Raw genomic sequence first — 57671 nt, 5'->3', positions numbered from 1 at the left:
ATCCGCGAGCTGTATCGGCCAAACAAATCCACCCGCTGGTCAGCAGCGGGAATGGTATATTTCTGGTTAAATTCTGTAAAGAAAGAATACCGTGAGTAGTTGATCGTTACATTGGAAAATAACCTGGGACCATAAATATGATTCCAGCGCAGGGCGCCAATGGTATTGCCCCATCCTGCTACAAACCCGCCTGCTTCCAGTCGCATCTTGGTAGGGTCATAAGGTACGATGGTCGTATCTTCCATGGATTGCCGGACACTGATCTTATCTTCTCCCTTATAAAAACTTAAAAAAATCCGGTCTTTGGGAGAAAAAATATGATTGACTTTAGCATTGATATCATAAAAATAGGCGCCCAGTGAACCATTCGGGTCCAATATATTACCGGATTGCAATACTGCATTCATCAGCAGATCCGGATAGGAGCGGCGCCCCGAGACCATGAAAGACGTTTTATTTTTTATAATCGGTCCTTCCAGGTTAAACTTGGCAGAAATTAATCCGATAGACACATCGCCATGATAAGCTTTCATATCCCCTTCCTTCATGGTGATATCTATCACCGAAGACAGGCGACCACCAAACCTGGCAGGGAAAGCGCCCTTGTAGAGGTCTGTATTTTTGATCACATCTGTATTCAGTAAAGAGAATACCCCGAAGAAGTGAGAGAAGTTGAACAATGGGGTGCCATCCATTAAAATCAGGTTCTGATCCGGGCTGCCTCCCCGCACATGCAAGCCACCGGCACCATCCAGGCCGCCGGTAATACCGGGCAACGACTGTAAGGTGCGCATGACATCCGACTCTCCCAATAACTTGGGCATCGCCTGCACTTCTGACATCTGCAGATTTACTTTACTCATCTGCGTCTGATCCTGCAGCCTGTTTTTTTCTGTGGCACTCACCACTACCTCCTTGAGGTTTGCCAGCGGTTCCAGTGATATTGTCAGTAATTTATTCCCCCGGTTGGCGACTGATTGCAGGAAAGGGGTATAGCCGACATAAGATATAATGAGGCTGTTGGTATCTTTTACGGTCGTCAGACTAAAGTAGCCATATTGATTGGTGGTAGTACCCTGTTGTAAGGACGGCGAGTAAATGGTGGCGCCGATGAGTCTTTCCCCGGTCACCATATCTTCCACATATCCACTGATGGTGCGGTAATTTCGCTTCACGGGTAACAATACCAGTTGATCTCCTACCCGGGTAAAACGTATATCATCAGGGTCAAACAAGTCCTCCAGCACCCTTTTGAGGCGCTGGTTGTGTGCTGTTATCGTAACTTTCCGGGACAAATTGACAAGTTCCCTGCTATAAGAGAAATGAATTCCGTATTCTTTTTCCAACAACTCACATACAGCTTTTACAGGCTGCTCTTTCACCACTACCGTTACTCTTGTTTGCCAGTCCCACCCCCAAACACGTAACGGGAAACAAAAAAGCAAGATTCCCGTTAGCAGTTTTTCGGCTAACGACATGATATAGTCTTATTAAAAGTATGACAGAGAGCTGTTAGCTTTACAGCCGTTGAGCGTCCGCAGTACTGCAGACGCTCAATAACAGCAGGCTAATAGCTTATTTTAATTGGTATTGTCTATCTCCTGTTTTTTCCCATTGGGCATTTAAAGTCATCGCCAGGGCGCTGATCATATCATCAATTGATTCTCCTGTAAAATTTGCATTCACAGTAAGTTTCAACAATGCCGTATCAGCTACCTCCACTTTAACGTCGTACACCGCTGTTATCGTATGCAGCACTTCTTCCAATTGGGTATCATGAAAAGCCAGTGATTTTTTCACGGCATCCGTTACATGGGAAGCCACGCGAAAAGCCGGCCGGGTTTTATCCTGTTGCAGCAGCATACCTTCGGTAAGCAGCGCACTGTCGCCCTTATCATGATCAATCACCATCACCTTACCACTGCTTACATGTACTTTCAGCGCAGTGGTGGTGGGCTCATAATCCACCATAAACCGGGTACCCAGCACCTTCACTTCTTTATTATGTCCTAAAACGATTACAAAAGGGTTTTCTGCACTGCCTGCCACATTGAAAGTAGCCTGGCCTGAAAAACTCACTTTTCTGTTGTGGTCATTAAACCCGCTGGCAATTTCCAGTCTGGCAGCAGCCGATAACTGTACTTCACTGCCATCTTTGAGCCGGGCATCTACCGGGCCTGCGTATACCTGTTCCGGAGATTTGCCGGTCATAAACCACACGCCTGCTCCCAGCACAATTAATAAAACAGCGGCCACTTTCAGCCAGGTATAATTACGTTTTGTTGTCATGGGCACCACTACCGGTGTTCCATCCATTTTATCGTATAGTTGTTGCCAGGACTTGTCCGTATCAGCCGTTGCTACGGTCTGATTATCTGTGGCGGTATCCAGCACCTTACGTAAAGATGCCAGTAACACCGGATTGCCGGCGTCGTCCTGCTGCCATGCTTCCACCCACGCACGCTCTTCAGCATCTGCTTCATCCAGCAGATACTTGCACAGCAAGGTATACAATGCTTCATCGGGAAAAGAAGGTGTCATTAGCAGTTGCTTGTTTTTATTAGTCGCAGCCCGAAAGGGGTTTGTCAGTTAGTTAATTAATAGACGCACGGAAGATCGTCCCTCCCCTATGCCTCCCGGAATATTTTTAAAAGAGAAAACCTGTCAGCAAAGGCAGGTATTCTTTCAGCTCCTCATGCAGGATTTTCAGGGCTTTGCCCATTTGATTTTCCACAGTTTTCACGGAAATATTCATGGCACTGGCTATTTCAGCATATTTCAGCTGGTGCTGCCGGCTTAGGATAAATACTTCCCGGCAACGTTCAGGTAACCGTTCGAGCGCCCGCTGATAAAGCGTTTCCAGTTCTTTTACCTGGTCAGTAGCCTGCGTAGCTGTTTCCCGCACGGCGCCGTATCCGGTTTCCTTTTCGGACCTTACGGTGTCTTTACGCCATTGGCTGATGGCAGTATTCCTGATAGCAGAAAACAAATAGGCTTTAACGGGACCGGTAATCGTAATACTATCCCGCTTTTCCCAGATCCGAAGAAATACCTGCTGCACAATTTCCTCCGCTACATGAGGATCCCCCGTGTAGTGAGTGGCAAAGGCCAGGCAGTGTGCATGGTTTTCTTTGAATAAGACTTCGAATGTATGGAGTTCCAACATGATGCTAAGTCACAAATATAAGGAGATTGCAGCAAGCTCAAAGCACAAAGCATAAAGCATTCTCCTTATCTTTGCCACCGCAATGTACAATCTGATCAAAAAAATACTCTTCCGCTATTCGCCGGAAAGCATTCACCACAGCGTAATGCGTGGGATGAAAATAATCCACTCCCTGCCACTGGGCAAAAATTTATTACAGGCATGCTGCGGTGTAAAAAACCAGCAACTGGAAAGAGAAGTATTCGGTCTTCGTTTCTGCAATCCGGTAGGGTTGGCGGCCGGTTTCGACAAAGATGCGAAATACATCGACGAACTGGCTTCTCTCGGTTTTGGTTTCGTGGAAATTGGTACCGTAACACCGTTACCACAGCCAGGCAATGATCTGCCCCGTCTTTTCCGCCTGCCGGCAGATAAAGCCCTGATCAACCGGATGGGATTCAATAACGAAGGCGCTGCTGCAGCGGCCAAACGTTTACAGTTCCGGAAATCCAACATCATTGTAGGTGGTAACATTGGTAAAAACAAAGTGACGCCCAATGAAGAAGCACTCAGTGATTATGAAAAATGTTTTCACGCCCTCTATGAGGCGGTAGACTATTTTGTAGTCAATGTCAGCTCACCCAATACCCCCAACCTGCGGGCATTACAGGAAAAAGAGCCGTTGAAGCAACTGCTGCATCACCTGCAACTGCTCAATGCACAGAAGCTGAAACCGAAGCCTATATTACTGAAAATAGCACCCGATCTTACCAACGAACAACTCGATGATATCATTGAAATCGTACAGGAAACCAAACTGGCGGGCATTGTGGCTACCAACACCACCATCAGCCGCGAAGGACTGGTTACCGATGCGCAGACGATTCAGGAGATAGGCGCCGGAGGATTGAGCGGGCTGCCGGTAAAACAAAAAGCAACGGAAGTAATCCGTTATATCCATACCCATAGCAAGGGTAGCATTCCTATTATAGCCGTAGGGGGTATTTTTACCGCCGAAGATGCGCAGGAAAAGCTGGATGCAGGCGCCGCACTGGTACAGGTGTACACAGGGTTCATTTATGAAGGCCCCACTATTGTTAAAAAGATCTGTAAAGGACTGAGATAAAAAATTAACAACGACGCCCGATACCGGAAGCATTACTTCCTGGTATAGGGCGTTTTGTTTTTATTGCTTAGCGTTCATTAACGTCACCGCTACCATACCGGCAGTTTCCGTACGCAACCGCGTATTTCCCAGCGACACGGGCACAAAGCCCAATGACAACGCCTGTTTTATTTCCTCCGGTGTAAAATCACCTTCCGGGCCAATCAGAATCAACGTATCACGGCCGGCCTGCATCGTATCCTGCAGGGTTTTCTTTTCTTCCGGCAAGCAGTGCGCAATGAATTGCTGCGCCTCCTTACTGTTGTTCACGACCTGCTCAAACGACTGTGGCGCTTCCAGCACAGGCAGATAAAACTGCTGGGACTGCAGCATCGCCGACACCAGTATATTCTGCAGCCTTTCTGCTTTGATCTTTTCTTTCTCCGTACGCTGACTCACCAGCGGAATGATGGTGTGGATACCGATTTCGGCGGCCTTCTCCAGAAACCATTCTATCCGGGAAGTATTTTTAGTAAAAGAGATCGCAATCCGCAATGCCGGCTCCCGGGCCGGAATCGTATCGGTATGCAGGATTTTCAGAACACATTTTTTGCGGTTATCATCCGCAATTTCTGCGGTAAACTTTTGTCCACGGCCATCTGCCAGCAATACCTGGTCACCGTTTTCATGACGAAGTACCTGAATACAATATTTGGAGGTATCCTCATTCATGGTATATCTCATATCATCGGGCCGTATATCGGGCGCATAAAAAACGGGCAATTCCATATCGCACAAAGATAAAAATTTGAAAACGGAAAACAGGAACGGCAGGGAATTATCGCTAACACCCTGCCCGTTCCATTATTCCTGCGCGTAACGTTTCGATTTTGCATGGAAACGCATAAACAGTAGGATAGAAGCCACCAGTAAGCCCAGCAGCAATGCCCACCAGATGCCTTGTACACCATATTCCAACCGGATACCCAACAGGTAAGCCAACGGAATACCCAGTACCCAATAGGCTACCAGTGTAATGAGCGTAGGCACCTTTACGTCGCCCAGCCCGCGGAGAATTCCAAGTCCTACTACCTGCGTACCATCGAACAGCTGGAAGAATGCCGCAATCAGGAGCAGGTGTGCGGCAATGGTTATTACCTGCTGATCCTGGATATACATTGCCGGCAACAGGTAATTAAATACCGTAAAGAGCAGGGCAGTAAAGCCCATCAGTACCAGTACCATGTGGTAACTGGCAATAGCCGACAACCGCAGGGAAATAAAGTCTTTCTTTCCGAAATTGTTACCGCTTTTAATACCGGCAGCAGCAGAAATACCGCTGGCCATCATGTATGTCATGGAAGCCAGGCTGATGGCAATCTGGTGTGCGGCCAGTTCAGCAGCGCCAATCCAACCTACCATTACGGCTGCGCCACTGAAAGCGCTGATTTCAAAAATATACTGCAACGCCACCGGCGTACCAATTCCCAGGATCTTTTTCATGGTAGCTGCCTGCAGTTTTTTAAACCCGAAAGAAACCAGGTAAGGTTTAAAACGGGGTGCTTTCAACACATAAAAAGCCATGGCAATACCCATTACCAGCCGGTCGGTTAAGGTGGCAATACCCACCCCGATTACGCCCAGGCGGGGCATTCCAAACAAGCCATATACCAGGGTAATCCCAATAATAATATTGAGGATGTTACCAATGATACTGATGTTCATCGCCTGCCGTGTAAATCCCAGTCCTTCTGCAAATTGTTTGAAAGACAGGAACAACATCAGCGGAATAAAGGAAACAGCCAGGAATTGAAGAAAAGGGGCGGCCTGTTCTGCTACATCTGCTTCCTGTCCCAGCAGGTTCAGGTAACAGCTGCCTCCATAAATAACGCCAGACAGCAGCAGTCCAACAATCATGTTGATGATCAGACTATGGCTCAGCAGATTGCCGATCGCCCTTTTGTTGCCACGGCCATTTTCCTGTGCAATGAGGGGCGTTAAACCATACGACATGCCAATGCCCGTTACCATAAAGATGTTAAACAAACTATTGCCCAACGATACGGCGGCCAGCGGCACTTTTCCCGTATGACCAATAATAATGCTATCTGATAATCCCACCAGGGTATGTCCCAGTTGGGAGATGACCACCGGATAGGCCAAAGAGAAATTGTCCTTGTAATGATGTTTGTATTTAAAATACAGCTGTTTCATTGGTTAATCTGTTAGTGGTTGCTATATCGGTATAAAGTATATCGGATGAAAATAAAAAAGCCGGCAAACGATGCCGGCTTTTCTGTGCAATATCTTATATGCGCTAAAAAGGAGCATCTTCAAACCCTTCGTCGAAATTCATATCATTCATTTTGGAGCCTTTCTGGATGTACAGCTTCGCTTCATCATTACCACCACCATGCTGCGGACGGATACCTGCGAAAGGACTACCACCGCCGCCAGGATTTTCCAGGCTGCCATCATCTTCAAAACGCTGAAATTCCAGTACTGCCCTGAGTTTGATGGTATCCAGCTGACCATTACGGTGCTTGGCTATCCGGACGTGGGTTTCACCCTTATTGGATTCACCCATTTCGTTGGTATTGATTTCATAATACTCCGGACGATAGAGGAACATTACCATGTCCGCATCCTGTTCAATCGCTCCGGATTCACGGAGGTCACTCAGCTGCGGCATTTTGTTACCATCCTTACGTTTTTCCACATCACGGCTCAACTGCGACAGGGCGATTACCGGTACCTGTAACTCCTTTGCCAGTCCTTTCAGATCCCGGGAGATTTTACTGATTTCCTGTTCACGGTTGGTACTTCCTCTGCCTTCTCCACCGCCGCTCATCAGCTGCAGGTAGTCGATGATGATAACGCCTACGCCGTGGTTATGCACCAGTCGCCGGCATTTGGCGCGCAACTCAAAGATGTTCAGTGCCGGTGTATCATCGATGAAGATAGGTGCTTTTGCCAACCGTTCAATACCGTGTGTCATCAGCTTCTTCATCTCATATTCTTCCAGCTTACCACGGGAAATCTTTTCGAGTTTGATTTCTGATTCGGCAGAAAGAATACGCTGTACAATCTGGCCGGAGGACATCTCCAGCGAGAATACCGCAGCACCTTTCGGGAAACGGGGGTGCAGTGCGGCGTTACGTGCCAGGTTCAGTGCGAAGGCGGTCTTACCCACGGAAGGACGGGCTGCGATGATGATCAGATCCGTAGATTGCCAGCCGTAGGTCACCTTATCAAGAGAAGGAAACCCGGAAGGAACCCCGGTAATATCATCGCCTTTATTACGCAGATCTTCGATACGTTTCATGGTATTTACCAGAACACGATCGATGGAATCATAGTTTTTACGAAGGTGGTTATTGGTGATCTCAAATAATTTGGATTCAGCACTGTCGAGCAAGTCAAATACGTCTGCTGTATCCTCATAGGATTCGGTCAGGATTTCACCGGAGATACGGATCAATTCCCGCTGGATAAATTTCTGCAGGATAATACGGGCGTGCGCTTCAATATTTGCAGAAGACACCACCGCATTCGTCAGTTTCATCACGGTGAAAGGCCCGCCTACCGCTTCCAGTGAACCCATTGATTTGAGTTCTTCTGTTACGGTAAGAATATCAACCGGCATGGATTTAGCCGCCAACCGGGTCATGGCAGAAAAAATGAGTTGGTGTGCTTCTACATAAAAGCACTCTCCTTTCAATATCTCAATTACGGAATCAAAAGCACCTTTTTCCAGCATTACGGCTCCCAAAACAGCTTCTTCCAACTCTTTAGCCTGTGGTGGTATTTTCCCGTACACCAAGGATGACACTTCAATGGACGGCTTTCTGCGTACATTGCGGTCCTTCTTAAGATTGAGATCCATTTATGGTTAGTGTATTAAATTAAGTTAATAAAAGGTTACTGTCAAATGGGCCTTTCCGGATATTTTACAATCGGTGTTTGCATTTATTCCCGCATTCCATGGTTAAAATCGTGCTTTAAGAAATTGTAAATTTTTTCGAGCCGTACAAACTAAGGTAAAGGCATTTTTTTAAATAGCCTCTTTATTTTGCCTATTTAATTTATTAAGCTCCCCGCACACGTTATCCACCAGCAAATTGTCAGTTATCCACTGACTTGACCATGGTTATCCACCAAAATATCAGAAATTCCATGGCAAAGGTCCGATTATTCACACACATTGTGCAAAAAGATTTTCCACATACTGCAATAATGTAGCATCATGGCCGATTTAAAGGGCCTGAAAACACAAAAGACCAAAGTGGCCGGGCAGCAAAGCCTGAAAATCAAATCTTGTTGTTAACTTTACGCCTCTTATATAAATTGAGCTGACAAATGACGATTTCATACAACTGGCTATGTGATTATTTACCGGTGAAGCCTGCGCCGGAGGAGTTATCCACCATTTTAACAAGAATAGGTCTGGAAGTGGAAAGCCTGGAAAAATTTGAAGCAATAAAAGGAAGTCTGGCCGGCCTCGTCATCGGAGAGGTATTAACAGCCGAAAAACACCCCAACGCTGATAAACTGAAACTGACCACTGTCAATACAGGCAACGGCGAACCACTCCACATCGTTTGCGGGGCTCCGAATGTAGCTGTGGGCCAGAAAGTAGTAGTAGCCCCCATCGGCACCACCATTTATCCGGCTGGCGGCGAACCGCTGACCATGAAGAAGGCGAAGATCCGGGGCGAAGAAAGCCAGGGTATGATTTGTGCAGAAGATGAAATTGGCCTCGGCAGCAGTCATGATGGTATCCTCGTACTGGACCCGTCCCTGCAACCCGGCACCCCTGCCAGTGAAATATTTCAGCCCGCCCAGGACTGGATATACGAAATAGGCCTTACGCCCAACCGGATGGATGCCATGAGTCATATCGGCGTAGCCCGCGATGTATGTGCCTTCCTCAACAACCTGGAGAATACCCATCAATACCAGATACAGTTACCGGAAATCAAAGTCCTCCCGGAAGCAGCTACCAAACTGCCCGTGAGCATTACCATAGAAAATACAGATGCCTGCCCGCGTTATAGCGGCATCAGCATCACCGGTATCCAGGTAGCGCCTTCTCCGGCATGGCTGCAAAACAAACTGACTGCCATCGGCGTGCGTCCGATCAATAATATTGTGGATATCACCAATTTTGTGCTGCATGAAACCGGACAGCCCCTGCACGCATTTGACACTGCTGCGATCAAAGGCAATGCGGTGGTGGTAAAGAACCTGCCACAGAATACCCCTTTTATCACCCTCGACGGCAAAGAAAGGAAACTGGACGCCACAGATCTGATGATCTGCAACGGCGCCAGTGAAGGCATGTGTATTGCCGGCGTATTCGGCGGACTGCATTCAGGCGTGAGTGATAGCACCCAGAACATATTCCTGGAAAGTGCCTTCTTCCATGCAGGCACCATCCGTACCACCTCTTTCCGGCACGGACTGCGTACCGACGCAGCCACCCGCTTCGAAAAAGGGGTAGACATCTCCAATGTGGTGATTGCCCTGCAACGCGCCGCTACCCTCATTTGTGAGCTGGCAGGCGGAAAAGCCGCTTCCGATATCACCGATATCTATCCGGCTGTTAAAACCAAAACCCAGGTGGAGGTAACATATGCCTATATACATAAACTGAGTGGCAGCCCTTATCCGGCAGACAAAATCAAAAATATCCTGCGTCACCTGGGCTTCGACCTGCTGTCTGAAAACGAAACAGGTTTCCGTGTAGCGGTACCTTTCAGCAAACCGGATATCAGTCTCCCTGCCGACATCGTAGAAGAAATCATGCGGATAGACGGATTGGACAATATTGCCATTCCTGCTAAAGTGATGATCTCTCCGGCTATATCAGCGCAGCCGGATGCAGAACGGGTGAAGGAAAAAGTGGCCGATTACCTGGCTGCCAACGGCTTCCATGAAATTTTTACCAACTCCATTACCAACAGCCGGTATTTCACCCCGGAAGTACTGGAGTATACCGTAAAAATGATGAACAGCCTGACCGTGGAGCTGGATGTTATGCGGCCTTCCATGCTGGAAACCGGTCTGGAAAGCATCGCCCATAACCTCAATCGTAAAAACGAAGACCTGCTGTTCTTTGAATTTGGTAAAACCTACCAGGTACAGGAACAACGCTATATAGAAAATAACCACCTGGTGCTTTACCTGACGGGTAATAAAACAGCTACCACCTGGATGCATCCGGACAGCGTAGTGGATTTTTATTTCCTGAAAGGGTTTGTGATCAATATTCTCCGTCAGCTGGGATACAGCCAGCTGCAATGGATAGAAGGCACTGATCCCAACCTGCAGCCAGCCTGGGAAATCAAGGTAAAAAATCAGGTAGTGGTAACGCTGGGAGGCGTAGTACCGCAGAAGCTGAAACAGTTTGACATCAAACAACCGGTATGGTATGCTACCTTTAATTGGGATAAAATACTGGGACTCTTGCAAAAAAGTGATAACTTTTACAAAGAAATCCCCCGTTTCCCGGCAGTACGTCGTGATCTGGCATTAGTATTGGATAAGCAGGTGAAATTTGCAGCCGTGGAAACAGCGGCACGCAGTGTGAAATCAGCTTTACTTCAGCATATCAATCTTTTCGACATATTTGAAAGCGAAAAACTGGGCGCTAATAAAAAGTCTTACGCCGTTAGTTTCACTTTCCTTGATAGTCAGAAAACGCTTACTGATAAAGAGATCGACAGTGTGATGGAGAAACTGGTGAAAACATTTGAAACACAGTTACAGGCAGAAATAAGAAAATAATTACGATTGTTGAATGACGGATTGTAATCACATATCCGTCATTCAACAATCGCAAATCGTAATTTTTTCAGGTAAATATGGTTTTAGAACAGTATATTCAACGGGTAGAAGAGAAACTGCAGATGCTGGTGAAGAAATTCCAGCAGGTACAGTCGGAGAATGTATTGTTAAAAGAAGAAATCAAAATACAGCAGCACACGCTGCAACAGCGCCAGGTGGACATACAGAACCTGGAAGAACGGTTACAGCTGATGAAAATAGCAGCTACCGCCACTTCTCAGGGAGCGCCCACCATAGCAGAGGAAGATGAGGCTTTCAAGAAGGAGATCCGGGGCAAAATCAATGATTATATCAAGGAAATTGACCGCTGTATTGCCTTGCTGAACAGCTGATAAAACAATATATCTACATGGAGCAACTCATTCCTATCAACATTGTTGTATCAGACCGCTCTTACCGGATAAAAATCAAACCGGAAGAAGAGGAAGAGGTACGTCGTATTATGAAAGAAGTGAATGAGAAGATAGTTGATTTTAAAACTTCCTACGCTGGAAAAGACCAGCAGGACTACATTGCTATGGCCCTCATTATGTATGCTACCCATCCGGGAACCAGCGGAGGCAAGGCACAGGCTATCACCGCCCCCTTTCTGCAGGAGAAACTGGAAAAGCTGGAAGAAATAATCAACCAGGCACTGGGTTAATTCACGTTATCCTTTGCTAAACAAGCGATTAGCTAATTAGCTAATTATCACGTATTAAACACGCTTTACTGCTATTTTTTTGTATTTTCGCGGGTCAGTTCTCGCCCCTGTCGCGTTTTAGCAGTGACATGGGTATGAGGATACTACATAAATCAAGTTTAAATAATTCATATGGGTGTTACACTTATCACGACAATAGCTGCAGTAGTGGCATTGATCATTGGGATTGTGCTAGGTAAGGTGATTTTTGCCAAAAATACACAGCAAAAGATTGACGAGGCGGAGCTACAGGCTAAAAAAATCATAGCCGACGGGCAAGTCACTGCAGAAAACCTCAAGAAAGACAGGCTCCTGGAAGCCAAAGAAAAATACCTGCAACTTAAAAGCGAGTATGAGAAAGAAGTCCTGCAACGTAACCAGAAACTGAGTGAGTCAGAAAACCGGATTAAACAGAAAGAGCAGGGACTGAACCAGAAAAATGAACAGCTTCAGAAACAGTTAAATGAAAATGAAGCCATCAAGGAAACCTTGAACCGTCAGATGGAACTGGTGACCATCAAACGTACCGAACTCGAAAAACACCAGGAAGAACATATCCGCAGACTTGAAAAAGTAGCCGGGTTAACTGCCGAAGAAGCAAAACATCAACTGGTAGAAAGCTTAAAAGAAGAAGCCCGCTCACAGGCGCTTTCACACATCCAGGAAATCATTGAAGACGCCAAATTAAAGGCGAACAAAGAAGCGAAAAAAATCATCATCCAATCTATCCAGCGTACTGCTGCGGAACAAACCATTGAAAATACCATCACGGTATTTACCCTGGAAAGTGATGAAATCAAAGGTCAGATCATTGGTCGTGAAGGCCGTAACATCCGGGCTATTGAAGCCGCTACCGGTGTAGATCTGATCGTAGACGATACCCCTGAAGCCATTGTATTATCCTCCTTCGATCCGCTGCGTCGCGAAATTGCGCGTTTATCCCTGCAGCGCCTCGTACAGGACGGACGTATCCACCCTGCCCGTATTGAAGAAGTAGTAGAAAAAACAAAGAAACAACTGGAAGAACAGGTAATGGATATCGGTGAAAGAACCGTTATCGAACTGGGTATCCATGGGCTGCATAAAGAACTGGTGCGCCTGGTAGGTAAGATGCGTTTCCGCTCTTCCTATGGCCAGAACCTCCTGATGCACTCCAAAGAGACGGCTAATCTTTGCGCTATCATGGCAGCAGAGCTGGGCCTCAATCCAAAACTGGCCAAACGTGCAGGCTTACTGCATGATATTGGTAAAGTACCGGATGAAGAAACAGAATTGAGCCACGCCCTCCTGGGCGCCAAACTGGCGGAAAAATATGGTGAACACGCTGCCGTAGTAAATGCGATCGGTGCTCACCACGATGAAATGGAAATGCAGTATGTTATTTCCCCGATCGTTCAGGCCTGTGATGCCATCAGCGGTGCCCGTCCGGGTGCCCGCCGTGAAATCATGCAAAGCTACCTGCAACGTATCAAAGACCTGGAAAACCTGGCACTCTCCCACGATGGTGTGGAAAAAGCCTATGCTATCCAGGCCGGTAGAGAACTGCGTATCATTGTGGAAAGTGATAAAGTATCCGATGGAGATGCCGACCGCCTCTCTTTCGAGATCGCCAATAAGATACAAACAGAAATGCAGTATCCTGGTCAGATCAAAGTAACCGTTATCCGCGAAAAGAGAGCCGTCAACATCGCCAGATAAGTTTACTTTTTTGATCCAAAGATTTAGAGATTCAAAAAATTGACACTATATTGAAGTCCTCCGGTAGCTACCGGGGGACTTTTTTTATTGTTCAACCACGGGCGGAAAACCCATAAAAACTACTGTCAGCGTTATGAAAAAAGCCATGTTTACATTCGTACTGGGCGCAGCCCTTGTACTCACCACGGGCCATACTTTTGCACAAAAAGCCCAGTCTCTTTTCAACGGCAAAAACCTGGATGGCTGGAAAATTTACGGTACAGAGAAATGGTATGTGGAAAACGGAGAACTGATCTGTGAAAGCGGTCCGGATAAAGAATACGGCTACCTCGGCACGGATAAGCAGTACAAAGATTTTGAACTCACCCTGCAATTCAAACAGGAAGCCGATGGTAACAGCGGCGTATTTTTCCACTCTTCCCTGGAAGGCACCAAAATTACGGGCTGGCAGGCAGAAGTAGCGCCTCCCGGCATGCATACCGGCGGTATCTATGAATCCTATGGCCGCGGATGGCTCATCCAGCCGGATAAATCCAAGGAACAATTCCTGAAAATGGGCGAGTGGAATACCATGAAAGTAAAAGTAGTGGGTAACCAGGTTACCACGTGGCTGAACGGGCATGAAATGATCACCCTGAAAGACGAAAAAATCGGTGCTGTAAACGGCCAGATAGCCCTGCAGATCCACTCCGGCGGCGGTATTAAAGTGAAATGGAAAAATATCCGGCTCACTCCCGTGAAATCATGATAACATTAAAAGCCTACATTCATGTCTTTAATTGATCACCGGGATGACCTATAAAGACAAAGTTATACTCATTACAGGCGCCAGCTCCGGCATCGGCCACGAGCTGGCGCTTTTACTGGCCCGGCAACAAGCCCGGCTTATTCTGGCAGCACGCAGGCAACCCGCCCTGGAAGCCGTACGCAATGAATGTCTGTTGCTGACACCCTACTGCGAAATACTGCCGATGGACGTTACAGACGAAACGCAGATACAGGCAGGGGTAACAAAAGCACTACAGTTTTTTGGGAAGATAGATGTACTGGTCAACAATGCCGGCGTTACCCAACGTTCCAAACTGATAGATACCACCGTAAACGCCGTGCGTCAGCTGATGGAAGTGAACTTCTTTGGCCCGGTAATGCTCACCAAAGCCCTGCTGCCCCACTTCCGGGAACAGGGAGGCGGTCAGGTCATTGTGATCAGCAGTATGGCTGGCCTGATGGGTTATCCGTGGCGATCCGGCTATAATGCCGCCAAACATGCCCTCCAGGGTTACTTTGAAACCCTGCAAACCGAACAACCGATTCCCCATTTGTATACCACGCTGGTATGCCCCGGGCGTATTCATACCCCGATTACCTATGCGGCCGTTACCGCCAATGGCGAACCTTATGGTAAAATGGACCCTCACCAGGCCAAAGGCATGCCGGTAACCACCTGTGCCCGACGTATCCTGAAAGCCATGCAGCAACGGAAAAAACTGGTGCTGATTGCACGGGAAGAAAAGATACTGCTGTGGTGCAAAAGATATTTCCCTCCCTTATTCTATCTGATTGCACGCAAGGGGAATTAAAATTAATTTGCGGCAAATTCATTCATACATGGACTTATTACTTGAACAAATAGCAGCTGCCACGGCTTACCTGCAATCCTTTTCCTTTGCACAACCCCGTGTAGGCGTCGTATTGGGCACTGGTCTGGGAGAACTGGTTAAACATATTACCATCGCGCACAGTATTCCTTATCAGCAGATCCCGCATTTTCCGGAATCCACGGTAGAATCGCACAAAGGGCATCTGATTCTCGGGCATATCGGCACTACGCCGGTAATAGCGATGCAGGGCCGGTTTCATTATTATGAAGGGTATACCATGCAGCAAATCACTTTTCCGGTACGGGTCATGAAGGCACTGGGTATTGAACAGCTGTTGCTGAGTAATGCTGCCGGCGGCATGAATCCTGCCTACAAAAAGGGTAGTCTGGTGTTATTGGATGACCACATCAATATGCAGCCGGAGAATCCGCTGCGTGGCCTTAATTCACCCGCTTTTGGCCCTCGTTTCCCGGATATGAGCCGTCCTTATGATCCGGTACTGGGACAAAAATTACAGGCCGCTGCTACCGCACTGGGCGCTCCGCTACAAAGCGGTGTATACGTATCCGTGATGGGGCCGAACCTGGAAACCAGGGCGGAATACCGTTTCCTGCGTATGATAGGTGCTGATCTGGTAGGTATGAGTACTGTTCCGGAAGTAATTGTAGCCAACCAGTTACAGCTTCCCTGCGCGGCTGTATCGGTCGTAACCGATGAATGTGATCCGGACAACCTGCACCCGGTTTCCATTGAAGAAATTATAGCGGTAGCCGGTACGGCAGATAAACTGCTGAGTAGCGTGTTTGCACAGGTGATTGCGGCATTATAGTCGCTGAAATATAAAAGAGAAGGGCCGGTGTGCACCGGCCCTTTGTTTATTTATTGTTTTTGTCTTCTTCGTTGTTTTCCGGGTCATCACTATCCTGATCATCATCTACATCATCATCTTCTTCTTCCAGATCCTCATCTTCCTCATCTTCCTCGTCATCATCATCATCATCATCGTCATCATCATCATCGTCATCATCGTCGTCATCTTCCTCTCCATCTTCTTCGTCACCCTCCTCATCCTGATCATCCTCCTCGTCCTCCTCGTCCTCTGCTTCCTCGCTCTCTTCTTCCGCTGCTACTATATTATCCACTTCTTCATTTCCCTCTTCCGCTGCCGTCTCCTCATCTTTTATCTCCGCTTCCACTGGTTCATCTATCTCTTCTTCCTCCGCAATGATTTCCTCTTCTTCTTCGGATACACTGGCTTCCGGTATTTCCTCCGGTGTCTCTTCCGGCAGCACGATTTCATCATCCGGTTCTGCATCCGCATCTTCCGAGGCAGGAGGCGTAGCTGCATCGGCTATTACCTCATCCAGCTGATGATCGGGGTCCAGCAGTTCGCCGTCTTCAGATACCATCATAGCATGCTGGTTTTCTGTAACCGGCGTACCGCCACTGTGTTCACCACGGCCCAGGGTAGCTGTATCGTCATTGATGAGGGTAGGTTGTACCATTTCCTCGTCAAACAATTCTTTCAGTTTAGGCAGATCTGCGGCAGAACTGATGCCGAAATAATCCATGAAGCTACGGGAAACAGCATACAGCAAAGGTTTTCCGGGCAAGTCTTCACTACGGCCGGTAATCACAATCAGTTCTTTTTCCAGTAGTTTCTGAATAGAGTAGTCCGTACTTACACCGCGGATATATTCAATTTCGCCCTTGGAGATAGGCTGCCGGTAAGCGATGATAGCCAGTGTTTCCAGTGCTGCGGTAGACAACCTTTTCAGGAATTTATCGCCGTTCAGCTGGGCCACTGTCTGGTAGTACTCTTTTTTGGTGAGGAATTGATATCCTCCGCCGCTGCTGCGTACCTCGAAGGCGTAAAACTCGGAGCTGTATTTCTCCCGGATAGCCTCCATGGCCGCTTCCACCTGATCGAGTGTCGTACGGTCTTCCAGGAAAGCCAATGCATTGTTCAACAGTTCCACTATTTCCAGCAGTGGCAGTGGGCGGTCGGCCGCAAAAATCAATGCTTCCACATGCGGAATGATCTGTGATATTTCCATACGTTAACAGGAGTGCGGATTACAAAAAAGGTCAAAAGCCGAAAATACAGCCTTTGACCCTAATCTGAAAATATAAAAATTCAGTTGTTGACTTAGTGTGAATAACCGCTGAAAGGCTTAACCAGCCAGTGCTGCAGCACCGCTCACGATCTCGGTCAGCTCTGTGGTAATGGCTGCCTGACGGGCGCGGTTGTAAGAGATTTTCAGGGAACGCAGTATCTCACTGGCGTTTTCTGTAGCCTTATCCATCGCTGTCATACGGGCACCATGCTCAGAAGCATGAGAATCCAGGATAGCTTTGAAGAACTGGGTGTTCAGGATTTTAGGCATCAGTTCTGCGATCAGTGTTTCCTTTTCCGGTTCAAAGATGTAGTCTGCTTTCAGACCACTCTTATCTTCCTGGTTTTCCACTTTGGCAATCGGCAGGAACTGTTCTGCTACATAAACCTGGGTAGCTGCGTTTTTAAATTCGCTATAGATGATTTCTACCGCGTCGTATTTACCATCAATGAAACCATTGAGGGCTACCGCCGCCGCCTCTTTCACGTGTTCGAAAGTGAGGTTGGAGAACATCGTCCAGAATTTATCGTTCACTTTATATCCACCATTCTGGGAAAAGTGTTCAAAGCCTTTTTTACCAATCGGCATAATTTCTACCTGGCCTTGTGCAAACTGTTCTGCGTATTTCTCGCGGATAACACGTTTAGCCGTTTTAATCAGGTTAGAGTTAAAGGCGCCGCACAGACCTCTGTCTGAAGTAATGACCACGATCAACACTTTTTCAACTGCACGTTGTGCTGCCAGCGGTGTATCGATATTGCCTTCGCTGTTGGAAACAATATTCTGTAACATCTCCTGGAGTTTAACTGCATACGGGCGCATCAGCGTAATGGCATCCTGTGCACGTCTTAATTTAGCAGCACTCACCATCTTCATGGCTTTAGTGATCTGCTGACCAGATTGAATAGATTTGATTCGGTTACGAACTTCTTTAAGCTGTCCGGACATATATGAAAATCAATTACGAATTACAAATGATCAATACCAACTCAGGGATACCCTCCTGAATTTGGCTGCAAAGGTAAGCAATGACACTATAATTAGAAAATCCGTAGAAAGATAATTTAAACTTTCTATATATGATTATTAATCAATTAAATACAGATGTATTTAAATTATAGCGTAATAGTTGTACCCAGTACCTGCAGAAATGCCGCAATCCACTGCGGATGTGCCGGCCATGCTGGCGCAGTTACCAGCTTTCCATCTACCACAGCTTCATATACATTTACCGGTAAATAGGTACCACCAGCTGCCGTTACTTCCGGCGCCACGGCCGGATAGGCAGTCAGTTTTTTACCTCGTACCACATCCGCGGCTGTCAGGATCTGGATACCATGACAAACAGCTGCTACCGGTTTATCTTCCACAAAAAAGTGTTTCACCAGCTCCAGCACATTTTTATTCAACCGCAGGTATTCCGGCGCACGGCCACCGGCAATCACCAGGCCGTCATAGTCGGCTGCTGAGATATCGTTGTAAGTGGCGTTCAATACAAAACCATGTCCGGGTTTTTCGCTGTAGGTCTGATCACCCTCAAAATCATGGATAGCTGTTTTGATTTTATCGCCGGCTGCCTTATCGGGACATACTGCATGCACATCATGACCAATCATTTGCAGCATCTGGAAAGGAACCATTGTTTCGTAATCTTCCGCATAGTCTCCTGTCAATAAAAGAATCTTTTTCTGTGCCATAAGGCGAATAGTTTAGGGTTTTAAAAAAAGCCCCATGAAGATAATGAAATAACTATTACGAAGCAGGATACTGCAGCTCCCGGCAAAGCGCATTTTTCTAACAATCAATACGTTTTGCCGGGCTGGCACCAGCTCGTAGTCCTGATGTGTTTAATATCCGGGATTTTGCCGGAAAATATTGGAAGAACGGTCTATCTGATCCTGGGGGATAGGCCGCAACAGGTGTTTAGGTTCTATATTCGCCGCTGCCTGCGGATTGTGTTTACGTACCCGTTCCAGCAGTTTACCGGTACGTTTCAGGTCAAACCAGGCCAGTTGTTCCCCGATCAGCTCCCGGCCTCTTTCATCCAGGATAAAATCAATATTGAGATCTCCTGCCATCGCTCTCATAGCCGCTTCGTTGGCCGCCGTTTCTTCCGGTGTTTTTCCCGGCCGCGCCGCGCGCAGCCGCACCTTATTGATCATGTCGGCCGCACCGGTTCTATCGCCGGTCATCATCCGGGCCTCCGCAGCAATCAGGTAGGTTTCTGCCAATCGGAAAGCAATAAAGGGCCGTACACCGGAGGCCTGGTTGTCCGGCCGGAGGGCGTCCTGGAATTTATTCAGGGAAGGGTAGAGTTTTTCGGTATAGTCTGCCGGCGGTACCAGCAGATAATTTTTGCCCGCTACTACTTCCGGTGCAACGGCATATCCCGGCATCCATACGGAAGTATCACCGATATTCATGACCCTCGGTTTGGTGATGGCTTTGTTCACAAACCATACTGTCGTGAAAAACTTTTCATAGCGGACATCATGCACCCGGTCTTTGTACAAAGTATCCAACAGAAATTTTGTAGGACGGAAACGTTTCCAGGGCGTACCGTTGGCCAGGTCGCGCTGCATACCATCCAGTACATCGTACTGCATCAGGAAAAACCGGCAGGCATTGTTATCCGGCGATGCATACAGCGGATCGGTGGTATACTGGGCGGCAAAAATGGTTTCTGTGTTTCTTTCATTGCCCTGTGCCCATACCTGGCCGGGATCATCCAGCAGTTTAAAACCATAGTTACGGATCACCATATCGGCATACCTGGCAGCATCGGCATAGTCTTCCGGCTTTGCATCCGGCGACGAAGCCCGGGTCAGATATACCCTGGCCAGCAGGTGTTCTGCTGCCGGCCGGGTAGCGCGGCCCCAGTCATTCTGGGAGGCCGGCAATTCCTGTGCGGCTGCTTTCAGGTCGGTGATAATGGCATCATATACCGTACCGGTACTATCCCGCTGTGCCGTTGTTAAAATTTCCTTGTTTTCGTGTAGCCGTAAGGGTATGGAACCAAATAACTGCATCAGCAGAAAATGGTAATGTGCCCGGTTAAACCGGGACTCCGCCACACCGGATCTTTTAGACACGGCATCCAGCTCTTTCACCTGGTCGGCCCGGTCGATGGCTACATTACAGTTGTTGATCGCCTGATACAGCCCGTTCCACAGCTCACGGATATGATCATAGCGGCTGTCCAGCTGGGAGGTATATTGGTTGGCAAATTTAAAATTACCATCGGAGCCATTGGTATAGGTATCTGTTCCTACTACCGTCAATGTCATGCCCCGTTCGGTGCTGTAGAAGCTGCGCATGCCAGTGTAACCGGCATTTACCGCGGTCATGAATCCGTTTTTTGTATAATAGAAATCATCTGTTGTATTCGTCACCACATCTTCTTCCAGCATCTTGTTACAACCGGTTCCTGCTAATGCCAGCAGGAGTAATCCGAGATATATTTTTTTCATAACGGGTATTTTTAATTAATCAGAAACGGGCATTCACGCCTACCTGTAACATCCAGGTAGCCGGTGCGTCAATACCAATTACATTTACATCTTCAGGATCCACACCTTTCCATTGCTGGCGGTAAGGCGCCAGTATCAACGGCTGTTTCACGCCTACGTTTACACGCAGATCCTGCATCTGCATCCGTTTTACTACCGGTGCAGGCAAGGCGTAGGCTAACGTGATATTCCTGATCTTAAAAAAGGAACCATCGAAATAACTGAGTGACTGATAGTTGCTGGGTCTTTCCTGATTTGCATTCGGACGGGGTATAACATTGGATGGGTTGGCCGGCGTGAAGTAATCGTTATTCAGGATGTTGAACCTGCCGGACAGTGAATTATAATTCTGGTAGAAATCACTTTTGATCATACCACCGATCCGGGCAAAGGCCACCAACGACAGTTCAAATCCTTTGTAGGAGAATCGTTGGGTCATACCTGCACTCCAGGAAGGCTGCGGAGAGCCGAGTATCTGCCGGTCGCTGCCATCTATTTTACCATCGTTGTTTACATCTTCCAGCTTTATTTCTCCGGGCTTCAGCTTATAGCCTGCTGCTGCTTTAGCTTCATCCATCTGCCAGATGCCGATTTTTTTATAGTCGTAATAGACATAGGTGGGTTGTCCTACAAACCAGGCATTTCCCACATCCGCCTGTTTGTTATCCATGAGTTCCAGTATCTGCGAGCGGTTCAGGAAGAAATTAAGGTCGGTACTCCAGGTAAACCCTTTCGGATTATCCACGATAATACCGGATACACCGGCTTCCAGTCCCAGGTTGCGGGTAGCGCCCACATTCCGCAATACGCTGTTAAAGCCGTTGCTGTAGGGCAACAGATAAGGCATCAGCAGGTCGGTGGTTTTCTGGTAATAAACATCTCCACTACCTGTCAGCCGGCCGTTAAACATGCTGAAATCAAATCCTACATCAAAAGAGGTGGTAGTTTCCCAGGTGAGGTTGGGATTGCGTATCATTTGCGGCGTATAGCCCAGTACCCCTTTTCCGCCAAAAGAATAAACGGTACGTGCCAGGAGTCCCTGGGTTACATAAGGATCGATACCGGTATTACCCGTGCGGCCATAACTGGCGCGTAGTTTCAGGTTATCCAGCCAAGTGGCGCCCCGCATCCAATGTTCATTTTTCATATTCCAGGCCAGGGCTACCGAAGGGAAATAACCCCATTGTTTACCTGGTGCAAAACGGGAGGAACCATCTGCACGCAACGTCAGCGTGATCAGGTAACGGTCATCATAGCCATAGTTCAGTCGTCCCATATAAGACAGGATCGTCCAGGTTCCCAGGCTGCTGCCTACACCGGTTACATTCTGGGCATGGCCCAGGTTATAGTATTCCTGATTTTCTACCAGTACGCCCCTTACCGCCGCCGTGGAACTGTCGCCCCGCTGGCGTTGTACGCTGTATAAACCGGTAAAGCCGATGTTATGCCGCTGGTGGATGGTCTTATTGTAGGTGAGCACATTTTCGATGGTATAGGCAATGGTTTGACCGCTGGTTTTGGAAGCGGTACCATCGCCACCGCCTACCAGCAGGTTGGTATTATTTTTTCCCTGAAAGATCCCATAATTATACTGAGAGATATCGGGGCCCACATTCAGCCGGTATTTCAATCCGCTGATGATTTCCACTTCTCCGTATAAGCTGGTGAATAAGCGGAAGCGGTTCCTGTTTTCGACCCGGTTCCCATCCACATAATCCAGCAACGGGTTGGGCTGATTACTATCATCGTTGGGGAAGGTGATCAGTTTTCCGTTTTCATCATATGGTGCGCCCAACGGCACCATTTTAATGGCCTGATCGACGCCGTTATAGGTTTCCCCGCGCCGGGTACTGTAGGAGCCCAGAAGAGAAGCGCCCACCTTGATACGGGAGCCGATCAGCTGATCGAGCGAGATGTTTACATTATAGCGTTCATAGCCTTGTAATTTGAGAACGCCCTGGTCTTTAAAATATCCGATGCCGAGTGCATATTTCGTTTTTTCGGTACCGCCGGCCACACTCAATGCGTGGTTGGTCTGATAGCCGGAAGACAACAACAATTGCTGCCAGTTGGTATTGGTACCTTTTTTCAGGTTGGCATATTCCACCGGATTAAAGATGGCCCTGTCGGAGGAATCGGGTTTGCTATCATTATATCTGCCCACTGTGCGGTTGGCTTCCCGGCGCATTTCTGCAAATTGCGCCGCATCCATCATATCTGTCTGGCCCAGTGCATGTACATAACCATAAGAGCCGCTGTAAGACACCACCGGCTTGCTGTTTTTACCGCGGGTAGTGGTGATCAGCACCACGCCGTTAGCACCCCTGGAGCCATAAATAGCCGTAGCAGAAGCATCTTTCAGGATATCCATGGATTGGATAGTACCCGTACCAATATCATTTAAGCTGCCGGAATAAGGAATACCATCCACCACATACAACGGATCGTTGCTGGCAGACAAGGATCGGGCTCCCCGGATTCTGACAGTAGGTTCATCGCCTGGTTTGGCGCTGTTACTCAGGACCTCTACGCCAGGGGTACGTCCCTGTAAAGCCTGCTGGACGTTGGTTACCGGTACATCGCGGATGGCCTGCGCGCCGATCGTGGCGATGGCCCCCGTGACATCTTTTTTCTTCTGTTGCCCATATCCCACCACTACAATTTCATCCAGTTTTTTCTGGTCTTCTTCCAGCACTACACTAATAATATGACGACCGTTTATCGGTTCTTCCTTTGGCAGAAACCCGATGAAGGAAAATAGCAATACGGCATTACCAGGATCTTTTAGCTGCAGCCGGTAATGCCCGGAAGCATCTGACTGCGTACCTATGTTACGGCCTTTAACCGATACCGTTACCCCTAACAGCGGAGATTTGTCTTTCCCAGCTATATTTCCTTCTATAGTAACAGTTTGTGCCCGGAGAGGCAGGTAAAAGAGCAGGCAGGCTGCCAGGCAGCATAAACGGGAATGGTACTTTTTCATAACGTTGTTTAACGGATTTTGGATGATAGCTTCTCGCCTGTGAAATTCAAACCAAAATAAGATAATTTTGCATTATTGCAAACGATTGCAAAAAAATATCAAAAATGCGCGAAAGTGTTACCAACACACTTAAAAGGCCAGAAATCCAGCTATGGCAGAGGAAATATGCCAATAAAATTTGCAATCGGTTGTAAAAATGATTTTCATTGTTTATTTTGGTGATCTCATATTCCGGTTTAGTTATGAAAAAGATGATCCTTTTATGCGGCGGCTTACTCTGTATGTATGGCGGCCTGTTTGCACAGAAAGCCCAATGGCAGCAACTTTTTAACGGCAAAGACCTGAAAGGCTGGAAGCAGCTGGGCGGCAATGCCCTATACGCGGCCCAAAACGGTGAAATCGTGGGTACAACCGTGTTGAGTACTCCCAACTCCTTCCTGGCTACCGAAAAAGTATATGGCGACTTTATCCTGGAACTGGAATTCAAGCTGGGTAAAGACTTTAATTCCGGTATACAGTTCCGGAGCCAAAGTGATCCTGGCTACCAGAATGGCCGGGTATATGGCTATCAGATGGAAATAGATCCTTCCGACCGTAAATGGAGCGGTGGTATATATGAAGAAGGGCGAAGAGGCTGGCAATATCCGATGGAGCTGAATCCCGCAGGGCAGCAGGCTTTCCGGAAAGAGGGCTGGAACAAATACCGTATTGAATGCCGCGGGCCGGAAATGCGCACCTGGGTTAACGGCGTACCTACTGCCCATGTGGTGGATACAGCTTTACCCAAAGGTTTCATTGCTTTACAGGTACATAACATTGGTAAAAATGCAGAAGATGCCGGTAAAAATATCTACTGGAAAAACCTCCGTATTATGGAAAATCCGGCGCCTTCACAATATTCCCCTTATGATCAGATTTATGTAGTCAACAATGTAGACAATACACTATCCAGTCAGGAAAAAAAGAATGGTTATCAACTACTGTGGGATGGTAAAACCACTAATGGCTGGCGGGGCGCCTATAAAAAATCTTTTCCGGACCAGGGTTGGATCATACAGGATGGCGTACTCACGATCCGCCATTCCGATGGTAATGAAGAGGGCAGTGGCGGAGATATTATTACGGAAAAAGAATATGCTGCCTTTGCATTGGAATTTTCTTTTAAACTCACGCCAGGAGCGAATAGCGGCGTAAAGTATTTTGTGAGTGAAAGCTATGAAACGGGGGGTAAATCTGCTATCGGGCTGGAGTACCAGGTACTGGATGATGAAAAACATCCCGACGCTAAATTAGGTCGCGATGGAAACCGCACATTGGCAAGTCTTTACGACCTCATGACAAGAAAACAGGAAAAACGTGCACTCAACCCTATTGGAGAATGGAACAAAGGTCGTATTATTGTGTATCCAAACAATCACGTGGAGCATTGGCTTAACGGATTCAAGGTACTGGAGTACGAAAGAGGATCCGCTTCATTCAAGGATCTGGTAGCTGCCAGTAAGTATAAAAACTGGAAGAATTTCGGTTTGTGGCCCGCAGGGCACATCCTTTTACAGGATCATGGTAATGAGGTTTCTTTCAAAAACATTCGCATCAAAGTATTGAAATAATATTATTTATCTTTTTTTTCATTGTTCACTGTTCTAAATAAGCATTCCGATTCTTCGGGATGCTTTTTTCTTTAGTAGCTGTCTCCTGCAGACAAACCGCATGGATTTACCAATTTTGCGCTGTAGATTTAATAAACAAACAACCCGTTACCAGTATGCATCTCTTACAACAAAAAAGCCGGTTCCTGCTCGGCGCAGTCTTACTATTCAGTGCCTGCCAGCCGAAAAACAGTGCACAGCAGTCCGCTGCCATGCAGGATTCCCTGCGTCACCTGGCGGCCCGCTACTATGAAGAAAGTATGGCCTTAAATCCATTACAAGCGACTTTCAATGGTGAAAATCAATATAATGATCAGTTGCCGATCGATATCAGTGAAGCCTTTCGCGCCAAAGCGGATTCATTTTATGCAGCATGGCAACAGACGCTGAAAAGCATTGATACTGCTGCTATCTCCGGCAACGACCGGATCACGTATGATATGCTGAAACGGGAATTTGATATCAACCGGGAAGGCTTAACTTTTCATGATCACCTCATGCCTGTACAACAGTTTACCTGCCTGCCCATTACCTTAGCCCAATTAGGTTCCGGCAGCAGTGCACAACCGTTTAAAACAGACAAGGATTACCGCAACTTCATCCATCGGATGGAACGTTTTGCTATATGGACAGATACGGCTATTGCCAATATGCGCCGGGGTATTGCCACGGGTTATGTGTTGCCAAAAAGTCTGGTAGTAAAAGTGATTCCGCAAATGAAAGACCTGGCCACCAACAAGGCAGACAATATTTTCTTTGCTCCGTTGAAAAAAATGCCGGACTCTCTCGATGCCAATGCCCTGGGGCTGCTGGCCAAAGATTATAAAACGGCGGTGGAAACGTATATCCTGCCTTCCTACGCTAAACTGCAACAATTCCTGCAAACAGAATACCTGCCTAAAGCCCGCAGCACCAGCGGTATTGGCGGTATTCCCGATGGCCAGGCATACTATAATTACCTGATCCGTTCCTGGACAACTACCTCACCGTCTCCGGAAGCAGTATATGCCACCGGCGAACAGGAAGTGGCCCGCATCCGGGGAGAAATGGAGACCGTGAAAAACAGCACCGGTTTCAAAGGCGACCTCGCCGCTTTCTTCAATCAGGTACGCAACGATAAGCACCTGCGCATTTTTGCTACGCCGGCCGCGATCCTCGATTCGTTTAAAGCTATCGAGCATAAGATCATGCCGGGTGTGAAAAAAATGTATGGTCATCTCCCGAAAACAAAATTTGAGATCAGACAAACAGAAGCCTACCGGGCTGCTTCTGCTTCCGCAGAATACCAGCAGGGTAGTGCAGATGGTACCCGGCCTGGTGTATTTTATGTGCCGATTCTTGATGCTAAAACCTTCCCTTATTCCGGTATGGAGTGTTTATTCCTGCACGAAGCCATTCCGGGGCATCACTTCCAGATTTCCCTGCAACAGGAAAACGATTCGCTGCCTAAATTCCGCCGGTTCTCCTGGATAGGCGCCTATGGTGAAGGGTATGCCCTCTATTGTGAAAGTCTGGGTAAAGAACTGGGTTTATATAGCGATCCGTATATGTACTTCGGCCGGCTGACCGATGAAATACACCGCGCCATCCGCCTGGTGGTAGATGCCGGTTTACATGCCAAAGGCTGGACCCGTGAGCAGGCCATCAAATACATGATGGAGAATGAACCCCTTTCTGAGGCGGAAGCCATCGCTGAAATTGAGCGTTATATGGCGATTCCGGGCCAGGCACTTTCCTACAAAACCGGAGAACTGAAAATACAGGAACTGCGCAGGAAGTATACGAAGGAACTGGGCGACCGGTTTAACCTCGCTTCTTTCCATGATGAACTGCTGAAAGATGGTTGTGTACCGCTTTCTATCCTGGAAGAAAAAATGGCGCGATGGAGCAGCCAGGTGAAATAACCGATAGTTACTTGTTATTATACGCCCTGTTTTCTTTCCGAAAACAGGGCATTTTTCTTCGTATTCCTTCATTCCCTCTTACCTTATAGACTAACAATAAATATAATATCTTGTTATCGCCCATAACTTATAGTTATCCTACTTATTTGTCTACGGAATAATGTTAGCCTATTTTTGATTACCTGTAATTTTTTTTAACCAACCACGCACCAACCAGTTGCACGTACGTTCCCGGAGGGACGAATAAGATGGGATATTTACAACAAACAGAATACCTGTCGGTATTACTGATAGGCTTAGTAGTAGGGTATTTATCGGGTTTATTGGGGAAAGGTGGCAGTGCCATCAGTACGCCTGCCTTGCAGATTTTTGCAGGGGTAAATCCCTTCTTTGCCCTGGCATCGCCGTTACCCGCTTCCATTACCAGTACCTTATCGGCAACAGCAGTTTACAGTAAGGAAAAATTATTCAACAAACGGGTGATCCTGATATGTGCCGCGCTGGGCGTACCGGCTACAGTACTTGGTTCCTGGTGCAGCAGTTATCTGCCAGGTAAAACCCTCATGATATTAACCGCACTTTTTATTATTACCATTGGCATTTCCCTGTTATATGCCTTCCTGCGCCGGAAACCCATGCCGGATACACCGGTGGCTACAGTTGCTTCCATACCGGCCAGACAGCTGCTGACAGCCGCCCTGGGTATCGGATTTTTAGCCGGGTTGCTGGCCAATGCCGGTGGTATATTATTCAGCTCCTTTTTTATCAAGCAGTTAAAGATGCCTATCAAACAGGCCCTGGCCTGTGCAGTGGTATTGTCCGCTATTCTTTCGGTACCGGGCGCTTTAACGCATTGGTGGCTGGGTCATATAGACTGGAATATCGCATTGCTGCTGTCGCTCACCGCTTTTCCGGCTTCTTACCTGGGTGCAAAAACAGCCGTTAAAATGAAGACGCCTGCGTTGGAAAAGTTATTTGCCCTGACGCTCATCGTATTTGGCTTGTACGACATCTTTTTTACCCTCTGGAAATAATCAGGCGTCCATCCTCATCTTATTGATCGCATCCTGTTCCTGGGGCGGCAACGTGCTTTTAATCAGCTCGTAGGCATTGTGCAGGAAAGCATCCAACTCCGTTTCCGGCAGGAGACTTTCTCCTTTCAGCTGTACCCAGTGATACCGGGCCAGGTGAGGCGCGGGCACAATTTCCGGCCGGTTGATCAGCTGATGGAACTGTGTCGGACTGCATTTAAAAGATACCCGATGTGGCGGGTCCAGGGATATCATACAGAAGAGCTTTTCTCCAACAAAGAAACGCAGTTCATTATCCCACTTCTTCTCAGTGCTGACAGCCGGCAACGAGCGGCACAAGTCAAGGGTATGATCGAACATAGCAGCAGGTTTTTTAAATTAATTGTAATAGACATGTCTATGCATGTGATGTTGTCATAGCATACAAGCGCCTGTTCATATGCGACCATATATTGCAGGCGTGGTTAACGTTATTTTTTGCTGTAAATAGTGAATGAAACTGCTTTATAAAAATAGGGAATAAAATGCAGAAAATAACAGACAGGAACAGACCGCAGGCGGCAATCTCCTGTAAGCAGGGGGTTAGCGATATTTTTTAATGGAAACTTAATTTTTTGCCGCTTAAATTAAACAAAATGCGGCCGCAGCGCCTGCTGCCGGAGCATCTGCCGGACAGCAAATACCGGCAGCAGGCAATTGATCAAATGATAGGTATCCAACCTTTTTCATAGGATCTACGCCACATTTTCATGGCTTCTGCATCATGCAGGATATGACCATTTGCCGGATCCGTATGCAGCACCCGGCCGGTACGTTGTGCTATATTGCCCAGCAGGCAAAGTAACGTACTCCGGTAACCACTGCTGATATCCGAATGAAGGGTATCATTTCCCCGGATACTTTCCAGGAAATTACTGATGTGTACCGCGTCGTAAAACTCACCGGCCGGACTCACGGTATTGACTACACTCCGTTCGGCATTGGCCGCCTGTTTTACTTCTTTCACCACTTTATTTTTGGTATCCAGGATCTTGTAGTGATCGCCGCCGCTGTTATATAAACTACCGTTTTCGCCAAAGAGGGCAAATCCACGGCTACTGCCTTCTAGGTTAAAAGGACTGCAGCTGCGGCCTTCCCAGGCAACCGCTTTCCCACCTTCAAATTCGAACTGCAGCGTTTGTGTATCCGGTGTTTCCCAGTCGTCTTTGGGATAGGCATACCGGCCGCCCGCCGAGGTTACTTTTATAGGGAAATCCAGGTCCATAAACCAGCGTAAACAATCCAGTTCATGGGTAGCATTGTTACAGGTTTCGGAGGTGCCCCAATGCCAGCGCCAATGCCAGTTGTAGTGCACAATGTTATCAAGATAATCCATGCGGGGGGCAGGCCCCTGCCACAGGTTCCAGTCGAGTGTACCCGGTACTGCTATTTTTTTGCCGGTACCTATCGGTGCGCGGTTATTTACATACCATCCCCGGCCATAGTATACTTTGCCCAGGATGCCGTCTTCTTTTACCTCTTTTACTGCCTGTTGCAGATTAGGCCAGGACCGGCGCTGATTACCCATTTGTATGAGCCGGTTATACTTTCTGGCGGCAGCTACCAGCCATTCTCCTTCCTGCGGGTTGTGGGCACAGGGTTTTTCCACATATACGTGTTTACCAGCTGCGGCGGCCATGATGGCTGCCGGGGCGTGCCAGTGATCCGGCGCCGCGATGAACAGGGCGTCAAAGTCACGCTGTTCCAGCAGTTTACGGATATCCTTGATGACGGTTGGTTTGCGGGACTGTACACTGGCCACTGCTTTTAATCCTTTTGCGATGGCTTCATCTTCCACATCGCAGATGTAGCCGATTTCTGCTCCCGGTAGCCGCGCGGCGACCTGCGCCAGCCAGTTGCCGCGGGAGTTTACCCCCATTACGGCCAGCACCAGTTTGTTGCCGGGTGCACTTTTACCAAAAACAGGAAAATTGAGCAGGGTGATACCTGTTCCTAAACCAGCCATAGAAGCGGTTTTTATAAAATCTCTTCTTTTCATAACGGACTTCTTTGTTTACTGTTCTGCTTTTTATATTGCTGACAACACGGGAAATAACAATCGGTTGCATGAAAATAGAAAAATAAATCAGTGTTTACTATTTTTTTTGAAGCAGGAAAGTTGTCCAAAATAGCGGCTATAACTGGAACGGATATACGTAAATTGACTCGCAGCAAAAAAAACATCAGCTGTATTTATAACAGCTGATGTTGCATAATTTTTTATAAACAGGGATAATAATCAGGTGGTAGTTGTACCAGTGAGATGGTTCCACATGGCATCATATACTTCTGTAGCCAGCAGCGTATCTTTACCCAGTGGCGCCGGGCTGATAATCAGCGGATGCCAGGCAGGATCTTTCTCCAGCCGGCCATGAGAACCTTTTATCAGGGTGGCATCCAATGGAATTACGTCCATCAGGTACCGGAAGCCCAGTTTCTTTTTTATCAGTTTGCCAATTACTTTCAGCTTCACCAGCGGATCTGCAGGATTCAGGAACATCTCAGCAGGATCATAACCCGGCTTCCTGAAAATCTCCACAATACGGGCAAAATCCGGGGCTTTCTGATCATCTTCCCAATAGTAATAGGTAAACCAGCTGTTGGCATCTGCTACGGCTACCAGCTCCCCGCTACGTTCGTGATGCAGGTGATGTTCTTTTTTTCCTTCCCGGTCGAGTACCAGTTCTATACCCGGTGTATTTTCCAGGATACTGCGTACCTGCTTATAACAGGCAGGATCGTTGATATAAATATGCGCTATCTGATGATCTGCTACTGCAAAGGCTTTCGAAGCGCCTGCATCCAGCAGTTCCAGTCCTCTTTCTATCCGCAGCGATAATAATCCGGCCGCTCTTAACAACCGGTTAATATGTATAGGCTGATGTACATTGGTAATACCATATTCTGATAATATCAATGGATCACAGTTTTTTTGCTGGTAGTAGGTGATGAGCTGTTTGCAAATTTCATCCATCTCGCCTATCTCTTTTCCGTTACGTGCCATATCCTGCCCGAACTTCTGCTGGCAGTAATCCAGCAATGGCAGATAAATCAGCGTTAAAGTCGGATCATACAATTTATCTGTGATGATCGCGGCATCAGCTATCCATTGGGATGATTTTGCATTGGCAGTAGGGCCCCAGTAATTAAACAAGGGGAAAGGTCCCAGTTCACGCACCAGGTGATCGCGGAGGGTATCCGGCGTGGTGTAACAATCCGGAATTTTGCGGCCATCGGAAAGATAATTCGGACGTGGTGTAAGCGAGTAATCCACATTCGCATACATATTGTACCACCAGCACATTTGCGAGCAGGTAAAAGCAGGGTCCAGTTTCCGGGCTTTATCCCATATTTTGGGTGCGTCTACCAGTTTATTGGATTGTTTCCAGAATTTAATTTCAGCATCTGTGCGGTCGTACCAGCCGTTGCCCACAATACCATGTTCACTGGGCCATTGGCCGGTCAGATAAGTGCTTTGTACAGCCGTGGTCACAGCCGGCAACATAGGTGCTATGGTAGCCATATGCCGCTGCCGGGAGTAAGCCTTCAGAAAAGGCATGTGCTCCAATACGGAGGGGGAAAGTCCCACTACATCAATAACAACTGTCTTTCTCATAGATTCAATCACCGTTACATTTCCGGTATAAAGCTATAATTACATCGTCACAATTCCAACTGTTGCCACTATTCGCCGTGGTTTTACAGCTGTTGTTTAATCCAGTTCAACTCACGGGATACGGAGTCTGATATTTCCAGTTTCAGGTTTGCCGGCAGCACATCCCAGGTGTAGGTTTCTGCTTCCAGGTGTGCTGTAAAGGGCTGCTGTTGCTGTAATGCCAGTACCTCGCGGATATCATCCTGTGTGGATTGCAACACATCAAAACGTTCCAGGAAAAGCGGCACATGAAAATGCGAACGCCATTCCACCACGTCGTGGTTATCCACATCCGTTAATGCCTGGGGCAAATCGGGATAGTGTATATATTGTCCGTTTGTTTTTCTGCCAATTACCTGATGCAGATAAACCGGTTCGTTGAACTGCCGGAACGCATCTGTAATGGTTGTCCGGGCCGCCGTTCCCACTGGTGGCAGGTCTGCTTTCAGCGCAGCGCTGATCTGCAGTTTACCGACTTTTAAACCATGTTGCTGTAAGTGTGCCAGCACCTTTGCAGGCGGCTCATATACCAGTGCAAAATGGCAGACATCATAACACAATTGCAGGTGTGTTTTAATCACGTCTGCAGCTATCTCCGGTGTTACCTGTAATTTATCCTGTATAAATGGAATACCCAGTGGTAACAGGTGATCTGTAAACCACTGTATATATTCTGTGCTGTTTTCCAGTAAGCCATCCGGCTCCGGTTCTATATCCAGGTGCATCAGCGGGCCGCCACTGCGGTGTATGCGCGCCAGCTGTGCGATCACTTCCAGTATATTCAGCGTGGCACTTTCTACAGTGGCCAATCGTTCTTCCTCACAGCGGTTACACCAGTATTTGTAAGACAGGGGCGCTGTGGAAATACCTCCTTCGAGTGCTGGTGGCAACAACGCCGCCAATATGCGAAACAGGCGGATCGTATAGGCTACCCGGTCGGCGCTGGTCCAATCGGGTGCATGTACCTGGTCTTTTACCACGGTATGATGAAACCCGCCATACGGAAAACCATTCATGGTAAACACATAACAGTTCTCTGCCTGCAGCCATGCTTTGAAAGCCTCCAGATTAGCCTCCTTCGCCAGTTCCAGGCTGGCGGTATTGGCGAGTCTTAAACCGATACCAAACGGCTGATCCGGCGATACCTGCCGTTTTACCGCAGGGATATAGGTTTTAAGCTGGGCAAAATGATCCTGCCAGTTTTCGCCCGGATGAATATTAGTACAATAAGTCAGGTGCCCGACGGATGTTTTCATGATTGATTTTTTTTGCAGATGTCCACGGCTTTGTATAACAGCTCCAGGTCCAGTTCGTGCACTTCTTCACCTTTTCCGATAGCACGCAGTAACGTGATGGTGAGCCGGCCCCCCAGGTGTTCCCGGAATTCCTCCAGTCCGGCGATCACCGGAGAAGGCCCACCCGCCTGTTTTTCCAGGAGCGGATGCCAGATAGGTTGCTGCATTTTCTTTAACAGCTGCAAAATACGTTTCATCGCCGGTTCATCCAGCCAACCTAACAGGAAAGCATATACGCTATCTAATGCAATACCAATAGCTACTGCTTCTCCATGTCTTAATTCAAAATGCGTGAGTTGCTCCAGTTTATGGGCGCTCCAGTGTCCGAAGTCGAGCGGGCGCGAAGAACCACTTTCAAAAGGATCGCCTCCACCGATATGTTGCAGGTGCAATGCTGCACATTGATAAATCAGGTATTGCATATCGGCCATATTCCCGCCGGCCAATGCATCCGCATGTGTTTCCATCCATTCAAAGAAGGGGGCGTCTTTAATCAGCGCCACTTTCACGGCTTCCACCATACCGGCACACCAATCGCGCGCCTGCAGGGTAGTCAGGAAAGCTTCATCGTTGAACACAGCGGCAGGTGGTGCAAAGGAGCCGAGGAAATTCTTTTTCCCTTTATAATTCACCCCATTTTTTACACCGATGCCGGAATCATTTTGCGACAATACGGTAGTGGGTATACGTATATGTTTCACCCCTCTGTGGGAAATGGCGGCGGCAAATCCTACCAGGTCCAGTAATGAACCTCCGCCGATTCCTATCACATAGGAATGCCGGTCAATTTTATATTGGTCGATGGCATCTACCAGTCTGAATAATAATGCGTCGTCATTTTTCACCTGTTCTCCACCGGGCACCGTGATCATTTCCGGTACCAGCTGAAAGCCTGGTATCGCACTTAAGCAGGTATGAATTTGTTGCTTCAGTAGCGGGTGATGGGCCAGCATGCCCTCATCCAGTACGATCAGTAATTTCTTTTGAAACGCGGGATCGGCAACAGCCGACAAAAAACCAGTTAAGCGGGTGTTGGCAGATTCAAACAGGTTGCGGGTAAAAAAGACCTCATAGGAAAAGCGTACGTTGAAACTTTGTTGAAGATATTGCATGGCTAATTACACGATCATCTGGCTAAAAAAACATATCCTTTAAATGTACTGATAAAAATGTAAATTTTATGTGAGGGGCTGAAAAAGAAAAAAGGCTCCGTGAGGGGAGCCTGGTTTTTGGGGTTATATAGTCGGAGCATTGTAGTAGTACAAAGTAATTACCTTTTTTTCCTTTTTGAAACAGTATAAACCTATAATTTTAAAATTGCGTATTTATACGGACTCACTGCGGTTTTTACCACAAAGCCTTATCAATAAAGGAGTTACAGACTACAAGAAAAAAAACATCATAAATCTGTCTCATTCTTTTGCACACCTGTTGTTTTTCAAAAAGAAATCAGGACCTTTATAGTGCTGTGAAATGCTGGTTAATTACAACAGTCAATTTGCAGTATGATAAAAATTGTTTGTATAAATAAAGAACGGTAATCCCCTATTCCTTAACCCTGTAACATCAAATAGCAATTACATATCTTTTGTTGCCTTACAGCATGGTTATTAACCGTTGCATGCGGTTGGAACTCAGTAGCTGCTGACTATCCGGTATCGTTGATAATGTATACGACCCAATAAAACCACATTATTCACATAAGTGTATAAATGATGCTTAACCGTTGGTTTTGTATTTGTTATGTTATCCTTAGCAGCCAAATGACTGCGCTATGTATCCCTCAACAGCCAGGCATACGGCCGGCCATGCTCATTCCTGCTCCCAACGCATCCAAAGTGGTGGTTACCGACACGGTTGCTGCTTCCTTTCCAGCTGTATCTGCCAGAGCGCCGGGATACACCCGTGGTATCGCTGGTTTTGCCCATCGGTACCTGCAGGCGCCGGACATCCCTCATACCGGTTACCTGGTATTAAATCAGGTATACCAGGCTTTCCATATGCTCCAGCGTTGGGATACGCTGGCCGGCAATGCCGCACATACCTACCGGCCATCCGGCAACTTACCGGCTGCTACCGCGCATTATTTATTGGCGCTGCAACAGGCGGAAAAAGCCGGCGACAACCTGTTTGCCGGCGCCATGACCAACTACCTCGCGACAGTTTTTATCACCCTGCAGGATTACCGGAAAGCATATGATTACGCAGGTAATGCCTACCGGCATGGCAGCAGCATCCACAGCAAACCACAGATGGCGGCAGCCCTTATCAGCATGGGGCATTGTGCCATGCAGCTGCAAACCAACCAGTCGGGGGAAAGCTATTTCCGACAAGCTATTCAGCTGGGAAGGGAATCCGGCGACAGCACCCTGATACTGGAAGGCCTGATTCATCTGGCCCAGATGTATAGCCGGCAGGCAGCTCCCACTATTGCACTCGCCACCTATCACAGTGCGTGGGCTGTTGCACAACATGATCCCGCCAGCCCTTACCTGGCCAGCATTTATCTGGGCTTTGGTCAGCAATTGCTGCAACTCCGCCAATATGCAGCTGCCACCCGTTACATCGATCAGGCCATTGGCCTCGCGCAACAGCAACCTGCCGGCGAGGTGTTGCTACAGGCCTATCTTGCCGCATCAGAGCTGAAAGCTGCCCGTCAACAGTATGCGGCAGCCTTTGCGTTACGCAAGACCTATGAACACCTGCATGATTCTTTAACCGGTGATGTCACCCGTAAAAATGTACAGCAGCTGGAGATACAATACCAGTCTGAGAAAAAAGACCGCGACCTGGCAGAGAAAAAATTGCTGCTGACACAAAAGGATTTATTGCTGCAACAGAAAAACCTGTGGCTCATTTTATTTCTCATTGGTCTCATTCTCTTACTGGTAGTTGTTTTCGTAGTATGGCAACGGTTCCGGCACCGGTATCGCCTGCAACAACAACAGCTGCAAACCCTGGAAGCCGCCAAAGCATTGCAGGTACTGGAGGCGCTGATGCAGGGAGAAGAAAAAGAAAGAGAACGGCTTTCCCGCGACCTCCATGATGGCATCGGCGGTATGCTATCCGCCGTAAAAATGCATTTCAGTGCGCTCCGGCAGGAACATACCTGTTTACAGGAAAATGGCGCTTATCTGCACACCCTGCACATGCTGGACAATGCCATCGGGGAAGTACGTAAAACCGCCCATAACCTGATGCCGGAAGTGTTGAACAGCATGGGACTGGCCAATGCGCTGGCATTCTTCTGTAACAATGTCAGTCATCACAGGCAACTGGATGTCCGTTTTTATACAGACGGGCGGCTGCAACGATTTAAAGCCGGCTTTGAATTATCTGTATACCGTATCGTACAGGAACTGGTCAATAACATTATCAAACACGCACATGCCACCACAGCAATTGTTCAGATTACACAACACCGGGAACTTTTGAGCATAACCGTAGAAGACAATGGCCGGGGATTCCGGCAGCAGGCAGCTGAATACACCGGAATGGGCCTGCACCACCTTGCCTCCCGGATCACCGCCTTAAATGGCACCCTCGACATGACCACAGTGGCAGACCAAGGCACCACTGTTTACATGGAATTCAATGTAGCCGTTATGCAACCATTGGAGTTGTAACCATTAATACTTATGAACATGCAAATTAAACTGGCTATTACCGACGATCACCTGCTGGTTATCAGTGGCCTCAAGGCCATGCTGGCACCATATCCTCACATATCTGTTGTTTACGAAAGCAATATGGCCGCTACCTTGCTGAAAGCATTGGATGCGGTACATCCTGATGTACTGTTACTCGATATACAAATGCCGGAAATCAACGGCGTAGAACTATGTAAACAGGTACACAAAATTCACCCCCAGGTAAAGATCCTCGCTTTCACCAATTTCATGGAATCACATTACGTGAAACAAATGCTGCGCAACGGCGCTACCGGCTACCTGCTTAAAAATACGGACCAGCAAACCCTCATACACGCTATTGAACAAGTTAATGCCGGCGAACAATTCCTGGACAGTACCCTCAAAACAGCATTATTACATGAAATGATTACCGGTCAGAAACAAACCGGTTACGATATTATTCTTACGCGGAGAGAAAAAGAAATCCTGCAGCTCATCGCCAATGAACATTCCAATCAGGAAATTGCAGAAATGCTCTATATCAGTTTACGTACAGTAGAAACACACCGGTTAAACCTCACCCAGAAGTTAGGTGTAAAAAACACGGCCGGACTGGTAAAAGCAGCCATGCGACGGGGATTGATAGATTAAATAACAACAACTGACACCTGCTGTTTTTATACCATGATAGCGTATAAAAACAGCAGGTATGCACTTTATCCGTGATCAGGTAATCGCAAATAATTTACCCAGTCCGATAGACACAGGTAACAACAACAATACAGACAAGGCAAAAGGTACCTGTGCGAAAGCGGCTACCCAGGCGGCATTCATCACGATGAGCGCAATGATACCTGCTTTTACTGCCTTCCCGATATTGGGGCCTACCGGATTTTTGAATGCTTTGATCAATGGAATATTTATCATCGCAGCAAAAAACAGGATAAAGGGGAGAGCGGTCCACAGCCTGTGATGCAGGAATGCCAATACGCCCATGGCAATATATACAGCGGCATAACATATCGCTGTAATACGGATATTCTTAGCCGTACCACCATGTACTTCGCCCCGGCTGATATTGGTAACGGCAGCAATATATACCACCGGAATACATCCCATCCACCAGTATTTTTCCAGGGCATCCGGTACTATACTGATACCCAGCAATAGGTTCAGCCCACGGCAAAGGCCCATATTCAGTGGCCCCAGGAAAGCATGGTGTTTTCCCCACCGGTTATATACCAGGGCACTCACCGCAATGCCAATGGCCAGCCAACCGGAATAGCCTCCCAGACGGCCCACGGCGAAAGCAGACAGGATGCCTACCAATAACAAATAAGATCCCAGTATGATACCCTGCGTTTTAGAGATAATACCGCTGGGAATAGGTCTTTCCGGGCGTTCCGTTGCGTCCAGTGTTGCATCAAATACATCATTGAATACGACACCGCCGCCATATAATCCCATAGTAGCCAGACATAGGCAGACTACCGGAAGTGTGAAATCAAGTGTATATACTTCAAAGTTCACATTTATAAAATATCCGGAGATAGCGATACCCGCCAGTATATCTGCAATAGCAGTAATGATATTGGCTGGTCGCATCAGTCGCAGATATCCTATTAATTTGCTAACAATATAACTCACCGCGTAATCAGGTTTTCATGGTTCAATTGCCAGCAGTTATTAACTGTTGGGATTTTACCGAATGATGGTTGTGTTTTTATCGACTCTGGGCTGTTGCCCGCCGCGCAAAATTGTACTCCCGTTAAATTTTTCGCGCTGATCAATATTTCCCGCGATGTTAAAGTCATCTTCATTTATCTGACCACTTTGCGCAAATGCAGTGACAGCATTGCTGTAAGTTACCAAATGAATATCATTCAAGTCAATACCACTTTCGTGCATTAAAGCAGCCGTTTTGGGTACTGCCAGCGGATCGCTGATTCCCCAGTCTGCGGCGGAGTTGACCATGATACGTTCGCTCCCGTACTGCTGTACGATAGCCACCATGCGCTCATTTCCCATTTTGGTAAAAGGGTAGATGGTAAATGCAGCCCAGAAGCCGCGATCCAGCACTTCTTTAACGGTTTCCTCATTATTATGATCTACAATGATCATGTGAGGCGGCAGCCCATGTTCCAGGGCAATGTCCATACTACGTTGTGTACCTCTTTTTTTATCGCGGTGCGGGGTATGGATCTGCACCGGTAATCCGGCTTCCTTCGCCAGCTCCAGCTGTGCGCGATAATACTTTTCTTCCAGCGGGGTCTGGTCATCGAAACCGATTTCACCTACCCCTACGACACCTTCTTTATAAATAAACTGAGGCAGTATTTCCATCACGGCTTCTGCGAGCGCTTCGTTATTGGCTTCCTTGGAATTGAGTCCGATGGTACAATAATGTTTGATACCAAACTGAGAAGCCCGGAAACGTTCCCACCCCAGCAGGCTGCTGAAATAATCGCGGAAAGTATCAATGCCGGTACGTGGTTGTCCCAGCCAGAAAGCCGGTTCAATAAGCGCGACTACGCCGGCATCGGCCATCGCCTGATAGTCGTCGGTAGTACGGGCAGACATATGTACATGCGGATCAAAGAAACGCATGCCTTTTATTTTATCAAGATACGCCGGTGTATAAGGTAATGGCTGAAGATCTTTTTCTGTTAAGTCATGGATACCGCACATAACATTCGGATTTAGATGATTTACGATCGGGTTGTTTTATCGGCAACGGATTGCCAGGTGAGGGTACCGGCGGCTATTTCCGCAGCAATGTCCGGTACCTGCAACAGCAATGCTTTTGCAGGTGCATAGGTACTACCGGCACATACCAGGGCAGCGGCTTCTCTTTCGGCACTGACGGCAGACTGTAATACCCGGATGATATCGGGCAGGTTAGCAGCAGTTGTAAAATGGGTAAGCATCCGCCACTGCAAAGGATCTACCGTTCTGCCGGCTGCCCAGCGTTCGTGTGCGAAGTCTGTTAGCATCAATGCCAGCGTGGCATTGGCGCGGCCATCGAGGCCTGTAATGAGATGAATATTTTTTTCGGTGAAGATGGCTTTCATGACCAGCTGGTTCCACGCAGGTTCCGGCAGATATTGCGCCGGATAAGGGTTTTGCTGCATAATGGCAGCCTGTACAATACCTATATTAGACCGGATGCCTTCCGTGGTGCGGGCGATCCATTCTTCCGGCCACGGGAGCAGTGGCAATGCGCTGTATAAAGCGGCCAGCTCATTCATCTCGGCAGCTTTAAACAGCTTATCAAGTGTATCAAGATAAATCGTTTTATCTGTGACCGCCAATTGTAACAACCACCAGACCCTGGCAAGTCTGTCTAACGTCCAGCCCTGTACGAAAAACCCGGGAACAGCTTCCTGTAATAACTGGTGTTCCTCCTGTGTAATGGTGATGGTATGTTTTCCGGTAAAGCGGGGTATCGCCGTAAAGGTTTGATTGAACTGCGCCACTGTAGCGGTTTCCTGATGCAGCTGCCAGCGCTGTGCTAACCATTCGTTTCCTTTCTCATGACCATTACGCCGGATAACAGCCCACAACCACACACTCATCTGCTGCTGATCATATACATATGGTGCCACTGACATCATTTAAAAATATGGTGTTTAATTGCGAATAAAAATAAACCGGATTAATGGGATTTTCAGGATTACTTTATTTTTTTATGATAGAAGGTAAAAAACAAGGAAAATCGTTATTCCGGGGTTATACAAAATATTGCTTAAAATAAAAGAGAGGCATTGCTGCCTCTCCTTCCGCCATTCTAAAACCTGATTATGCATCAGGAAATCTTCGACCACTAAGCCTCAGACGGGAGCAACTTAGTGCAAAAAAGTTAAAGTATCGGGTAGAACAATTAGTAAGAGCAAAGGTACATTAAACAGAGGTAGCAAATTACAATATTCTATTAAAAGCTGTGACCTGACTGTACTATAATGTACGTGGAAAATAATATGGGCGTAATATACATATTATTCTTATTTCCGTCCAAATAAAACGTTAAATTTATCGTTAGCGTTGCCGCCGGGTGTTGTTCCGTAATACTATAAATGGTTGGTATTCTTTCCAATCCGGCTGATAATCCTGCAATATAATAAATCCTGCCGCATAGTTTCCTAGTATAATATCGAGGTCGCCATCCTGGTCCTGATCCTTCACATCCATACAAATCCAGTGACCTTCTTTTTCAATAGGGAGGGCGTGTGGCGTAAAGGATAGCGGCCGGTCATCCCCTTCAAATAATATAAATTTTTCGCCCGGGTTATTTTTCAGATCAGCGAAAAAAGCGATGCTGGCAATATCCATCTTCCCATCCTGGTTAAAATCTGCGGCTACTGCTTTTGTACAGCCATTGACCGGATAAAACCAGGCCTGACGATATTTGTGGTTGCCTTCATTCAGGTATATATAGATACCATGATAAGGTTTAAGGATCGTGGAATAATCCGCATTATCGCCGCAGGTATAAAGTATATCTGGTTTACCATCCTGATTGATATCCGTCAGCTGAAAACCGGTAGAACCATACAGTGGCGGAAACCGCAGGATGTTGGCACCTGTGAATCCACCCTTCCGGTTATTTTCGTATAGCCAGATACCTTCATCACCAGCAGCAAACAATACCATTATATCTGTATAGCCATCCTGGTTGAAATCGCCGGTTTCGGCATGAATAGCACCCGGCACTTCTGCAATGGTTTCCTGGCGATACTGTTGCCCCGGTAATTGTTTCAACCAGTATAACCCGCCCCGGTTGTGGCCAAAGGCGCACACCAGCAAATCTGTTAATCCATCCCGGTCAAAGTCGGCTGCCAGCGTTTGTACCGGGCGTCTGAGAAAAGGCATCAGGTCTTGTTGCCGGCTGGTATCTGCCAGGTTGATACGCGTTACAATACCTGCCGGAGATTCCAATGCCCGCACATTACCGATCTCTGTAAGAATAGCCTGCGGCGCCTGGCCTGGCTGATCCGGCAGATACAGGATATCCGTAGCAGGCGACGGCAATCGCCGCTTATACAGCGACTGTCCGGCCATATTCCATCTTATCAGGCTATTATCATTTCCATCGCTGGTAAAAATATCGCTGCTACCCGGATGAAAAGATACCAGCGTAGTAGCTGCTACCACGGCACTGTCTTTTACTACCGGCCGGATGATGCTGAAAAAACTGCTGTCGTGCTGCAAGGCCACCGGTGGCTTTGCGGGTGTCAGCCGCTCCGGCGCCTGCCGCTGATAATATTCCACCAGGGTAGTCCAGTCATTAAATGTAATCAACCCCTGTGGCTCGCCCGGCATAGGCGGATAATACTGGTACTCTCCCCACACATGAATCCCCAGCCTGGGCGCCATCGCCGGCAATACATGTTTGATCCAGGTTTCCTTATCCAGTAAGGCCGGCGCCACCGGCAGGTGACAACCGGAACAATATTTATCTGCCAGCACTTTTCCTTTCTCTTCCTTTTCACGCAGCTGGCACCCTACGATTATTACCAGTCCGATATATATCGCCTTTCTCATCTCCAGATTATTTTAAGCCCTATAAATTACAACTTAAACAGGAGCTCCCCGCAAGCATAAACCTGCGGGGAGCTGTGATACCATTTTCGTTATAAACCGCCTATACTATTAGTATCCTGCATTCTGTGTTAATACCGGTTTTCCGTCTTTCAGGGTGAGGTCTATCTGGCGCTGTGGCACCGGGAAGTATTCATTCCGTCCCTTGGTGAAGTTCGCCCCGTTTAAATCCGGCGTTATTTTACTCTCGAAAGCGTAGTAGGCATTCATTACCTGATCAGCAATTCCCCAGCGGGACAGGTCAAAGAAACGATGTCCTTCATTGGCCAGCTCCAGTTTCCGTTCAAAATAGATAGCCTTCAGGGCATATCCTTTATCCGGGAAACTGGTATACAATTCTATCTTGTAATTAGCTGCCAGTTTATTGGGATTAAATTCCGTTGTACCAGGTTTATAATCATGTAACCAGTTTGCGGGGTTATCCTTCATCCGGCTGCGTACCCTGTTCACCAATGTCATGGCGGTACCCAGGTCATTTAACTGGGCAGCACATTCTGCGGTCATCAGCAATACATCAGAGAAACGGATCAGTAATACATTGATGGCAGATCCCGGCGCCCAGGAATGTGCATCTTTATACTTATCCTGATCTACTTTCCAGTACACCATTTTCTTAGGAGAATACGGACCACCGTAAGACTGATCTCTTAACCAGTCGGCACCCGGATGATAACCCCAATCGTGGTATGGAATATTACGACGGCCGACTGTCCAGTCGAGCCGGGGATCCAGCGGATCGGCATCTGCTACGAATGCAGCACCGGAAGACAGGCCCATATCGGACTTCACGCCATGTTTATTGTAATCATCCAGGTAAGGTAATCCCAGTTCATTTACCCGGTAAGAGTTCACCAGATCCTGGGAAGGCTGGAAGAAACCGCAGCAATTAAAAGGGCTTTTGTCATAAGGAAAGTTCAGCATATCTCCCGCATTGGCATTGGCGATGGTGTTGGTACCATCATTGGCCGTCATCTGGATCGCAAATACGGATTCCTGATTATTCTTTTTGGCGGCATCGAAGTTATCTTCAAAGCGCGGCGTCAGGCCATAAGGTAAGTCATTGCTGGTACGGCCGTTTTTGATCGCATCGTCAAACAACGTATAGGCTTCCTGGTATTTTTTCTGATAGAGATAGGTTTTGGCCAGATATACCTGTGCGGCCCATTTGTTGGCCCGCGCCACCTCCGCCTGTTTAGGCGGCAGCTTCTCCATCGCATATTTAAAATCCGCTTCTATGTAAGGCCAGATATCTTTATCGTTGGCTACTCTTACATCGGTAGTGGTATCTGTAATGTAAGGCACCTTATTAAAGAACCTTTTCAGTTCAAAATAATAGTGCCCTCTTAAAAAACGGACTTCTGCTTCTACCTGTACTCTTTCCTCCGGACTCATATCCGTTGCTTCCTTCATTTTTATGAGGGTAAGATTACAACGGCTCACGCCTTCAAATACTGCTTTCCATTTGGAATTAAAAAAGGCATTGGTGGAATTGGATGTTCCGGCAGCAATCGCATTGATGGGCTCCTGATCTCCGGCATTACTGCCTTTGTGAGATTCGCCACCTACCACGCTGCCATAGATCCAGTTGGTAGGCGCGGCAGTCCAGGGATCACCCGCGCCACCCAAAGCACGCCCGTTTTGCTGTCCGTCGAGTGCCGCATAGGCGCCTATCAACAAGTAATTCACCCCTGCTTTATTCGCAATAATTTCTTCTGTCAGTGCACCATAAGGATTCCGTTCCAGAAAACTTTTTTTACAACCACCGAATACGCCGGCCATCATCAGGGCCACCATGCCCACATATTTTAATGTTTTCATTTGCTTCAGTTTTACGATTCAAAAAATCAGAATGACACATTCACTCCTATCAGGTATTGGCGTTCATTGGGATAAGCGCCTTCATCGAGGCCGAAGGCCTGTGAACTACCTGCTACTTCCGGATCAATACCGGTATATTTGGTAATCGTGAACAGATTTGCCGCCTGTACATACACCCTGCATTTTTCCACGCCAATACGTTTCAGCATGTATTTCGGTAAAGTGTATCCTATCAGCATATTCTTAGCCCGCAGGTAAGAGCCGTTCTCCACAAAGTAAGAGCTGGGAGATCCGGATGTACTGGCATAAGAAGCCGTTTCCTGAATCGGCGCTGTTGCATTTTTATGGGTAGGCGTCCAGGAATCATACAGCGCCCTGTAGCTTTTCGCACCGGCAAAAGAAGGATAGAAGTCGGTCCACCATTTCACCTGGTTCCAGATTTTGTTGCCAGATACACCATAGAAGAAAGCACTGAAATCAAAGTTTTTATACGTCAAGCCAATGTTAAGACCATATGAAAATTTAGGATTGGGGTTACCCAGGAAAGTACGGTCATCCGCATCTACCTTACCATCGCCATTGATATCTGCATATTTAAAACGACCGGCGCCCGCATCCAGCTGATATTCTTTGAGGCCCGGATACTTTGCCCGTGCCGCATTGTTGGCCGCAGTTACTTCTTCCGGACTATCCCAGAAGCCGATTACTTTATATCCGAAAAACTCACTGATAGATTGTCCGATGGCATTACGAATAATAGGAGAACCAAAACGACGTGGCTCCAGATCGAAGTAAGGGGCAGATTCGGAAATAGCCACGATCTTGTTTTTATAGGTAGTGACCGTACCGTTCAGATCCAGCTTCAGGTCTTTGGTCAGGTTGATATTACCAGTAATGGCAATATCCCAGCCCTGGTTTTTCATTTCTGCCACATTAGAGTAGGGTTGCAGGGCAGCGCCGTACACACCCGCCAGTTCAGGATTGTAGAGCAGGTCCCTTACTTTTTTCTGGTAATAATCCACCGTAAACTCCAGGTGTCCTTTTAACAGCGTGGCATCGATACCGATGTTGGCATTTACGTTGCTCTCCCATTTTGCATTGGGATTTCCCAGCTGGGTGCGCATAAACCCTTTGTTGGTAGTACCACCGCCGGTGAGGTTATAGAAAGAAGAGGTTCTGTCGAAGCCATAGGCAATGTACTGATTGCTGGGCGTTACGTTTATCTGGTTACCCATGATACCATAACCACCACGCAGTTTCAGGTCTGCTATCCAGGAGATATCTTTCATAAATGATTCTTCCGAAATACGCCAGGCCGCACTTACTGCAGGGAAATTACCGTACCGGTTGGAGGCACCGAAACGGCTGGAACCATCCCGCCGTATCAGGGCGCCGAACAGGTAGCGGTCATTGAAGGCATAATCTACCCGGGCGAATAAAGAGAACAGCCCGTCACTGCCGAAAGAGCTGCCATTGGTAGGCGTGCCCGCACCGGTAGTGAGGTTGGTAAAATCAGGATCGAATGTAAAATAGTCGGTAGTGGTACCGGTAAGTGTGCGGAAGTAATTATCATAGGCTTCTGTACCAATCATTACTTTCACATCATGTTTACGGTTGAATTTCTGGTGATAGGTTAAGGTGTTCGTCCAGGTCCAGTCGTAACCATTACCGGTTGATTCGGTGTAGGAGTTCACAGAATTATTTTCTGAGTTCTCATATTCCGGCAGTGTGAAGTTATGGTTGTTGAAAGAATAGATTTCGCCACCGAAGCTGGTTCTCAGGGTAAAGTGTTTGAGGATGTCTGCTTCTGCATATACATTTCCCAATAACCGGCTGGCCATGGCTTTCGTACGACCGAAGCGATCCTGTATGGCTACCGGATTACGGGCGTTCCCCAGGTCGGAGCCGTTGGAACCGGCATAGTTACCTTTAATATCATATACCGGGATGATAGACAGCTGACGGAAAGCCATACCAATACCGCTTCCTTCCACCAGCGTACCTATCTGCGGATTGTTGATCAGGGAGTATTCCATGTTTTCCCCCACCCGGATATGATCTGTGATGTTAAAGCTACTGTTGGCACGCACTGCATACCGCTTATTATAGGTATTGGTAAGTGTACCCTGCTGATTAAAATAATAGAAAGAGAAGAAGTAACTACCAATATCACCACCACCGGATACGGCTATATTATGACTGGTAATAGGCGCTGGTTTAAAGATTTCATGAAACCAGTCGGTACCTTCTTTATTGGCTTTGGAGATACGATAGAACTTTGTCAGATCGGCGGAATTCTTATAGTTGGGATCTACATAATACAGATTGGGATTTACCCGGGGATCTCCTTCCTTCAAACCTGCCGGGGCAATATAATCCGGCAATACCGGCGTAGGGCCGTTACCGTATTGTTTATCTTCATATTTCGCACCGGGGGAGTTGGAGATAGCCAGCCATTTCAGATTGGCCTGCTCCTGCGGCTTGAGAATATTCCACACGTTACCACCTTGCGGCCGTTGGGTGCCATAATATCCATCGTAGGCTACCTTTACTTTTCCGGTACCTCTTTTTGTGGTGATCACAATTACGCCGTTGGCGGCACGGGCGCCATAAATAGAAGCAGCGCCGGCATCTTTCAATACCTGCATGGTTTGTACATCGTTGGGATTTACATCCGCCAGACCGGAGATGGGTACGCCATCTATAATATAGAGCGGTGTGTTGTTACCAAAGGTGTTGATCCCTCTTACTTTTACCTGCGGCTCCTGGCCGGGTTGTCCGCTCCCCAGGATGGTGATACCGGATACCTGCCCTTGCAACTGGTTGGCGATCTGTGAGGTAGGTTGCCTGGTCAGGTTGTCCACTTTCACTACGGATACAGCGCCGGTCAGGTCTTTCTTTTTCTGACTGGCATAACCGGTTACTACTACTTCTTCCAGGGATCCTACTTTTTCACTGAGGGAGATATTCACCGGTCCACTACTGATCACAGCTTCCTGTGGATCATATCCTACAAAAGAAAACACCAGTGTTTCGCCGGATTTAGCCTGGATGGAGAAAGTACCAGTAGGACTGGTAGCTGTGCCGCGGTTGGTGCCCTTCACGTATACCGTAACGCCTGGCAAGGGATTGCCCGATGTTTTATCAGACACTTTTCCCGTGACATTCGTTTGTGCATATACGTTACCTGAATGCAGTAGTAGCAGCATGCCATATAAGATGGCAAGTGCCTGGTAGACATGTTTTTTCATAACGTGGATTAAGGGTCGTGTTAAAAGTTTAAAAAATAAAACCAATCTATGTATGCTACGACTGTTCTGCAAATTGTTTTCACACAGATATCCCTGTTCATACCGGTAGCTTCGGTATGAAAACAGGTATTACCTTAGCGATAGGCACGACGGCCCTGCAGGCAATACAGCAAGTGAACAAGTGTCTTATCAACAATTAAATAGTAACAATGGGGAATATGTGCATAACATGCCTATTCACCAGGATACACCTTTCATGATGATCATTTTTTTATTATTTGCAGCTATAGCGTTTAAGCCAATAAACAGTGAGAAGCACATTAATACTTTCTGTGTCTGAACCAGACGGTAGTCCTCTCGTGGAATTTTTTTTTACCTAAAGCCGAATATATAACAATATTTTAGCTCAAGCAAGGGTTGTTTTAACATTTTTTTTAGAAAATTATCGTGCGGCTAATCTTCGTGGTCATTTCCCTGCTGCCATTCTTTTATGTATGTTTAAGCTATAATTACTTACGATGAAAGTGTTCAATATTTTCTGGAGTATTGCCTTCCTCCTTTTTGCCGGCTTACAATATAATGACCCTGATCCCTATGTATGGATACCTATCTATTTATATGCGTCGGTGCTTTGCTGGCTCGCAGCACGTGCCCGCTTTTACCGCAGGTGGTATGTCGGCGGCATCCTCGTTTACCTGGTATATGCTGTTTACCTGTTTTTCACAAAAGACGGTGTAGCAGACTGGGTTACCCAACATGATGCGGAGAACATTGCCGCCACTATGCAAGCTTCCAAGCCCTGGATAGAAGATACCCGGGAGTTTTTCGGGTTATTTATCTGTATCGCCGTATTGGGGATTAACTATGTGTATGCTAAAAAACGATCGTAACACCACTGTTTGCAGCAGGTATCCTATCCTGCTGCAAACAGTAGCTATCCTGTTACCTGATTTGCTGTGTCCCGCCGTTTAACAAGATGTCTTTTCCCCTCCACCGGAAGCGGCCAGTTATGCCATAGGGCAGCTTAACGGTACCGGTTACACGATTATCTGTAAAGGTCAGGTCTGCTTCTATTGTGCCGCCGTCGGGATGGGCCATCACTGCTTTCAGGCGCGGCAACTTACCCGGATCGGGAGCTATCAGCACCGATTTAAAACCATAGGATGCCGGTTGAATCCCCGCCGTTATACCCAGCAGGAACAGGTTCGCCACGCAGCTCACCGCTTCATTGCCGGCTGTATTGCGCCCCAGCAGCGCCGCCTGTAGTTGTGTTGCTTCTCCCGTGATGCCTGTTTCCTGGATCGCTTTCAACAGATAATATTGTTCCTTTAACGACAGTGATGCCACCTGGTTATCGTGCAACAACCGCTGTAATACTCCTTTTACCTGCCGGGGCGGTACCGCCTGTGCCAATATCGCCAGGGCGCTGGTATAGGGAGAAAACGTTTTCTTATCCGGTGATTCCGCATATAAGCCCTTGTCGGTATCATAACATTGCTGATAGATCACTTCCCGGAGTTTATCTGCCGTACGCTGCCAGGAAAGGGAATCTTCCGGCCTGCCACAGTAGCCGGCCACCGCAGCTCCCTGCCGCAGGGCATAGAGGTACTGCATGGTGAGAGGTGCTATGGCCATGGAATCGCGGTAAGGCATATTCCCCGGCAGGCCGGTAGCCGCGTCCTGGTAGCGGTTCATCCAATCCAGTATCTGGCGGATACCTGGCAGCAGTTGTTTAGCCAGCGCCTTATCATCGCGGTAGAGGAGATAGTCTTGTATGGTACCGATCCAGGTCAGGGCATCAGCGATATGCACCATCCTGTCGTCTGCCGGATACCGCAGCCGTACCAGTCCTTCCGGAATACGTGACTGGTCTGCCTGTAACAAGGCATTGCGCCACAAGCGGTCATCACCGGAGAAACATAAGATGGCCTGCCCATGTATCCGGGCTTCCTGCCCGTATTGCAGTTGTTCTTCCCACAGGTTGTTATACAGGTTGTCCTGTGCACCGGCAGCCGCCAGCAGGCTTCCATGCCGCCACGCGTTTTCCGTGACTGCATCACCCTGAAATACCGACTTATCGGTGAAAGCATATTGCGTATATACGTGACAGTAATCTTCGATGATCAGTGGTGTTTTACCGGTTTCCACTTCCAGCTGTACATACCGGAAGCTGCGGTAGCCCGATGGAGAAAACCTACGTCGTTTGCCCCCATCCGGCACCATGATATCCTGTACCATTGCCGGCCCCGCCGGCTCCTGCAGGTAATTTATTTTCACGGTAGCATCTGCGCCTCCACTTAACAGTATTTCCGGGAATCCGGTAGTAAAATGACCATAGTCCAGCAGCAAGGTACTTTTTCGTTTAGCCGGTAGGGTGAGTGGCTGTACTCCTTTCAGGAAACCAGAATCCGCAGTGACGCCGGTTTGTTTAACAATTGTTTTGAAACGGGTAGCTTCCTGCTGTAATGCGCCCAATGCTGCAGGCGTGAGCAGGCGCCAGGAAGGCGCGCTGGTACCTTGCAGGTGGACACGGCCGGTAGGCACGGCCTGCTCCCAGCTGCTGTCTTTATAATCTGCCAGCTCCCAGCCCCAGGGATAATATTGCGCCTGTATGCTATCGCCGGCATAGGCGCCATAAAAACGGCCGGTGGTATTTTTCAGCGGGTGGATGTCGAACGACGGATCTGTCAGCACCTGCCAGGAAGTTGTACCCGTATTCACCAGAGCAGCTTCCCGTGGCGTACTTCCCTGTAACAGCAGGCCGGTAGCCATGGAAAACAAACCATGTGGCTTGCAGGCGCCGTAATTCAGTACAGTTACAGCGATCACGTTGTTGCCATATTTCAGGTAGGGACCAATATCAATTGTTTCGTAGTACCAATTGGCCAGGTCACCGCGGGCCGGCCCGATGCCTGCCAGGCGGCCGTTGACCAGCAAACGGTAACGGGTATCCGCAGTGAGGTGGATAATAAACGGACCGGAGTAACCACTCAGGTCTATTTGTTTACGGAAGAGGTAACGACCTGCTTCGCCTGCGATAGCACCCGGCGCAGTAATCCATTGTGCGTTCCATTGCTGTGGCTTTACTGCGGCTACGCCTGTTGTAGCCTGTGCCATCAGGTGTAAAAAGGAGATAGCGATGAACAGCGTCAGGAAAGACGCCCGTGCATACTGTTGTAGATTTTTCATAGGAAGGCTGTTGCGCACAAATATATTAAATATATCAATAATACTAAATTTGTCCGGCAGCGCCGTCACCAGCCATCTATTCTTCCCGAAAAAAATGATATAAAAACATTTTCTTTGTTACAAACAGTTCCGAACAATGAAATACTGTCTGCTTTTTTTACTGCTGGCAGGTCCGTGGGCGTATGCCCAACCGGCGCCGCAGCATAACCTGCACTTTTCCACCCTTGCTGCCGTATGGGATGAAGGTATTCCTTTGGGCAACGGTACCCTGGGCGCCCTTATCTGGCAAAAGGGCGATCACCTGCGTTTCTCGCTGGACCGTTCCAACCTCTGGGACCTGCGCCCCATGAAGGGATTGAACCGGCCCGAATTCCGTTATGACTGGGTAGCCCAACAGGTACAGCAAAACAACTACGCACTTGTACAACAATATTTTGATGCGCCTTATGAAGCACAACCAGCGCCGTGTAAAATTCCTGGTGGCGCATTGGAATTCGATACCCGGCTATGGGGAGCTGCCACCGACGTACAACTGAACATAGCAACAGCTGAATGTCGGGTACAGTGGAAAAATGGCGTTACGCTACGCACCTTCGTGCATGCCACCCAACCCACAGGCTGGTTCCGTTTTGAAAATATTGCCCCGGATTTTGTACCCCAGCTACGGGCGCCGCAATATACCGGCAATAAAGATCAGGCGGCCGGTGGCTCCATCGCCGGCGACGACCTGGCCCGACTAGGTTACACCCAAGGCACCATTAACGTACACGGACAAACGATCCTGTACCGGCAACCCGGGTGGAACGGCTTTACCTATGAAATAGCCGTTACCTGGAAAAGGCCCGGCCCCGGTATCCTGGAAGGCACCTGGAGTATTTCGGCCCATTATCCCCGGCAACCGGCTACACCTGCCGCCAACGTTGTTCGCAGCGCCAGCGCTACCACTTACGCCAACGCGTATACGCAGCATACCCACTGGTGGCAGCAATACTGGTCCAAATCAGCATTACAGCTGCCAGACAGCACCATCGAAAAACAGTGGTACCTGGAACAATACAAATTCGGCAGCGTAGCCCGCAGCCACACACCTGTGATCACCCTGCAGGCAGTATGGACCGCAGACAATGGCCGCCTGCCGCCCTGGAAAGGAGATGTACACAATGATCTTAACACCCAGTTGAGCTACTGGCCCGCCTATACCGCCAATCACCTCGAAGAAGCCGCTTCTTTTACCAACTGGCTGGGTAAAACCAAAGCGGCCGGTGAAAAATATACGCGACAATATTTTACCGCTGCCGGCCTGAACGTACCCGGTGTACAAACGCTCGACGGACAAGCAATGGGAGGCTGGATACAGTATGCCTGTTCTCCCACCATATCCGCCTGGTTATCGCAGCATTTTTACTGGCAGTGGAGCTACAGCATGGATACCGCTTTTCTGCGCCGCCAGGCCTATCCCTGGGCTAAAGCAACCGCACAATTTCTGGAATCGGTAACCCGCCCGCAGGCCAATGGTAAACGGCAGCTACCCATTAGTTCCAGTCCTGAATTTAATGATAATGATATCAGTGCCTGGTCCTATCAGAATACCAATTACGACCTGTCGCTGATGAAATATGCCTTCCGCACGGCGCAGGAAATGGCCACGGCCTTATCGTTGCCACAGGAAGCGGCTCACTGGCAAACACTGGAAGCGGCGCTGCCTCCGCTGGCGCTGGGAACAGATCAGTCTTTACAGATAAAAGAAAATACACCCTATACCACTTCCCACCGGCATTTCTCTCACCTGATGTCCATCTATCCGCTGGGATTGCTCCACTGGGAAAACGGCGCTGCCGATCAGGCCATCATTCGCCGGTCGCTGCAGGTACTGGATAGTATTGGCCCACAGGGCTGGTGCGGTTATTCGTATTCCTGGCTGGCCAACCTGAAAGCCCGTGCCCGGGATGGGGAAGGCGCTGCCCGCGCTTTACAGACCTTTGCCAAAGCATTCTGTTTGCCCAACAGCTTCCACGCCAATGGTGATCAAACCAAATCCGGCTACTCCGGTTTCACCTACCGGCCTTTTACGCTGGAAGGTAACTTCGCCTTTGCCGCGGGCGTACAAGAAATGTTGCTGCAAAGCTATGCCGGGTATATCCACGTCTTTCCGGCTGTACCAGACAGCTGGAAAGAGATGAACTTCCGGGATCTGCGTACACAAGGCGCTTTTCTCGTCAGTGCCGGCAGAACAGGCGGGCAGACAGACAACATTACCATCCGGGCCACGCAAGGTGGGAAAGCCAGGTTGCTGCTGCCATTTCATACCTGGATCATCTCCGGGGAAAAAGGTGTCATCAGCCGGAAGGTGAAAGATGGTTTTATGGAAATCAGTTTCAGGAAAGGAGGGCACCTTACGCTGCATAACGGCTATGAGTAAACGAAGATATTGTATGTACTTTTACGCTACAATCAAACAGCTATGAAAAAATCAGCGATCTATCCTGCACCGCAGTTTTACGACACCTATATCAGCAAAGTACCGGACATCACGCTGGCTGCAGCACTTACCCAATCGCTGCAGGACCTGGAAAACCTGGATATGGCACAACTGGAGCCACGGGGCGATTATGCCTATGCACCAGGTAAATGGAGTATTAAAAACGTATTGCAGCACATCACTGATACAGAGCGGATATTCAACTTTCGTTCGTTGCTGTATGCCCGTAATGATAAAGCTATTCCACCCGGTATGGATCAGGACCTGTATGCCGATAATTCTTTTGTGGATCACCGTAGCGTGGCGGAAGTGCTGGGAGAACTGATCGCTGTGCGACATGCTACCATTGCGATGTATAAAGGGTTTCCGGACGAAGTGCTGCTACGCACCGGCATCTCCTGGAAATACGAAATGTCGGTACTGGCCATGGGATTTACAACGGTCGGACACCAGCTACATCACCTGCAGATTCTCCGCGAAAGATACCTGTAGCTATTGATACTAACATAAAGGTTAGTATTTAACAATTAATGCCGCTCTTCTTTACTTCAGGCTACCAGCATAGCTTTGCTGTCATAAAAAAATACTTTTATGAAACGTCTGGAAAATAAAATAGCCCTGGTAACAGGAGGTAGTCGCGGAATGGGAGCGGCCATTGTAAAACGTTTAGCACAGGAAGGTGCCACAGTTGCTTTTACCTATGTAAGAGGCGCCGACAAAGCAGCTGCCGTAGTAGCTAAGCTGGAAAAAGACGGCCACCGTACATTGGCCATCCTGGCAGATGCAGCGGATCCTGCTGCCGTGATCAGTGCAGTAGATAAAACAATTGCTGCTTTCGGGCGTATAGACATACTCGTTAATAATGCCGGTATTGCCTTCATGAAACCATTTGAAGAATATACCCTGGAAGATTACGACCTGACAATGGATGTCAATGTAAAAGCAGTATTTGTTGCCTCTCAGGCCGTTGCCCGGCAGTTGGGCAACGGAGGTCGTATCATTACCATTGGCAGCTGTATGGCCGATAGGGTAGTGGGTCCATACGGTACTTTATATTCCATGAGTAAATCTGCGCTGACCGCCTTCAACAAAGGGCTGGCCCGCGATCTGGGCCCACGTGGTATTACTGTTAACCTGGTACAACCTGGTCCGGTAGATACCGACATGAACCCGGCAGATGGTCCGCATGCGGATGATCAACGCCGCCATGTATCGCTGGGACACTATGGTCATGTCAATGATATTGCTGCGGCGGTAGCCTTCCTGGCCTCTCCGGAAGCAGGCTATATCCATGGTACAGCCCTGACGGTAGACGGAGGTCTCAACAGTTAATCACGGCCTTAACGGGCCAGCAATACGTAATACATGTAATCAGTCATGGGCGCATCGGTAATACCTGCCATGCGTCCCATGGTTACAATTTGTCCGCGATGATAGGTGGTGTGGGTGACTAAGTGTTGTACCATTTCAAAACGGGGTACGTTGAAATCGCCGGTAAAAGGGATGGTTACTTCACAGGCTTCCTGTAATTCTTCGGCAGACAGGCAAGACAGATAATCAACCAATTCTTCGGATTGTTGCAATAAACCTTCCAATGCCTCCTGCACAGTGCCCGTATATACTTCTCCGTAGGTAAGCGCCGGGTTATTTTTTTTCATCACTTCCAGCCACCAGTCCTGGCAGCTCCAGATATGACGCAGGGTAGCTTTGATGGTAGGGAAGCTGGAGGTCATTTCCTGTTCCAGCAATGCTTCGGGCTTGGTAGTCAGCCAGTTGATCATGGTACGGTTAGCCCATAAATTGTAGGCAGCAAAATCTTTTACCAGTTCAGATAAGTCAGTAGCGGTGGTTTGTGTGGTTGTGTATAACATGTTGTCAGGTTTTATGATACAAAGAAACCACCCCCTTGTGACAACGTTATGTCAGTTGCTTTTTGAGATTTTGAACTTTTTTTTCATTTTTTTTTATTTGATCACCTGCGCAACGGTAATGCCTATATTAATGAGGTTATGGAATAGTACCGGTAGCAGCAGGGAACCACTCTTCACCCGGATCCAGGTATATACCCAGCCACTCAGCAGGGCTACAGCAAAGGCAAACGGATTAAAATGCAGCCCGGTATCCAGGGTCAGGCTTAAACTATGCCCCAGCGCAAACAATACCGCGATAAATAAGATGACGCGGGAAGAAAATACGGGTTCCTCCTCCTTACCGGACCTGTTACAGGCTATACCTGCCAACCAAAGGTATACGCCCCGGAATAACAGTTCTTCCTGCAGGCCGGGCAACGTAGCCTGGTACCACCAGCGTTCGGCTGTTACCAGTTCTGTACCGGTAGCCGTGTAATTAAAGTATGCTTTCAGCAGCAGCAGGCCCACACCAATCAACACGCAACCAGGCACCGACCCGGGCACTACAGATAAACGCAAACCTGCCGCTGCATAGGGCTGCTTCGTGCGTATGACCAGTGGAATCAGTAAAAGGGTTACGACCAGGCTCACCCCCTTGCCCAGCCAGTTATATCCCAGGGCCGGATACCATTGCTCCTGCAGGGCACTGCCCACTACCATCAGCCATTCATTCAGCAGGTAAATACCCGCAAAAAGCCAGATGGCTGTTCTCGCTGATTTTCTTTTCAGCGGTAACCAGGGCACCATCAGTAGTAAGGTCAGGAGAACTGTACATAAGGTATTGAGGAGAGCGTGACCAATCATAGCGGCGGACTTATCTGTTGAATTTACATTAATCCGGCAGGTCTTTCCGGAAATATTTCCGGCTGATAATTTGGCGGATTAAAAAATACAGCTACCTTTGTTGTATATACAACAGTTGTATTTGTAGTTATGAGATTGGAAGAAGCCATAAAACAACCACGATTCAAGGACGAATACCAGAAGGCCATGTTAAATATTGTATTTACAGCCAACTGGCTGGAAGTGGCGATAGCGCAGGTGTTGAAGCGGTATGATTTATCTTCCCAGCAATATAATGTACTACGCATTCTTCGTGGCAGCAAGCCCCGGCCATTGAATCTCCTGGACATTCAGGAGCGGATGATGGATAAAATGAGTAATGCCACCCGGCTGGTGGAGAAGCTGCGCCAGAAAGGCCTGCTTACCCGTTCCCAGTGTGAATCCAACCGCCGTAAGGTAGAAATTGAAATCACGGATAAGGGTATGGCCCTGCTGACAGAGCTGGACCCGCTGATGCATCAGGCCGACCGGGAAATTGTCAAAAAAATTACGGAAGAAGAAGCACAGCAATTGAATATGCTGCTGGATAAACTGCGGAGTTAAATTTTTTTGCCACAACTATTGTATATACAATATATGTATCAACCTATATAAATTTAAACACACTATCATGTTCAAACGTTTACTACAAACAGATCATCACCTGACTTCCTTTATTATACGCATCACAGTAGCCCTCGTCATGCTGCCACACGGCGCCCAGAAGTTATTAGGCATGTTCGGCGGCTATGGCTTTAAGGCGACCATGAACTTCTTTACTTCCAACGGTACACCCGCAATACTGGCTTTTATGGTGATTATGACAGAAAGCATCGGCGCATTACTGATCCTCTTAGGATTTACCACCCGCATCTGGGCTGCGTTACTAACCGTTATTATGCTGGTCGCAATTTCCATGCATGCAGCCAACGGTTTCTTTATGAACTGGGGTGGCACACAGGCAGGGGAAGGATTTGAATATCACTTACTGGTAATCGGCATCAATCTCGCACTGGTAATTAAAGGCGCGGGACGCTGGTCAATAGACGGAAAACTCACGAACAAATAAACCATACAATCATCTTTCATCTACCTAAAAAAACAACAAAACATGAAAAAGAACCTTCTGTTCACCGCCCTCCTGTTACTGGCTGGCATCACTACTTTTGCGCAGGTTAAATGGAATGCCGATCCTGCACATACCAATGTTATCTTCAGTGTAAAACACTTAGGTATCAACTATATCCAGGGACATTTTACCAAATACAACATTTCCGTTGAAACAGCGGATACCGTTAACTTCCATCAGGCTAAAATTACAGCAGATGTAGATGCCAACAGCATCAACACTGGTGTAGACCAACGTGACGCCCACCTGAAAACAGACGATTTTCTGAATGCCGCTGCTTTTCCTAATCTCTCGCTGAAAACCATTGCCTTCAAAAAAATCACCAGCACCAAATATGTGCTGCTGGCAGAGCTGACCATCCGCAACACGACCAAACGTGTAACCTTCGACGTTACTTACGGTGGTTTATTAAGAGATCCATGGGGTCTGAAAAGAGCTGGTTTTAGCGCTAAAGCTACCATCAACAGACTGGAATTTGGTGTAAAATATGCCGACAAATTACCTTCCGGCGTATATGCCGTATCACCTACTGTTGAAATCGTGATCAATACTGAGATCGTAAAACAATAGTCTTTTTATTA

Annotated in this window: 45 protein-coding genes (1 of these 45 cut by a window edge); 20 read left to right on the top strand and 25 right to left on the bottom strand. The window is 47.9% G+C overall.

What is annotated here, in order from left to right:
* The 3 genes from OL444_RS06605 to OL444_RS06595 form a co-directional block, all read right to left on the bottom strand.
* On the bottom strand, nt 1-1478 hold the 5' portion of the coding sequence (locus OL444_RS06605) for a TonB-dependent receptor (RefSeq protein ID WP_264734015.1). Its footprint begins 1168 nt before the window's first position; 1478 of the gene's 2646 nt are visible here — the first part of the coding sequence; it begins with the start codon at nt 1476-1478; the stop codon falls past the left edge of the window.
* A 97-nt stretch (nt 1479-1575) separates the two neighbouring features.
* Nucleotides 1576-2541, bottom strand: coding sequence for a FecR family protein (locus tag OL444_RS06600; protein ID WP_264734016.1), 966 nt, complete (start codon nt 2539-2541; stop codon nt 1576-1578).
* Between the two features lie 106 nt (nt 2542-2647).
* Nucleotides 2648-3166: an RNA polymerase sigma-70 factor gene (locus tag OL444_RS06595; RefSeq protein WP_264734017.1), complete on the bottom strand. Its 519-nt coding sequence runs from the start codon at nt 3164-3166 to the stop codon at nt 2648-2650.
* Between the two features lie 82 nt (nt 3167-3248).
* On the opposite strand from OL444_RS06595, the gene OL444_RS06590 reads away from it, so the two are divergent.
* Nucleotides 3249-4271 carry a quinone-dependent dihydroorotate dehydrogenase gene (locus OL444_RS06590; RefSeq protein WP_264734018.1) on the top strand — a complete coding sequence of 341 codons (1023 nt, stop codon included), beginning with the start codon at nt 3249-3251 and terminating at the stop codon, nt 4269-4271.
* Nucleotides 4272-4331: 60 nt separating this feature from the next.
* On the opposite strand, the gene OL444_RS06585 is transcribed toward OL444_RS06590, so the two are convergent.
* From OL444_RS06585 to dnaB, 3 genes are all read right to left on the bottom strand, one after another.
* Nucleotides 4332-5039, bottom strand: coding sequence for a 16S rRNA (uracil(1498)-N(3))-methyltransferase (locus OL444_RS06585; protein ID WP_264734019.1), 708 nt, complete (start codon nt 5037-5039; stop codon nt 4332-4334).
* A 75-nt stretch (nt 5040-5114) separates the two neighbouring features.
* Complete coding sequence (locus OL444_RS06580; RefSeq protein WP_264734020.1) at nt 5115-6464, bottom strand: MATE family efflux transporter; 1350 nt, start codon at nt 6462-6464, stop codon at nt 5115-5117.
* Between the two features lie 103 nt (nt 6465-6567).
* Nucleotides 6568-8136 (bottom strand): replicative DNA helicase, encoded by a 1569-nt coding sequence (dnaB, locus tag OL444_RS06575; RefSeq protein WP_264734021.1) that lies wholly within the window; start codon nt 8134-8136, stop codon nt 6568-6570.
* Between the two features lie 473 nt (nt 8137-8609).
* Between dnaB and pheT the strand changes: the two genes are divergently transcribed.
* The 7 genes from pheT (at nt 8610) to OL444_RS06540 (ending at nt 15909) form a co-directional block, all read left to right on the top strand.
* The gene (gene pheT / locus OL444_RS06570; RefSeq protein WP_264734022.1) at nt 8610-11039 is read left to right on the top strand and encodes a phenylalanine--tRNA ligase subunit beta; all 2430 of its coding nucleotides are present in this window, start codon (nt 8610-8612) and stop codon (nt 11037-11039) included.
* 77 nt (nt 11040-11116) lie between these two features.
* Nucleotides 11117-11431 (top strand): hypothetical protein, encoded by a 315-nt coding sequence (locus OL444_RS06565; protein ID WP_264734023.1) that lies wholly within the window; start codon nt 11117-11119, stop codon nt 11429-11431.
* Between the two features lie 17 nt (nt 11432-11448).
* Entirely contained in the window at nt 11449-11742 is a 294-nt protein-coding gene (locus OL444_RS06560; RefSeq protein ID WP_264734024.1) for a cell division protein ZapA, read from the top strand.
* 171 nt (nt 11743-11913) lie between these two features.
* Entirely contained in the window at nt 11914-13479 is a 1566-nt protein-coding gene (gene rny / locus OL444_RS06555) for a ribonuclease Y (RefSeq protein WP_264734025.1), read from the top strand.
* Between the two features lie 133 nt (nt 13480-13612).
* Nucleotides 13613-14227, top strand: a complete 615-nt coding sequence (locus OL444_RS06550) for a 3-keto-disaccharide hydrolase (protein WP_264734026.1) — start codon at nt 13613-13615, stop codon at nt 14225-14227.
* 43 nt (nt 14228-14270) lie between these two features.
* On the top strand, nt 14271-15059 hold the full coding sequence (locus OL444_RS06545; protein ID WP_264734027.1) for an SDR family oxidoreductase: 789 nt from the start codon (nt 14271-14273) through the stop codon (nt 15057-15059).
* A gap of 28 nt (nt 15060-15087) precedes the next feature.
* Nucleotides 15088-15909 (top strand): purine-nucleoside phosphorylase, encoded by an 822-nt coding sequence (locus tag OL444_RS06540; RefSeq protein WP_264734028.1) that lies wholly within the window; start codon nt 15088-15090, stop codon nt 15907-15909.
* Between the two features lie 46 nt (nt 15910-15955).
* Here OL444_RS06540 and scpB read toward each other — a convergent pair whose 3' ends face one another.
* The 5 genes from scpB to OL444_RS06515 form a co-directional block, all read right to left on the bottom strand.
* Nucleotides 15956-17137, bottom strand: a complete 1182-nt coding sequence (scpB, locus tag OL444_RS06535; protein ID WP_264734029.1) for an SMC-Scp complex subunit ScpB — start codon at nt 17135-17137, stop codon at nt 15956-15958.
* 117 nt (nt 17138-17254) lie between these two features.
* Nucleotides 17255-18145, bottom strand: coding sequence for an ATP synthase F1 subunit gamma (gene atpG, locus OL444_RS06530; protein ID WP_264734030.1), 891 nt, complete (start codon nt 18143-18145; stop codon nt 17255-17257).
* Between the two features lie 167 nt (nt 18146-18312).
* A complete protein-coding gene (locus OL444_RS06525) occupies nt 18313-18894 on the bottom strand; it encodes a DJ-1/PfpI family protein (protein WP_264734031.1) in 582 nt (193 codons plus the stop codon).
* A gap of 150 nt (nt 18895-19044) precedes the next feature.
* Nucleotides 19045-20667 (bottom strand): RagB/SusD family nutrient uptake outer membrane protein, encoded by a 1623-nt coding sequence (locus OL444_RS06520; RefSeq protein ID WP_264734032.1) that lies wholly within the window; start codon nt 20665-20667, stop codon nt 19045-19047.
* A 19-nt stretch (nt 20668-20686) separates the two neighbouring features.
* Nucleotides 20687-23689 (bottom strand): SusC/RagA family TonB-linked outer membrane protein, encoded by a 3003-nt coding sequence (locus OL444_RS06515; protein ID WP_264734033.1) that lies wholly within the window; start codon nt 23687-23689, stop codon nt 20687-20689.
* Nucleotides 23690-23931: 242 nt separating this feature from the next.
* Here OL444_RS06515 and OL444_RS06510 point away from each other — a divergent pair, with 242 nt between their 5' ends.
* From OL444_RS06510 to OL444_RS06500, 3 genes are all read left to right on the top strand, one after another.
* Nucleotides 23932-25299 carry a 3-keto-disaccharide hydrolase gene (locus OL444_RS06510; protein ID WP_264734034.1) on the top strand — a complete coding sequence of 456 codons (1368 nt, stop codon included), beginning with the start codon at nt 23932-23934 and terminating at the stop codon, nt 25297-25299.
* 155 nt (nt 25300-25454) lie between these two features.
* The gene (locus OL444_RS06505; protein ID WP_264734035.1) at nt 25455-27242 is read left to right on the top strand and encodes a DUF885 domain-containing protein; all 1788 of its coding nucleotides are present in this window, start codon (nt 25455-25457) and stop codon (nt 27240-27242) included.
* 248 nt (nt 27243-27490) lie between these two features.
* Nucleotides 27491-28276, top strand: a complete 786-nt coding sequence (locus OL444_RS06500) for a sulfite exporter TauE/SafE family protein (protein WP_264734036.1) — start codon at nt 27491-27493, stop codon at nt 28274-28276.
* Here the strand turns inward: OL444_RS06500 and OL444_RS06495 are convergent, their stop codons facing one another.
* The 5 genes from OL444_RS06495 to OL444_RS06475 form a co-directional block, all read right to left on the bottom strand.
* A complete protein-coding gene (locus OL444_RS06495) occupies nt 28277-28633 on the bottom strand; it encodes an MmcQ/YjbR family DNA-binding protein (RefSeq protein ID WP_264734037.1) in 357 nt (118 codons plus the stop codon).
* Nucleotides 28634-28973: 340 nt separating this feature from the next.
* Nucleotides 28974-30311 (bottom strand): Gfo/Idh/MocA family protein, encoded by a 1338-nt coding sequence (locus OL444_RS06490; protein WP_264734038.1) that lies wholly within the window; start codon nt 30309-30311, stop codon nt 28974-28976.
* Between the two features lie 240 nt (nt 30312-30551).
* A complete protein-coding gene (locus OL444_RS06485; protein WP_264734039.1) occupies nt 30552-31928 on the bottom strand; it encodes an alkaline phosphatase family protein in 1377 nt (458 codons plus the stop codon).
* Between the two features lie 83 nt (nt 31929-32011).
* Nucleotides 32012-33223, bottom strand: a complete 1212-nt coding sequence (eboE, locus tag OL444_RS06480) for a metabolite traffic protein EboE (RefSeq protein ID WP_264734040.1) — start codon at nt 33221-33223, stop codon at nt 32012-32014.
* The gene (locus tag OL444_RS06475; RefSeq protein WP_264734041.1) at nt 33220-34374 is read right to left on the bottom strand and encodes a 3-dehydroquinate synthase; all 1155 of its coding nucleotides are present in this window, start codon (nt 34372-34374) and stop codon (nt 33220-33222) included. The genes eboE and OL444_RS06475 overlap by 4 nt, the downstream gene beginning before the upstream one ends.
* Before the next feature lie 651 nt (nt 34375-35025).
* Between OL444_RS06475 and OL444_RS06470 the strand changes: the two genes are divergently transcribed.
* Both OL444_RS06470 and OL444_RS06465 read left to right on the top strand, forming a co-directional pair.
* Entirely contained in the window at nt 35026-36888 is a 1863-nt protein-coding gene (locus OL444_RS06470) for a tetratricopeptide repeat-containing sensor histidine kinase (protein WP_264734042.1), read from the top strand.
* A gap of 12 nt (nt 36889-36900) precedes the next feature.
* On the top strand, nt 36901-37545 hold the full coding sequence (locus OL444_RS06465; RefSeq protein WP_264752010.1) for a response regulator: 645 nt from the start codon (nt 36901-36903) through the stop codon (nt 37543-37545).
* 75 nt (nt 37546-37620) lie between these two features.
* On the opposite strand, the gene eboC is transcribed toward OL444_RS06465, so the two are convergent.
* From eboC to OL444_RS06435, 6 genes are all read right to left on the bottom strand, one after another.
* Nucleotides 37621-38499 (bottom strand): UbiA-like protein EboC, encoded by an 879-nt coding sequence (eboC, locus tag OL444_RS06460; RefSeq protein WP_264752009.1) that lies wholly within the window; start codon nt 38497-38499, stop codon nt 37621-37623.
* A 96-nt stretch (nt 38500-38595) separates the two neighbouring features.
* Complete coding sequence (locus OL444_RS06455; protein ID WP_264734045.1) at nt 38596-39582, bottom strand: TatD family hydrolase; 987 nt, start codon at nt 39580-39582, stop codon at nt 38596-38598.
* Nucleotides 39583-39602: 20 nt separating this feature from the next.
* The gene (locus tag OL444_RS06450; RefSeq protein ID WP_264734046.1) at nt 39603-40499 is read right to left on the bottom strand and encodes an EboA domain-containing protein; all 897 of its coding nucleotides are present in this window, start codon (nt 40497-40499) and stop codon (nt 39603-39605) included.
* Between the two features lie 430 nt (nt 40500-40929).
* Nucleotides 40930-42435: an FG-GAP-like repeat-containing protein gene (locus OL444_RS06445; protein ID WP_264734047.1), complete on the bottom strand. Its 1506-nt coding sequence runs from the start codon at nt 42433-42435 to the stop codon at nt 40930-40932.
* Nucleotides 42436-42543: 108 nt separating this feature from the next.
* Nucleotides 42544-44310: a RagB/SusD family nutrient uptake outer membrane protein gene (locus tag OL444_RS06440; RefSeq protein ID WP_264734048.1), complete on the bottom strand. Its 1767-nt coding sequence runs from the start codon at nt 44308-44310 to the stop codon at nt 42544-42546.
* A 26-nt stretch (nt 44311-44336) separates the two neighbouring features.
* Complete coding sequence (locus OL444_RS06435) at nt 44337-47561, bottom strand: SusC/RagA family TonB-linked outer membrane protein (protein WP_264734049.1); 3225 nt, start codon at nt 47559-47561, stop codon at nt 44337-44339.
* Between the two features lie 518 nt (nt 47562-48079).
* Between OL444_RS06435 and OL444_RS06430 the strand changes: the two genes are divergently transcribed.
* Nucleotides 48080-48451, top strand: coding sequence for a transmembrane 220 family protein (locus tag OL444_RS06430; protein WP_264734050.1), 372 nt, complete (start codon nt 48080-48082; stop codon nt 48449-48451).
* Nucleotides 48452-48503: 52 nt separating this feature from the next.
* On the opposite strand, the gene OL444_RS06425 is transcribed toward OL444_RS06430, so the two are convergent.
* Nucleotides 48504-50750 (bottom strand): alpha-L-rhamnosidase N-terminal domain-containing protein, encoded by a 2247-nt coding sequence (locus OL444_RS06425; protein ID WP_264734051.1) that lies wholly within the window; start codon nt 50748-50750, stop codon nt 48504-48506.
* A gap of 136 nt (nt 50751-50886) precedes the next feature.
* Between OL444_RS06425 and OL444_RS06420 the strand changes: the two genes are divergently transcribed.
* From OL444_RS06420 to OL444_RS06410, 3 genes are all read left to right on the top strand, one after another.
* Nucleotides 50887-53169, top strand: a complete 2283-nt coding sequence (locus OL444_RS06420; RefSeq protein WP_264734052.1) for a glycosyl hydrolase family 95 catalytic domain-containing protein — start codon at nt 50887-50889, stop codon at nt 53167-53169.
* A 42-nt stretch (nt 53170-53211) separates the two neighbouring features.
* Nucleotides 53212-53721, top strand: coding sequence for a DinB family protein (locus OL444_RS06415; protein ID WP_264734053.1), 510 nt, complete (start codon nt 53212-53214; stop codon nt 53719-53721).
* A gap of 99 nt (nt 53722-53820) precedes the next feature.
* Complete coding sequence (locus OL444_RS06410; RefSeq protein WP_264734054.1) at nt 53821-54561, top strand: 3-oxoacyl-ACP reductase family protein; 741 nt, start codon at nt 53821-53823, stop codon at nt 54559-54561.
* Nucleotides 54562-54569: 8 nt separating this feature from the next.
* Here OL444_RS06410 and OL444_RS06405 read toward each other — a convergent pair whose 3' ends face one another.
* Both OL444_RS06405 and OL444_RS06400 read right to left on the bottom strand, forming a co-directional pair.
* Complete coding sequence (locus tag OL444_RS06405) at nt 54570-55100, bottom strand: DinB family protein (RefSeq protein ID WP_264734055.1); 531 nt, start codon at nt 55098-55100, stop codon at nt 54570-54572.
* Nucleotides 55101-55193: 93 nt separating this feature from the next.
* On the bottom strand, nt 55194-55943 hold the full coding sequence (locus OL444_RS06400) for a CPBP family intramembrane glutamic endopeptidase (RefSeq protein ID WP_264734056.1): 750 nt from the start codon (nt 55941-55943) through the stop codon (nt 55194-55196).
* A gap of 129 nt (nt 55944-56072) precedes the next feature.
* Here OL444_RS06400 and OL444_RS06395 point away from each other — a divergent pair, with 129 nt between their 5' ends.
* From OL444_RS06395 to OL444_RS06385, 3 genes are all read left to right on the top strand, one after another.
* The gene (locus tag OL444_RS06395; protein ID WP_264734057.1) at nt 56073-56525 is read left to right on the top strand and encodes a MarR family winged helix-turn-helix transcriptional regulator; all 453 of its coding nucleotides are present in this window, start codon (nt 56073-56075) and stop codon (nt 56523-56525) included.
* A gap of 67 nt (nt 56526-56592) precedes the next feature.
* On the top strand, nt 56593-57030 hold the full coding sequence (locus OL444_RS06390; protein ID WP_264734058.1) for a DoxX family protein: 438 nt from the start codon (nt 56593-56595) through the stop codon (nt 57028-57030).
* A 42-nt stretch (nt 57031-57072) separates the two neighbouring features.
* Nucleotides 57073-57660: a YceI family protein gene (locus OL444_RS06385; protein WP_264734059.1), complete on the top strand. Its 588-nt coding sequence runs from the start codon at nt 57073-57075 to the stop codon at nt 57658-57660.
* The last annotated feature ends 11 nt before the right edge of the window (nt 57661-57671 follow it).

The sequence above is a fragment of the Chitinophaga nivalis genome (assembly GCF_025989125.1).
Classification (GTDB): domain Bacteria; phylum Bacteroidota; class Bacteroidia; order Chitinophagales; family Chitinophagaceae; genus Chitinophaga; species Chitinophaga nivalis.
The sequence above is the reverse complement of the archived record's forward strand: the minus strand, read 5'-3'. Positions and strand labels throughout refer to the sequence as shown.

Coding starts and splice junctions, on each gene's coding strand:
- OL444_RS06600 (WP_264734016.1), bottom strand. CDS start 2,541: ATGACACCTTCTTTTCCCGATGAAGCATTGTATACCTTGCTGTGCAAG.
- OL444_RS06595 (WP_264734017.1), bottom strand. CDS start 3,166: ATGTTGGAACTCCATACATTCGAAGTCTTATTCAAAGAAAACCATGCA.
- OL444_RS06590 (WP_264734018.1), top strand. CDS start 3,249: ATGTACAATCTGATCAAAAAAATACTCTTCCGCTATTCGCCGGAAAGC.
- OL444_RS06585 (WP_264734019.1), bottom strand. CDS start 5,039: ATGGAATTGCCCGTTTTTTATGCGCCCGATATACGGCCCGATGATATG.
- OL444_RS06580 (WP_264734020.1), bottom strand. CDS start 6,464: ATGAAACAGCTGTATTTTAAATACAAACATCATTACAAGGACAATTTC.
- dnaB (WP_264734021.1), bottom strand. CDS start 8,136: ATGGATCTCAATCTTAAGAAGGACCGCAATGTACGCAGAAAGCCGTCC.
- pheT (WP_264734022.1), top strand. CDS start 8,610: ATGACGATTTCATACAACTGGCTATGTGATTATTTACCGGTGAAGCCT.
- OL444_RS06565 (WP_264734023.1), top strand. CDS start 11,117: ATGGTTTTAGAACAGTATATTCAACGGGTAGAAGAGAAACTGCAGATG.
- OL444_RS06560 (WP_264734024.1), top strand. CDS start 11,449: ATGGAGCAACTCATTCCTATCAACATTGTTGTATCAGACCGCTCTTAC.
- rny (WP_264734025.1), top strand. CDS start 11,914: ATGGGTGTTACACTTATCACGACAATAGCTGCAGTAGTGGCATTGATC.
- OL444_RS06550 (WP_264734026.1), top strand. CDS start 13,613: ATGAAAAAAGCCATGTTTACATTCGTACTGGGCGCAGCCCTTGTACTC.
- OL444_RS06545 (WP_264734027.1), top strand. CDS start 14,271: ATGACCTATAAAGACAAAGTTATACTCATTACAGGCGCCAGCTCCGGC.
- OL444_RS06540 (WP_264734028.1), top strand. CDS start 15,088: ATGGACTTATTACTTGAACAAATAGCAGCTGCCACGGCTTACCTGCAA.
- scpB (WP_264734029.1), bottom strand. CDS start 17,137: ATGGAAATATCACAGATCATTCCGCATGTGGAAGCATTGATTTTTGCG.
- atpG (WP_264734030.1), bottom strand. CDS start 18,145: ATGTCCGGACAGCTTAAAGAAGTTCGTAACCGAATCAAATCTATTCAA.
- OL444_RS06525 (WP_264734031.1), bottom strand. CDS start 18,894: ATGGCACAGAAAAAGATTCTTTTATTGACAGGAGACTATGCGGAAGAT.
- OL444_RS06520 (WP_264734032.1), bottom strand. CDS start 20,667: ATGAAAAAAATATATCTCGGATTACTCCTGCTGGCATTAGCAGGAACC.
- OL444_RS06515 (WP_264734033.1), bottom strand. CDS start 23,689: ATGAAAAAGTACCATTCCCGTTTATGCTGCCTGGCAGCCTGCCTGCTC.
- OL444_RS06510 (WP_264734034.1), top strand. CDS start 23,932: ATGAAAAAGATGATCCTTTTATGCGGCGGCTTACTCTGTATGTATGGC.
- OL444_RS06505 (WP_264734035.1), top strand. CDS start 25,455: ATGCATCTCTTACAACAAAAAAGCCGGTTCCTGCTCGGCGCAGTCTTA.
- OL444_RS06500 (WP_264734036.1), top strand. CDS start 27,491: ATGGGATATTTACAACAAACAGAATACCTGTCGGTATTACTGATAGGC.
- OL444_RS06495 (WP_264734037.1), bottom strand. CDS start 28,633: ATGTTCGATCATACCCTTGACTTGTGCCGCTCGTTGCCGGCTGTCAGC.
- OL444_RS06490 (WP_264734038.1), bottom strand. CDS start 30,311: ATGAAAAGAAGAGATTTTATAAAAACCGCTTCTATGGCTGGTTTAGGA.
- OL444_RS06485 (WP_264734039.1), bottom strand. CDS start 31,928: ATGAGAAAGACAGTTGTTATTGATGTAGTGGGACTTTCCCCCTCCGTA.
- eboE (WP_264734040.1), bottom strand. CDS start 33,223: ATGAAAACATCCGTCGGGCACCTGACTTATTGTACTAATATTCATCCG.
- OL444_RS06475 (WP_264734041.1), bottom strand. CDS start 34,374: ATGCAATATCTTCAACAAAGTTTCAACGTACGCTTTTCCTATGAGGTC.
- OL444_RS06470 (WP_264734042.1), top strand. CDS start 35,026: ATGACTGCGCTATGTATCCCTCAACAGCCAGGCATACGGCCGGCCATG.
- OL444_RS06465 (WP_264752010.1), top strand. CDS start 36,901: ATGAACATGCAAATTAAACTGGCTATTACCGACGATCACCTGCTGGTT.
- eboC (WP_264752009.1), bottom strand. CDS start 38,499: ATGCGACCAGCCAATATCATTACTGCTATTGCAGATATACTGGCGGGT.
- OL444_RS06455 (WP_264734045.1), bottom strand. CDS start 39,582: ATGTGCGGTATCCATGACTTAACAGAAAAAGATCTTCAGCCATTACCT.
- OL444_RS06445 (WP_264734047.1), bottom strand. CDS start 42,435: ATGAGAAAGGCGATATATATCGGACTGGTAATAATCGTAGGGTGCCAG.
- OL444_RS06440 (WP_264734048.1), bottom strand. CDS start 44,310: ATGAAAACATTAAAATATGTGGGCATGGTGGCCCTGATGATGGCCGGC.
- OL444_RS06435 (WP_264734049.1), bottom strand. CDS start 47,561: ATGAAAAAACATGTCTACCAGGCACTTGCCATCTTATATGGCATGCTG.
- OL444_RS06430 (WP_264734050.1), top strand. CDS start 48,080: ATGAAAGTGTTCAATATTTTCTGGAGTATTGCCTTCCTCCTTTTTGCC.
- OL444_RS06425 (WP_264734051.1), bottom strand. CDS start 50,750: ATGAAAAATCTACAACAGTATGCACGGGCGTCTTTCCTGACGCTGTTC.
- OL444_RS06420 (WP_264734052.1), top strand. CDS start 50,887: ATGAAATACTGTCTGCTTTTTTTACTGCTGGCAGGTCCGTGGGCGTAT.
- OL444_RS06415 (WP_264734053.1), top strand. CDS start 53,212: ATGAAAAAATCAGCGATCTATCCTGCACCGCAGTTTTACGACACCTAT.
- OL444_RS06410 (WP_264734054.1), top strand. CDS start 53,821: ATGAAACGTCTGGAAAATAAAATAGCCCTGGTAACAGGAGGTAGTCGC.
- OL444_RS06405 (WP_264734055.1), bottom strand. CDS start 55,100: ATGTTATACACAACCACACAAACCACCGCTACTGACTTATCTGAACTG.
- OL444_RS06400 (WP_264734056.1), bottom strand. CDS start 55,943: ATGATTGGTCACGCTCTCCTCAATACCTTATGTACAGTTCTCCTGACC.
- OL444_RS06395 (WP_264734057.1), top strand. CDS start 56,073: ATGAGATTGGAAGAAGCCATAAAACAACCACGATTCAAGGACGAATAC.
- OL444_RS06390 (WP_264734058.1), top strand. CDS start 56,593: ATGTTCAAACGTTTACTACAAACAGATCATCACCTGACTTCCTTTATT.
- OL444_RS06385 (WP_264734059.1), top strand. CDS start 57,073: ATGAAAAAGAACCTTCTGTTCACCGCCCTCCTGTTACTGGCTGGCATC.